Raw genomic sequence first — 57,671 nt, 5'->3', positions numbered from 1 at the left:
TATCGTAGGCAAATTCAACCTGCCGAGCTACCCTAAGACGACTTTTGACTACGAGTACTCATTGACCTCTGCCGGTTCCAACTTCTTTCCGGAACCAGACGGCAGCTATAAGGGTGTGGATGGCGTCCCTAAGCCAAAGGGCGGTTTTGAAATGATGCTGTGGGGGCCGGAGCGAGAAGGCGATGAGTATCTGACAGATCGCTGTGGGCGTCAGAGTGTAGAGTTTATTCAAGCGAATAAGGATCGGCCCTTCTTCTTGTATCTGCCTTTCAATGCGGTGCACAGTCCGTTTCATGCCAAGAAGTCGCATAAGAAGATGGTCAGCCATTTAGAATCGGAAGTGATGCAGCTATACGCTGCGATGGCCATTTCTATCGATGAGAATATCGGCAAAATTCTGGACGCTTTGGAGGAGGAAGGGCTGCGCGAAAACACGATTGTGGTGGTGGTTAGCGATAATGGCCCTGCGAATCCGACGCATCTCGGCATTCCGGATTGGTGGCCCGAAGATACGCCGTATCACTTGATCGGGCAATGTGCTCCACTCAATGGATACAAGGGCAGTCTTTGGGAAGGCGGTATACGAGTTCCTTACATCGTTTCGTGGCCAGGTAGTATCTTAGAAGGTGCAGTGATCGAGAATCCAGTGAGTACTATGGATTTGTATCCAACGCTCTGTGCGGCTGCAGGAGTTAAGATCCCTGAAAACACTAATCTTGATGGGGTAAATCTATTGCCTTGGATGAAGGGCTATTATTCGGAGCCACCGCATGAGACTCTGTTTTGGTACGCTAATCGCATGGGGGCGGCTCGCATGGGGAAGTGGAAGCTCTTGATCGAAGACAACGTGCACCACCTATTTGATTTGGAAAAGGACTTGGGGGAGACCCGAAACGTGATGCATGAGAATCCGGAAGTGATGGATGATATTTTCGCAAAATACATCGCGTTCCGGAACGAAATGCCTGCCGCTCGGAATCCGTTTAATCGTCCCATCGACATCAGACCCCCAGAGGTCTTGGACATCCACCCGAAGGATGGGAAATAAGCTCTAAACTCTAGCTGGTATGAAAATGAGAACATTATCGGTTTTCGTAGGCTTAGTTGTCTCAACTGCTTTGTCACACGGTGAAGAGAGGTATGAACCGGAGTGGGAAAGCTTGAAGAAGCACAACGCGGTTCCCGAATGGTTTGCCGACGCAAAACTTGGGGTCTACTTCCACTGGGGCGTTTACAACGTTCCCGGGAATGGGAACGAGTGGTACGGACGCTTCATGTACGAGTACGATCGGCGGAAGAAGTGGGGGCAAGACATCTACGAATACCACACCAAGACCTACGGTAGGGATGTTCACTATCACGATTTCGTGCCGCAGTGGAAGGCCGATGCCTTTTCGGCTAAGGATTGGGTCGACCAGTTTGAATACATGGGAGCGAAATTCATTGGAACGATTGCCGAGCATCACGATGGATTCTCGTTGTGGGAAAGTGAGGTTAATCCTTGGAATTCCAAGGACATGGGGCCGGGGATTGATGTTGTTGGAGAGATCGCTGACGAGGTGAAGAAGCGTGACATAAAGTTCATGGCCACGTTTCACCATGGATTCCACATGATGTTCTATCCAAAGCCAGAGACGAGTTGGTTGCGACCGGCAAGTGAGACTTTGGTTGCTTATGAGGATTGTGAAGTGCCGCAAGATCCTAAGTACAAAAAGCTGTATTGCAATTTGCCTTACGACGAGGCTCAGGATTTGTGGTTGGAAAAACTGAACGAGGTGATCGAGGAACATTGTCCTGACTATCTCTGGATGGATTTTGGTCCTCGTTTCTTATCCGAGGGGCATCGCAAGCAGTTTTTGACGAACTACTTTAACAAGGCCCAAGAGCTGAACAAAGATGTGGTTGTGAATACAAAAGGTACGTATTTCCCCACGGATGTTGCAGTCGTGAATCTCGAACGCGCAACGATTGAGGATATAGCTCCTGAGGTTTGGGTCACTGATTTTCAGATTGGTTCCGGCTGGGCCTACAACAAAGACAAGCGTGGTTCGATCGATCCTCGCAAAGCGATTCGGATTCTCGCGGAGGTCGTGAGCAAAAACGGAGTGATGATCCTGTCTGCTGCTCCTATGGCTGAAGGGATCATTCCAGAAGAGCAGGTGGCTTCGATGAAAGCGATCGGGGATTGGCTCCAGTTGTACGGTGAAGCCATTTACTCAACACGCCCCTTTGTGGCGTTTGGACAGGGACCGACAACGCTAAAACGCGATCCTGAGGACGAGTGGAATAACTACGGCAAAATAAAGGCCGGTCTCTATGATCTGAATTCAGCAGATATTCGCTATACTAGAAAGGCGGATACGGTTTATGCGATACAGCTCGGTTGGCCAGGACCAGCGGAGAACATCTTGTTGGAAGTGTTTGCCGATGAAGCAAAGGAACTCGAAGTAAAATCGGTCGAAGTCCTCGGTTCCGAAGAGACGATTAAATGGAAGAGAGTACGCGGCGGATTGAAGCTAACTTCGCCCAAGCTAGAGCCTGCTGAAGGAGATGCTGCGATCGTGTACAAAATTGAAGTCGAATCGTGAGTCCTTCGAGAGATAAGCTGATTTCCGTGTAATGAGAGTATTACTACAAAAAGGAGCCTTTCTTGTCGCCTCCATCGCTTTGTTCGCTGCTAGTGTCGAAGCGAAAAAGAACGTGCTTTTGATCCTGGTCGACGACTTGAAGCCTGAGTTTGGAACTTACGGAGCAGAACATGTAGTTTCACCGAATCTCGATAGATTGGCGGAGCGTGGTATCCGTTTCGATCGGGCTTATTGCAACCAAGCGGTTTGTGCCCCTTCGCGTAACAACCTGATGGTTGGGCTTCGCTCAACTTCAACGGGGCTCTACGGATTGCGTCACGGCTTCCGAATGGTTGTTCCGGAAGCAGTTACTTTGACCCAGTACTTCATGAAGCACGGTTACACTGCGGAAGGGATTGGCAAAGTGTTTCATATCGGGCACGGTAACTATGGTGATCCCGAGTCGTGGAGTGTGCCCTTTCACAAGGACAAGGTTATCGACTACGTCCTCGAGGAAAGTACGGGTGGGCAGCTGACGCGTGAAGAGGCCTTTTTCTCGAATCAACGACTGAACGAAGTTAGGAGTTTACCTCGAGGTGCAGCGTGGGAAAAGGCGGATGTAGATGACGATGCCTATGCCGATGGGCGAATCGCTTTAGAGGGAATTAAGCGTCTGCAAAAATTTAAGAAGAGCGGCGAACCCTTCTTTCTCGCTCTAGGCTTCACCAAGCCACACCTTCCTTGCAATGCGCCTACGAAGTATTGGGATTTTTATGACCCGAGCGGTTTTAAACTAACTGAACGGCATGCCTTGCCTGACGGTGCACCTGAATATGCTGGCAAAAACGCAGGTGGCGAAGTCGCCAACTATTTTCCGGTGCCATCCGAAGGTGTAGGCCAAGACGAGGAATTAGCCCGCACGCTGATGCATGCGTACTTCGCTTCGCTAAGTTATATGGATGCGCAGGTCGGACGGGTGATCGACGAACTCGATCGTCTGGGAATGGGCGATGATACAGTTATCGCGCTTTGGGGGGATCATGGTTGGCACTTTGGCGACCATGGTAGTTGGACGAAACATACAAACTACGAGCAGGATAACCGCATCCCGCTGATCTTCGTTGCTCCAGGAATCGCTAATCCGGGGACAAGCACGAAAGCCTTCGCCGAGACGGTCGATATCTACCCAACCTTGACAGAACTCGCCGGTTTGCCGGCTCCCGAGGTCCCGCAAGGACTTGATGGAGCTAGCCTCGTGCCAGTGCTGGAGAACCCTAGGAAATCGATCCGCAACCACGCTTACCATTCATTCAATCGCAAAGACATCGTCGGTCGAGCGATCCGGACTGAGCGTTACCGTATGGTACAGTGGAAAGAGGCCGGAGCACCGGAAAGCAAAGCCGAGTATGAACTCTATGATTACAAAGCGGATGCCTTTGAAACGAAGAACATCGCAATGACTCACCCAGAGGTGCTCGAGAAAATGAGAGCGATTTTGGCGAAGCATCCAGAAGCCAAGGCACCGTTGAAGGGAAAGAATGCAGCCCGCTGACAGAAGTAGAGGAGGGGAAGAGTCGCAACCTTAGAGTGTAGATATGAATAAGCTTAAGTGGATCTTGTTTGGTTTCCTGCTTCCGGGTGCACTGCTTGCACAGTATCAAATCAATCCTCCGCAGGAGAAGGGGATGTTTCAGAACCCGATTTTCACTGGCGATTATCCGGATCCGAGCATCTTGTTGGACGGCGATGAGTATTACATGGTATTCACCACATGCCACTACTATCCGTCATTACCTATTTGGCGCTCCAGCGATTTGGTCAATTGGACTCCAGTAACCTATGCGGTCACCGAGAACATAGGATCCATATGGGCGCCGGATTTGATCAAACACAACGGACGATATTACATCTATTTTCCTGCGAATAAGACCAATTGGGTGATTTGGGCGGACTCTATCGAAGGTCCATGGAGTGATCCGATTGACCTGAAAATCGGCCGAATCGATCCGGGGCATGTCGTGGGTGAGGACGGAACGCGGTGGCTACATATGAATCACGGTCACTATATCCAGCTTGCTGATGACGGATTGTCGGTGGCCGGTGAAATGAAACATGGATACGACGGTTGGGAGTTTCCTCGAGAATGGGTGGCGGAAGGAAAATGTTTGGAAGCGCCAAAGCTAATGAAACGAGGGGAGTATTACTACCTGACAACAGCTCAGGGTGGAACGGCTGGCCCAGCAACGGGGCATATGGTTGTTTCCGCACGCTCAAAATCACCAATCGGTCCTTGGGAGAATTCACCTTACAATCCAATCATCAGGACTCAGCATGAATCCGAACAATGGTGGTCTACTGGGCATGGCACGCCTTTCGAAGACAAGGACGGCCAATGGTGGGTTGTTTTTCATGGATACAAAAACGGGTTCTCCCAACGAGGTCGCCATGTCTTGATGCAACCGCTCGAATGGACAGATGATGGATGGTTTAAGGTGCCAGGAGAGACTACAGTCGACGGTCCGATGAAACGTCCGTTGCCAAATTCAAAGCGAATCGTGTTTCCGCTTTCCGACGATTTTGTGGGCGATGAATTGGGCTTCCAGTGGCAGTTTTTCAAGGATGCCGATCCGGAACGCTATCGCGTGGAGAACGGTAGTCTTGTTTTGAAGGCTAGAGGTAAGAACCCAGGGGAGTCCTATCCGGTGACCTGCCAGGCTAAGCATGAGTCCTATCGAGTGCAAGTGGATGTAACTCTGGAGAAGGGCGCTGTTGGTGGACTGACCTTATTCTATAATGAGCGAGCTTATACAGCATGCGGAGCGAGCCCTACGAAGCTGTATTTCTCCAACAAAGCCCACTTACGGAAGATCGAAGAATTCTCCGAGCAGCAGACGATATCTCTGCGAGTGGAGAATCGAGCTGGAACGGTGAACTTCTATAGAAGCTTAGACGGCAATACATGGGAGAAAACGGAACGCTCTGCTCGAGTGGCTTCTTTTGACCACAATGCTCTCGGCGACTATTTGAGTGTGCGTATTGGATTGTTCGCTACGGGCGAGGGAGAGATCGGATTCAGTAATTTTAGGTATGAGGCTCTATAGGAGAGGAAACATGACGAGTTTGAGAGCTTATCGATTAACGTTACGGACCGGCGGGAGCCGGTCCCTCCATTTGAACTATTGTTGGAGGGAGCGCATTTTAAGGGGAGTTCTGAAAATGGGTGCTCTAATATGGGTCACGTCCGCTATGGTGCTATCTTCAGCGAGTGAAGGTAAGCCGAAGGTTTGGATACTGAGCGATGGTGCTGACAAAAGGCTAGAGCGGGCACCCGGGAAATACATCACTGACCCGGACGATATGTCCGCGCTTGCTGGATACCTGTTGATGGCGAACATGTTTGATACTCTGGGAATTGTTGTCGGCGGGAATGCGAATGCCAATGCGGAACAGCAGAAGATTAGCATGAAGCAATGGGCGGAGGATCACTTCGGCGCTGCATACGAAAAAGACCTGCCTAAACTGAACGCGAATATCGGCGGTTATCCAGAGTCGATTCGCTTTGTTGAATCATTCTTGTGGTCCACCGGAGAGGAGTATGACAAGAGCAAGGCCTACCTATCGCTTGATCAATACGGTTCAGTACAAGCCTTGTTTGAGGAGGTGGAAAAGAGCGATGAGTTGATCAATGTCCTTTGTTGGGGGATGCTTACGGAGGCGGCGGTCTTTGTTAACCATTGCGTGTCCACTGATCGATATGACCTTCTCGAGAAGGTGCGGTTCATATCGCACTGGACCAGTTCGTATTTCCACGTCGGGACGATGGACAAGCCCGATCATGTGCACAACGCTTTCAACGATGCGGATGCTGCTGCCTACTTAAAACTACAAGCTCTAAACGGGCATGTAAGGTTTTATGAATGTGCCGCAATTGGACAGTCCGGTATTGTTGAAGGGAGCCCTCGAGGGAAGGAATACTATGACCAATTCAAAGGTAGCGCCTTAGGGACTGTGTATGTGACGGGCAAATACCTGAAGGGAAAGAAGACGGTCGACGATTCTGATTCCGCAACCTACTGGGTGCTGCTTGGCGATTGGGGAGTCGGGCTTGGTGACCTTAAGAGCAACGGCACGAATGACCCTGAAACTGAGAAACGAAACGAGGTAGCTTTTCATAAATGGTCACCGAAAATGCGTGACGAGTTGCTACGCCGTGCTTCGGCCGCTAGTAAGTGAACCAAACCGAGGCTCCAAAGGATGTGTATTCGAATCTTGAATGTCGTTTTGTGTGCTACTTCAGCGGTTTGTTGTGTTGCAAAAGAGCAGACTCTTCAGACGGGCTAGCCAAATTGTCCTCATGATCGTAATGGAGTCTCGCCATGCCGCAATCGGCATCCTTACAGGAGCTGTTTTCGGTGTTTATGAGAATATTCAAATTTTATCCATTTTCGCTGCCCCAGTTTTTAGCTAGCCGGCAAAGGGTTTGTTGATGTTTTACCCCCGAGCGACTTGTTCCATAAGAAAAGAGCGTGATGTGTTGTTTTTCGGCACCATGCTTTTGGCATTGGTAACCGTGCCTGTTGCTTTTGCAAAAAAGCCATGGATTGATCTTTTGGAAGGCGGAAACCTAGATCAGTGGACCCAAACCGCGAATACTCCAGGGGAGTGGGTTCTTGAAGATGGCGTGGTGAGTCGCCCAGCAGGTAAGAAATGTGGATCCCTAACGACTAAAGAGACCTTCATTGATTTCGAATTGGTATTTGAGTGGAAGATTTCTAAAGACGGGAATAGCGGAGTTTTCTATCGCTCGGCTGAGGGCTGGAGTCCCGAGTATCAGGTTCTAGACGACGCGAAGCAGGTGGGGAAACGCGATTGGAATCGTTCGCGAGCGGCGGGTATGTTCGATTTGTTCGGGCGTTCGACGGACGACTCGACCAAGCCGGTTGGCGAGTGGAATTCGGCCAAGATTGTGGCTAAGGGGAAACGCCTCCAGCACTGGTTGAATGGCGTGAAAGTGGTCGATGTCGAAGTCGGAAGTCCTGAGTGGATTAAAGAGTTCGAACGGAGCAAATTCGAGAATCTGGATACCTTCGGTAAAATTAAGGGAACCATCTGGCTTCAGGATCATGGAGCACCGGTTTGGTACCGGAACATCAAGATCCGGGAGTTATAGGCTGGATACGGAGCGAGTAGAATTAGCGTGAGAAGTAGACGCTCATTTATCAAGACAGTCGCGGCGACGACGATGTCGGTTCCGTTGTTTGGAATCGCAAAGCCAGGTGTATCCGCGAATGAGAAACTCAACTTCGCAGCGGTAGGAGTCGGTGGCAGAGGTGCGGCGGATCTCAATGGATTGATGCGAACTGGGCAGCTCAACCTGCTTGCTATTGCGGATGTCGATGATGTCCGTTCGCAGCAGTCTCGGGAGAAGTATCCCAACGCTCGAGTCTACAAGGACTGGCGTGAGCTTTTGGAAAAGGAAGGCGACGAGCTCGATCTTATTTGCGTGGCGACCCCAGACCATATGCATGGCCCTGTATCCATTGAAGCGATGCGAATGGGGATACCTGTTTATGGTGAAAAACCGCTCGCCCACACTCTGAAGGAGACACGTTACATGTCGGAGTTCGCCAAGTCCGAAGGTTTGGTGACCCAGATGGGCTCGCAATACGTATCTTCGATGTATGAGCGTTTGGCCGTCCAGATGCTTCAGGATGGAGTGATCGGTAAGGTAAAGGAAGTCCATGCATTTTGTCACAAGAAGTGGGGCGATCCAACTCCTTTGCCTCAACGAAAGGATCCCGTACCAAAGACCCTGGATTGGGATCTATGGCTAGGAACTGCAGAATCGCGATCCTTCATCGGTGACAAGTACTATGTTCCGGGACAGTGGCGCAAGCGTCTCGATTTTGGAACCGGGACGCTCGGTGATATGGGCTGCCATATACTTAGCCCGGTTTTCAGAGCTTTGGATGCACATTACCCGTTGACGGTAAAGTCGGTCGGAGCTCAGCCGAACGCGAGCAATTGGGCGCTGAATGAAAAGGTTGAATACGTTTTCCCGGGGAGTGACATGACCGAAGGCGAAACCTTGAAGGTGACTTGGTCGGATGGTGCAGCGCTGCCTCCAAAAAAGATCATCGATGTGTTTGGAGATCAGATGGAGGAGCAGGGAACGATATATGTGGGGACGGAAGGTCACTTGATGGTGCCCTTTAAGAAGCTTCCTGTTCCGTATCCTCAGAAGAAATACGAATCCTATCGTTACCCGAAATTTCCTCCACGCGACCACTTCCGTGACTTTGTATCGGCTGTTAAAGGCGAAAACGTGAAGCCGTTAGCGGATTTCTACGACTATGGAGGACCATTGACGGAGATCGTTTTGCTTGGGGCCCTCTCAACTCACTTTCCAAATAAGCTTCTGAAGTGGGACGTGAACAATTTGAGATTTAAGAATAACAGGGAAGCCAATCGACTCGTAACCAAGACCTACCGGGAAGGTTGGGAAATTGAAGGAATTGCGTAATATGAAAGTTAGTACAATTGTTTTATCGTTAGCTCTCGCTACAGGAGGCTTGTCAGCCTTTGGGAAGGGAACATTGATTTTCGACGGAAAATCTCTTGATGGATGGCATCACCAGGAGTCGTTCGAGAACGACAAGTATGCTGCTCAAAGTGGAAACTTCTTCGCCAAGGACGGTGCTCTTCACTGTTTCCAATTGCCGGACAAAAAAGGAGCCTTGCTACTCAGCGATGGTAAGTATGGCGACTTTGAGCTCACTATGGAGATCAAGGCAGATTGGGGCTGCGACTCTGGGATCTTCCTACGTTGCAATGAAAAAGGGCAAGGTATTCAGATTCTGAATGATTATCTCAAAAACGGATCGGTAGGATTCATTTTTGGACAAGGCACAGGTGGATATATCTCCCGACCGATCTTATTGAACGAAGTGGATGGAGTCGTTAAGGCGAAAGATGTCTACGACGCAGTGGAGAAAGAGGGGCTCATCTATGCGATCGATGCTAAAGGTTGGAACAAAACCTGGAAGGTCGACGACTGGAACAAGATCAAAATACGCTGTGTTGGTACTGCTCCTCACATCACTACCTGGATCAATGGTGTGAAGATTATGGAGCTGGATGGGAGCACCTACAGTGCTCCAAGCCTGAGGAGTAAGAATTCGGGCAATTGGGACGCGAAATCCGCCTGGGATAGCGAGAAGGTTCAGGCGATAACGGGCAATAAGGGTTCAATTGCTTTCCAAGTACATCCGGGAGGTCGCTGGAAGAAAGGCGGTTCTTCTATGTACCGAAACATCCGCATCAAGGATCTAACTACAGATTGAACAGATAGGGGAGCTATTGCCCGGATAGATTTAGAACATTAAATTACTTTGACTAGATATGACTAAAATCAACCGAAGAAACTTCGTCAAAATAACTGCCCTTGCTACTGCTGCATTTGCACCGGTTCGCTTTGCGATTGGTAAAGCGGGAGCCCCAGCCAACAGCCGCCTAAACGTTGCCATGATCGGAGCCGGCAATATCGCTGGGATGGCTTACGGGGGATGTCGGAACGAGAACATCGTAGCTTTGGCTGATGTTGACTCTAGCATGTTTCATCAGCACGCGGATAACCATCCGCATCTTCTAAAGTGTAAAACGTTCGCAGATTTCCGTGTGATGCTCGATAAGATGGAGAAGGAAATCGACGCCGTCTGCATCAACACCCCTGACCACACCCACTTCTCAGCGACTATGCATGCCATGGAGATGGGGAAGCATGTGTGTACCCAGAAACCGCTTACGCATAACATTTGGCAAGCTAGGACACTTCAGAAAGCGAAGAAGAAGTATAAGGTTGTCACCAATATGGCTGTGCAAGGGCACACCTTCAACGGTATCCGCCAAATGAAGGAATGGTACGAGGCTGACGTCTTTGGCCAAATCCGCGAGGTTCACTCTTGGATCGAGGGGCCGAAGTGGAGGGATTTCGCTGAAGGTCGTTCCTTCTTCCACAAGTCCGATGTGTACCCGCCGAAGAAGTCACCGATCCCAGGCTCTTTGAACTGGGACTTGTGGCTTGGTCCAAATGAAGCGGGAACGGTTTTCAACGAACTCTATCATCCTAAGAGCTGGCGTCCCTTTAACGCCTTTGGAAACGGACTATTCGGCGACTGGATGCCTCATATCGCTGATGCTCCCGTTTGGGTACTCGACTTGTTCGAGCCAGTTACTGTGGAGCTAATCAGAAAGGAAGGCGGTAACGATTGGATGGTCCCAGATGGAAACACAGTTCGTTGGGATTTCAAAAAGCGCGGTAGCAAAGCTCCGTGTACTTTCTATTGGCACAATGGTGATCGTAGCTTTATGCCGAAGGCCCCTGAATCATGGAGCTGGGGTAAGCTTCCAAACCGTGGAACGCTCTACTTTGGAGACAAGCAGGTGGGGTACACGGATAATCGCTCGAATAATCCTCGCCTTGCCGACAAGGAGACGATGAAAGCGTTCAAGGCTGAAGGGTATCCAGAAGAAACGTACGAGCGCGTTGCAGGTGGGCCGTTCAAGGAGTGGATTCGTGCAATTAAGGGTGAAGGTCCAGAACCAGGAGCAAACTTTGATTATGCAGCACCTTATACGGAGATGATGCTGATCGGTGTCCTGGCAGCTCGTTTCGGCGGCCGCATCGAATGGCATCCGAAGAAGGGGATCACCAATCGACCTGAACTCAATCGATACGTTCGCCCTGAAAAGGTCCGCGAAGGTTGGGATTACGGAAAGGGTCTTTGGGCAAAGAACTCTAAGTTTGCCCGCTACTAAAAAGCGAATCATCAGTTACTAGAGTGAGTGTGGTTTGCACTGATCTTCCGTTTGGGGCTATTGCAGTGATTAAGGCAATGTTGCTGCTGAGCAGAATAATGGAAACACCCCCGTGATCAGGGTTCCATCAATTGCAAGCGAAGGAATCTGGCGGGCTGTTCCTCCATACTGACTCGGCTGGTGACTGCATTGATTTCACCATTGATGACCTCGGTATCCTGATTAACAATCCCGATGTGTTTCCAGTCTGTTAGGGTAGCGGAACTCTCTATTGAGTATTCCAGTCCAAGTTGCGCGTTGCTGCGCTTGCGATAGACGAGTTCGATCCAGTCTTTCTCTTCATCCTGCACCATACGGAAGTGCGGTCGGATTTCTGACGCATCGGCGAGGGTCGGGTTGCCGCCGAAAAAGTACTCCGTTCGATTATCCATACCATCTCCATCGGAGTCCGACAATGGGTTAGCAACTTGATTGTTAGTCATCCACTGCTCGAGCATGCTGATCGAACCGCTGACGTCTAAGAAAACGTTATCAATAAAGTAGGTGTCGTTCGTTGTTGTAGTAGAACCATCATACAAGGGATCTCCATTGTTGCGATGAATGAAGATACCAATTCGATTGCCCGGGCCGACGCCTTTGGATGCTAGTTCTTCGGATGTTACGGTTACTTCAAAGAAACCACGTTCGCCTGGTGTTGGATCGCTGGTATTGCCGAAAGTGTTCGTGTCGTCTGCTATACGCTGAACTAACGAGCCGTCCGTCGATGAAAATTCTGCGAGCCCCACAATGAAGCCCTTGTGTGTATCGTGCACCTCATCGATCATCCACTTTCCTCGTACGGTATAGTCCTAGCCTGTTTGAATCGGTAAAGCAGTGGAAAAGAGGACTACCACTTCGTCGTCAGGGGAACCGATGCGTAGCTCATTGCCTACGAATGTATCCAAATCGCCCACTTCTACGGACGTTGTGGTGTTTTCAGTATTCCACGCAGCAGATCCTTGCTGGTGCCATGTATTCATTGGGTAAGGACCAGTGGACATATTATCAGCTGTGGTCGCGTCATCCATGTTTTCGCGTACGATTTCAAAGTTTGAGATATTGCTCGGCAGTCTGCAGCGTACATGAGCGAAACTGGTATCGAGAAGGGACAACTCTAGTTGAGAGCGATTTCCGGCATGCTGCTCTTGGGAAACATCAACGTCTTCTTCAGTCGCGCCTTGCTCGTATTTCATCACTGTCATTTCGACAACTGGGAAAGGCAACTCGATCGTCAGATTCATTGCTGAGGTGTCCTTGTTGAGGAAGTAGAGATCAACGAAGGCATTATCTACGGATCGTACAGCCAAGGTTCTAAGTCGGCTTGGAGTAGGGCTGTCTAGTTCCACAATCGTTCCACCTGCCGCGTTTGAAAATGACCTAAGTACGTGAGAGGCAGGGGAGATATAGTTGCCGGAGGGATCAAAGAGGTTTCGGAACTTAGCGGGATCTTCTGTCCTCCAGTAGGTTGGCCAAAGCGATCCCATATGGATATTGTTTTCCATGGCGAGTATCATCATATCTGCAGCGACCAATCCGTGCCAGTAGGGCGTTCCAGGAGATCCTCCCCATCGTTCCGCATCTATGCGACCCAGGTTCCATTCGTTAAAGCCGAGTGTAATATGGGGCTGATTGTATTGCTCCTTCCAGGATTTGAAATCTTCCAGCTTAGCCAATATGTCATTCCAACGATTTGTAGTGAAATCTTCATCACGCCACTGATCAGGCCTGAAAGACCCCCAACTGCCATTGTAGTAATACCAGTGCCAATCGATCATGTCTACATGTTGGCCCTGATCGCGGATAATTTCTCCCATCCTTTCCCACTGCATCATGTTTACGATCGTTTTCCCCAGTGGGTCTGCCTCTTTGATGGGAATCGCGTAGTCATCAATAAGAGTAGGGTAGACTTCCTCAGGAACGTGAGTCGCGTCCTCAGGCTTATTGCCGGCTTCGTTGCACAGAAAGTAATAGCGAGGGCCGTCGATTTTGTCTTTTACGTAGTTGCACCAAGCGGACTGCTTTGTCGACCGAGTCTTGAAGTCGGTCGTATTTCCAGCCTTGGGTCATATTGATTCCAATCAAAGGAACCGCACCTGTTTCCTCGCATATTTCAAGAAATCGGTCGAGCGACAGACGGTAACCGTTTTGCTCCTTCAGTTCAGCTTTTCGTTGCTCGGTGAGAGTTGCCTCGTAAGCCGGGTCCCAGAAGTTTCGGTAGGGGTGATCATGATACGGGAACTCCCAGTCCCAGAACCGCGTTTGACCGCCTTCGGGATAGCGCAGGTTGCTCATGCCCAGATGCTTCATCAGCTCGATCTTTGTGCCGTCCTCCCACGTTGATTCCGGTTCATGATCGTAGACTAAGTTTCCTCCCACTACGAGACGGCTAATGGGGTGTGGTGCTTTCGCGGTTTCCTTTTCGATCAACGACACATTGTCTATGTAGATCTTGTGCGAGGAGTTCTCGTTCACCTTTGAAAGTCGTAGCTGTAGGTACTCGCCGTCATGGGAATCGAGATCGGTGCCGCTGACCGTTGCTTCCATGCGCTCCCAACCCGCACCAGCAGGAACTGTCGCGTTCTCTAGTAAATCAACGCGGTGAATATATGGGCCACCCTTTTCCGGAGCGCTGTAGAGTGCTGCTTGTAGCGAAGATTCGCTGGTATGGGCGTCGTCTTCACTGGAGTCGTCCACACGTATCCAAAACGACAAATGGTAGTGCTTCGTTGGGTCGATCTGTAGATCGACATTTTGGGCTATCGATCCGTTATTCGTGTAATCACCAAAGACTACCGATTGCGAACCGCTAAGCGTGTGAGCTCCCGTAAACTGGATGCCGGCTTCGTTCGATTCTCCGGCTCTGAACCAGCGAGAGGTGGTGGCTGCCAAATCATTACTAAACTCCCCTTCGAAGCCTGAATCGTGGATGGAGTTCTCGTTAAACTGAAGCTCTATGGTGTGCTCAGCTGCGTAGGAAGTCGGCTCGCAGGCTGCTCCCCCGAACAGACAGAACCCAATTGTATAGACTATTCCGTTACTCCTAAGACCCATTGTGGACGCTGATTTGTTTTATTTATCGGCTATTGCGAGTTGTGGCCTCTAGTTGAATCCGTCGAACCTAATCTACCAGTTCAACTTGGATACGGTAGAAGCCATCTGTAATGGTTTTGGGTAAGGTGTAGGTTTGCGGGCCTGATGTGGAGCTGTCGGCGGTGAAGCTATCAATAAGAGCCCATTCCGAGTTTAGGTCATGGGAGTGCTGAAGGAGATAGCGCCGGCCTGCTTGCACGTCTTTTGCGGGGATTGTGACTTCGGAGTTCGTGCTCGTCACTGCTATGATCGGAGACATGAATTGGCTCGTTTCGGATAGATCCGTACCCAGGACAAACTCTACGAAATTCGATTTGTCGTCTTCGTCCAAGTCGCCGGAAGCGTCGCTGGGGTTGTTAGGATCCAAGCCGTGTGCGGTCTCGACTGAATCTGGGATACCATCTTTGTCGAGGTCCGGCGGGAGATACTGAGCTCCTCTAATTCGGTACAAGTTTTTACCGATCGATCTGGCAGCTGTCCTGATCTCTGGATACGGTGCATCACACAGATCAACGAGGCCGATTTGAAAGTTTTCTCCGTCTTTGCGTCCCGTGACCGCTTGGGAACGGTACTGAAACCAGTGTGCTCCGACAATTCTCTCATGCTCTAGAGCGTCGCGAAGGTAGTGATACAACGCATCAGCTCGATCGTCCTGATCACCAACAGCTCTTAGGCCAGTGTGAAAGTAACCACGTTCGACCGCTCCAAAGTGGAATTCGCCTATGATGATCGGTTTATCAGTTGATGTGATGTGGATGTCGTTCGGACTGAAGCGATACCAATTGATTCCGATTACATCGAGGTGCGGAGCCGCTGCGTTCATCATGTGGACGGGGGTAAAGGCGATGAAACGAGAGCCGAGAAAAAGCGCTGGAGAGACTTTGTCTCCTTCTTCATTGATGATCTTGTAGAGCTCATCAGCGTAGGCTTCCTCCCATGCTTGCGCGTCTGCGTCTCCACCTGACGGGATTTCGTCAAGAGCTCGTACTGCGGCCCAACCGGTGTATTGAGTGCCCCAAGCTGTATTTAAGGCACTGATACTGGAATGACGCTTTTGCAGAAAACCAATGATAGCTTCTTTGGCATCGGAATTGTCGCTTGCCTGCATGTAAGCGTAAGCGACTCGGTAGCGGGTGTCTCCGTTGTTCTTTCGGAAATGGTACTCGTTTTGAAAGAAGTATCCGAGACACCACTCGCTGTTAAGAAGATCTCTGGCGCCGTTTATTCGCTCGTAGACGGTGGTGCGAAACTCTGAATCGAAAGGGGCGGGAAATTCGATTGTGCTTCCGTCGGCATTGACACTCAGACTTGGCAGTCTCCAGCCGAGAAAAAGAGTGTAAGGGACTGGATTGTTCTGGTCGTTGAACAGTCTCGAGTCGGACCAGCAGCCCATCGTGTTCATTCCCCAACTCTTGATTCGACGTAGGGAGACCTTAGCTGATTGTTCAACCCAATTGTCTCCGTATTTGCGATACAAGTTCGATGGTCCGAACTCGTAGGTTCGCCCTCCGAAGGTAGAGCTGTTCGGATCAACAAATTGCCCGAATTTGGGATCGTCCTGTTGGGGGCAGGCCCTCGAAGAAGTTTTCTCGGCCTTCGGTTTTTGTTTCAGCGAAGTTGAAGTCGAAGCCCGTAGCTCCATATGACCAGAAGAGGCATCCGCTCGGGTCAATAAGCCACCACCTGCCGTCGATCTTTTCGACTCGGAAGTACCCGGTTGCCTCAAATTTAGGACCGGTCGCCCAGCCTCCGTATTGGTTTCTGTTAGGGGGAGTTGGGTGATTATTGAGGTCGAGATCCTCTTTCGAGATGGTTGCACGCAACTCCGCCTCGGAGTGTATTTTGCCAGGCCAATCATTGTGTTTGTATTGTCCGAATTGGTCGATGAAGGGAAAGAAGTCGTCTTGTGCAGCCATCTCCTGCGGCGATTTGTAAGTTCCATAGGAGCGAATGTTGCTAATCTCGAGATTGACTGGTGATTCCGCGAACACAGTGAAACTGATCGTTTTAGGATCGTTTTCTAGATCGATTCTCGCCCAGTGTACGATAGTTCCGCCTGGCATTGCCCGCATCTCAGGGAACAGTGTGGAAGCGTTGCCGAGGAAGTCGTTGTGACGTGTGAGGAATATAGTCAGGTCACTGGCTTGACCTGGGGGAAGGTGGACGGCGCTGTTCACATTCATCCATTTCTCCATGATCCAGCTCTCGACTCGACAGTATGTCTCAGAGTGGTTTTCGACCGTAACCTTGATCGCGAGCGCACCGGATAGGTCCCGAACGTCATCTGGAATCTGAACAGTATGCTCCTGTTCGTTGCCGAAGTCGTCTAATGTGATCGGGCCCTCAACGAGTACGGTATCTGCACTCGTTGATGCATGTAGAAGCAACGCTGCCAGGACGGAGAGGAATGGATTTCGAAGCCCGCGGTAAAGGAGTCTCATACGTTAATACCCTTAGTAAACTCATTACTCGGCCGTAGTCACGGTTTTGTGAATGTAAGAGTGAATCTTTCGGAGAAGGACGAGAGCAACATCTAGGATGTCATCGTAGGCTGCGGGGCGGTATTTTTGGTTCATCCGACATAGAGTGGAAACACGTCGGATTCCGGAGGCAAGATAGCTCTAAATGACAGCGATTGTGCGGTTTTCGCCTTTGTGCGACGATTTTAAAAGTTGCTACAACAATGTTGATAACAATTGGCGACTAAGGACTGTTACGATAGTCTTTAGTTTTACCGTATCGAACACTCCCCGTTTCCCAAACCTCATTCAAATGAAGCAAAGCCTTTCATCGATTCTCGCTTCCCATTAAGTGCCACTTTAAGAAAAAGCTTCTTTGTACCCTGTCTCTTGCCGTCTTGTTCCCGCTTCTTCAAGCAAGCGCTAAAAAGCCGAACGTACTTTTGATCGCTGTTGATGATTTGAACGACTGGATTGGCGCTCTCAACGGTCACCCTGACACGAAAACCCCAAACATCGACCGGCTTGCTAGAAGAGGTACCCTTTTTTCCAATGCTCATTGCCAAGCCCCGATCTGCAACCCCTCGCGGACGAGCTTGATGTTCGGTATGCGACCCTCCACTACAGGGTTTTACGACAACAAACCGAACTCAGCCCAGACACCGCGCTTCTATAATCGGCACGTGAGTATGCCAAGGCACTTCGGCGAGAACGGGTACCTGACAATGACCACCGGGAAGCTTTACCATGCTTCTAAGCTTCCAAAGGGCGATTTTGAAGTGGAGGGACCTCGTCCCGGGCAATGGATTGACTATGATGAGCCTGTACAAACTGATCGGCCTGATCACATGCACTGGTTGTGGGACTTTGGTCCACAGTCTTACGAAGAAGAGAAGTTTGCCGATTACACTGATGCATCGTGGGCGATAGACCAATTAGAGAAGAACTACGATCGACCTTTCTTTCTGTCGCTTGGTTTTTACCGACCCCACGTCCCATTCTTTTCTCCAGAGCGGGTCTACAATCATCCGGATTTGGCGGGTGAGCTGCAATTGCCGTTGGTTAAATCGGATGATCTCGATGATATTTCGGAGCATGCGAAGAAGATAATTTATAGTCCGTATCCAGCGTCTCAGGACTGGGTTGAGCAGAATGATAATGAGAAGTGGTACGAAGCGATGCGTGCGTATCTGGCTTGTATCCGCTGGACGGATGAGCAGGTGGGCAGAGTGCTCGACGCCCTGGATAAGAGTCCGCATGCGGACAATACGATCATTGTATTCTATGCCGACCACGGATTCCATCTCGGTGAAAAGCGTCATTGGGCGAAGTGGACACTCTGGGAACGCTCTACGCGTGTGCCGTATATCATCAGTCTTCCAGGAGGGGAGAAGGGACAGGTCGTCGATCAACCGGTTGAGTTGTTAAGCATCTATCCAACCTTGATCGATCTCTGCGGTTTGGAGGAAAACTCGGAACTAGAAGGGAACAGTGTGGCTCCTCTGTTGGAGGATAGCGAATCGGAGTGGCCGCATGCGGCGATCACAACTCTCTTTCAGAATAATCACTCGGTTCGTACGAAAGACTGGCGTTACATCAGTTACGCAGATGGAAGTGAGGAGTTGTACGACCACCGCGTCGATTCGAACGAGTGGACTAACTTGGCGGGGGATCCCGAAAAAAAAGCGAAAATAGAAGAGTTGAGAAAGCTATTGCCCCAGAAAAACGTGGAGCAATACACTCGCCCCAAGAATGGTGATTGGTAGTTCGTTTTTATTTTGGTCTAAGCATGCGCAGGCTTGTTGCCGAAGCCTTGCGAACCGTAGGAAGTCTCTGCATTTCGAGGAGCGGTCCAACTGCTAGCTTGCGAGGATATTCACGAGTCTCGCTGTTGTAACTCGCAAATACCAGTAGCCCATTCTTATGGTGTTGTGTCTACCCAGAGCGCAACGACGTTGCGGGCTATATTTAGTCGGCAACGGATATTGAGGAAGAAGTCGATTATGACGCTCTTCGATACCTAACCATTTAAGGCGATGCCTACCGGAACTCTGGACATTGCCCGAGTGGCTGTATCAGGTCCTATGGAGAGGCGGGTTGCAGAGTCAATCTATAGAAACGTTGCTTGCTTTCGGGGTCACTAACTCTGATCTCTTTGAGAGTGGTGTCGCCGTTCACTGTATCGTTCGATTCGGTAATTTGGGCAGGTTGCCAATCTTGAAGGTCGATCGAGGTTTCCAAAATCGCTTGGTAGTCGTTTACGGTATTGGATAGGCGAATACGGTAGTCGGACTGACTGGCTTCTAATCGGGAGAACGGTGGCGAAGAGGGGTGTTGCGGTAGGTTATTGGAAAGGTATTCGAGGAGATTGGAGGTCCCGTCGCCGTCGGGGTCTGCGGTCGGTCCGCTGATCAGATCATCGGCCGCGTCTGTTTCGTTGAAGAAGTGGGTTCGCCAATCCTGGTAGCTCTCGATGGAGATTTCTCGAGCGGTGGCGAGAAGCCCTTCGGCGTCGGTGGTGACGTCCATGCGACGCGAACGTCCCATCAGGCCTTGCTCGATGGTGGCGAAGGTACCGTCGACCTCACCGGCCTGAATGAAACGGAAGGTTTGGTCTGCTTCCGGCAGGTAGTCGTCGATCAATGACAGAGTGAGTTTTCCGTCTAAGTTGGCGGTGCCGCCGACTTCAAGAAAATCGAAACCGGTGCCTGCTTCGTCGCCTGCGAATTCAACGCGCATTTCGCTTTCGGGGAGGAGGTTCAGGTCGCCGGTGATGAGGCCGGATCCGGGGGAGGCTCCGAGCGCGATGATGCCGTCGGTCGTGAGGCTGCCTTCGATGTTTATGTTACCAGCTAGGGTGGGGATGCCTTGGACTTGATCTCGAAGACTTTCTACTTCGCCAATGATTTTTGAAGTTCCATTTTTTTTGATCGAGCCAGCGTTTCTAAGAAAGTGCGTGTTCAGGTTTACGGTGGAATTGTTGAGGATGAGCTTTCCGCCTTCTATGTTCAGGTCGCCGTGAATATCGAGATCTGCGGCAATCAAGGTCAATTTTCCTTTTAGGCTGAAGTCGCCGATGCGCGTCGGGAGATCTACAAAGGAAGGCAGTGACTCGTGAGGTAGTCCTAGGGTTAGGGAGGCCGCGCCATTGATCGTTTTTAAGCCTTCGCTGTATCGCTCGTCTCGGATTTCGCAGGCGGCGAAGTCGCTAATCACCCATTCTCCGCCCAGATGTTTGTGTTCCACGGAACCGATGTCGTCCAAGTGATCAAAACGGATTCTATTTATAATCACATGAGATAAACCAGCGACTGTGATTTTGCTCGAGAAGCCAACAGTGAGAAGGGTGTCGATTTGAGTGGATTCATCACCGCTGTACAAGGTCAGGTTCCCTGAGTTACTTATGAAAAAACCTTCAGAATTTCCCTTGAACACTAGGCTGAGACCGGTTGGTTTGAAGAGCTTATCTGGAGCGAGTAGGTTTCCGTGGACCTCGCATTCCCCTTCAATCCGTAGTTGACCGTAGAGTCTATTCTCGCCTCGGGTGGTGACGGTTGTTTGCTCGGATGCGTGTACGAGGTTGCCTCTGGCTATGGCCGTTTCGCGGAAAGTTGCTCGCTGTTGGATCTTATCAAATGGTTTGAGTAGGTAGGGAACATCTTCTTCTCCCCAAAAGGTCTCTTCATCTGGATCGGAGAAATCTTCGTCTTCCGGAACTACGAGTTCATCGAGATCGATACCGTAGAGAACTGCGCCGTCGGCGACAAAATCACCGGTTCCGATACGCATGCGTGCGTTGCTTGATTGAGGCGTAATTTCGCCGGTCAGTTGAACGGAACCATTGCCTTGAAGGGTGAGCTTTTCGAATCTAAGGTCTTCGAAGGTCAATTCTCCTTCATCGTATATCGTTATCGTTTCTTTGGGCCCTGTATTCGCTTTTTGGATCCTTATTTTACTGTTCTTGTTTACGTCTATTTCCGCTTGGAGGTTGGGCGCTTGGTTACCTTTGAATACGAGTTTGCTGCTACCGCTTTGAGCTTTTATCGAAGAACCTTTCTCGAAAACGAGGGTTGGGCTGTCCTCGTCGGCGACGAAGGTGAGCAGGGCTTCTTGCGGCGTGCTTGAACTGAAGAGATGTTCCGAGCCTGCTTTGGCGATGAAGTGTTTGGTGGAGATGCCGCCATCCTGTAATAGCGTTCCGTGATTTACGCACTCGAGGAGGATGGAAGGTTTATTATTGGTATGGTTGGTGATCGAAAGTTGGCTGAAATTATGGAATTCGCCGGCTACGCCGCCAGAGACGATTTTCATGCCGCCTCTGTTTTCGAAGCGTCCTTCGATATTGGATACGTATTCGGAGAGGACGTCGAGCCAGGTGTCGAAGATGAGCCCGGGCGAGGCGAGGGTGCCGATTTTGTTAATTAGCGTTAGTCCTGGCGCGAGTTGGAGGTCGTCGTAGACGAAGACTTTGCCTTGGCCTTGGAGCTGAAGCGTCCGCACTAAGGGGAGGTCAGGATCGAGTTTTCGGATGGCGATGTTTCCGAAGGAGTCAGCCTCCCCGATTTCGAGCTGCGTTTCGGGGTTCAATTGAAATGTAACGTCGGTGCCTAGCACGAGTTCGACGGTGTCGTAGAACTCGACCGCTTCGGGCGAGGCTATGAGATCGAGACCGGAATCGCCTTCGAATTGAAGCTTTCCTCCGGCTTCCAGTCCACCTCCGTCGACTACGATCGATGCGTCGATCAATACGAGATTGGTCCACCAATGAAGGTGGCCTTCTTCGATCATTAGATCGGCCTCCTCGATGGTCGCCTTATTCCAGACGAACCATGCGTTGTCGGGCCCTTCTTTGGCGATGATGCCTTTGGTATGTAGCGTGCCTCCCTTGATGTTTCCTTTTCTTAGGATGAGGCTGGATCCGTCCGATCCTTCGAAGGTGGTGGCGCAGTCGAATTCCGCTCCCAGTTCGAGGATCGAGTCACCGAGTTCGACTTGAGCAACGTGGGCGGCTTCGTCTTGGAGTTCGACGATGAATTCGTCCCCGATTTTGATGATCGAGGTTCCGTTAGCTGGAGGCGGTTCGTCCCAGGGAGTGCCGACGGAGTCGGTCCAGTTCGAACGGCCGTTGACGACGGTGTGCCAGTTGGTGTCGCCCGCTCCACCATCCCAGATATAGATGTTTCCGATGGGGTGAACGATTCCTTCGTAGCTTGCTTTGACCAAGGCAGTGCCGCCGTCGGCGAGATCGGCGAGAAAGGCCAATTCGCCGTTGGAGTTGAGTCCGGAAGTCCCTTTGTTGAGAATGATTTCTTCTCCGGCGAGGTCAGGTGTGAAGGTGATGTTCTGAATGGCGCTGCCTTCGAGTGGGTCGCCTTCGAGGGCGATCTTGATGAGACCGCCATTCAGATCGGTCGCAAATAGGCCTCCGGTACCGTCGCTTAATTCCGCCGTGAAGGCGACCTTGTCGTCGCCGGCGGCGGTGAGATTGTCGAAGGAGCGGAAGTCGGCGTCGCTGCTTGGGACATCCGTGGGGTCGATGGATGGTGCGTCAACGTCTCGGGTGAACGGAACGCGGGCAAGCGTTGTGATCGCTTTGGTTTCCGGATCGATTCTCCAAACACCTTCGGAGGTTGTATTGCTTGCTCCACTACGTAGATCTGAGGTGAAAAATAGGGTGCCGTTGTGGGTAACGGCCCAGTCGCCGAGAGGAACATTGCGGAAGTGAAGTTCGCCCTCGTCGGTTTGGTTTGGGAAGAAGCCGTTGTCGTTGAATTCGGCGATTTTCTCGATGGAATTATCTAGTCCGATCCTCCAGAATCCGCTCCGCGAGGAGGAGAGTTTGACACGGAGCACTACAGTGCCGTCGGGGAGTACCACGACGTCTTCTGGTTCCACTTCAGGGGAACCTCCATCCAAGTCGGGAAGGGTGGTTTCGGTGTCGACGAAAAGGGGGACGATGGATTCATTCGAGGCTTCGTATCGGAATACGGCGTGGCGGGCGCCCGAGTTTTTGGTTACACGCGTGTGGAAAACGACGTTGTCTAAATCGTCGACGCCTCTGAGGGCGATGGGGGTATCGAAGGTCGCGTTGTCGGAATCCTCGAATCCTGGTGCGGCGGTGCCGTCGAACATGACGGCTGAAAGGTCGTCGCTGGTGCTGGCTTTGAGGATGCCATCGAAGACCTTCCAGTAGAGCGTTCCGGATGGGGAGACCAGGATATCTTCCGAAATACCGGCAGAGCGCGTTTTTGTAGTGCCTCGCCCGTCGGAGATGTCGACGGCATCTTTGAAGTTTCGTGTTTGGGAGATGTCGACGGGCCACGTGATCGGTGTCTGACTGATCGTTCCGTCGGTTGTCTTGAAGAGAAATCCTCCTCCTAAAGGATCGACTACAGTAAGGGCGTGAAAGGTTCCGCTGAAGTCAGAGGAAAAGCCTCGGCGTGGCGAGGCTGAGGCTTCTAAGGCGTCGCCGTTTTGCGTGACGCCTGGGACGACCTGATCGCTTTGAAACAATGTGGAAACGGATCCGGGGAGTGCGGAACGATAGAAACCGAATTCCTCTGTTCCTCGCACATCGACGCGTGCAGCGAAACTGACGGTTCCAAATTCGTCGATGGCTATGGGAAAGGTGGGAGATTCGAAGCGCGTGATTTCTCGCGAACCAGGCCCAGAGGCTGCATCGTTCTTTTGGGTCAGCGTTTCGAGTTTGAGGTCGCCTGGGGCGGCCGTAAGGGCGGCTGCGGAGGCGAGGACCATCAAGGGGAGCCGACGCAGTTTCGCCCTGATGCAGGAAGCAAGGAGGATAGGCATTCCTGAAGTAAAACTTATATCGAGTTGCGATGGCAAGCGTGCAGGCTAGGCGTCGGCTCGCGCTCTAGAGCGTTCGCTCTTTAGAGTCTAAGACGGTAGGAATGAGAAAGAAGACCTTGAAGCGCTTTTGGCGGGTATCGCGTTAGAGCTTTCTGTAGTTTCTGATCAGTTGGCTAAGGTGTTGGGTTGTTTCTATAAAACCGGAATCACTTGCTAGATTTGTTTCAGAGTTTGGGTCCTCTTCTAGGTCATAGAGTTCGGTGGCGAGGATTTCTGGAGCTCTTTCGCTGGTCCACCATTCGTTGTACCGATATCGATCTGTTCGTACGCTATATGCTACGATGCTTCCGTGCTTTGTCGTGTTGCGACGGATTTGAGAGAATATGGGGCGAGCGGCGCCGAATTGATTAGGGTCGCGGATTTGAGGGAGAAGGGAGAATCCGTCTAGTTTATGTTTTGGATACGGCAGCTTAAGAAGCTCTTGTAAGGTTGGATACAAGTCGACTAAGGCTACTGGCGTTTCGCTTGAGGAACCTGGTGTCGTTATGGATGGAATGCGGATGATTAATGGAACTTGGAGGGATTCTTCAAAAAGGGTGTTCTTGTGCCAATCACCGTGTTCGCCGAGTTGGAAGCCATGGTCTGAAAATAGAATGATTGCCGTGTCTTCGTAGAGGTCATGTTCTTCGAGGAATTGGATCAAGCGTCCGATTTGGGCATCTAGAAAGGAGACTGACGCTAGGTAACACATCTTCATCCGTTTCATCGAATCTGGGTCTTCATAGTTGGCTTTTCGAGTGTTGAAAGCGAAACTGGGCGCGTCACTTCGATCACCTGGGGAGGGTAGCTCTATCGAGCTCTCAGGGTAGGGCCAAAAGTACTTCTCCGGGGCTACGAATGGGGCGTGGGGGCGTCGGTAGCCAACGCCTAGGAAAAAGGGTTTTTCTCGTGGGCGATCGAGCTGGCGTATCGCCTCTTGAGTCACTTGACCATCGTCCTGTGCGAGATCCGACTCGTAGGAGATCATTCCATAGTCGATCGGACCGCTTAATCCAGGAAAGGTGAATTTTTCCCCTTTTCGTGGAAACGGAGGTTTGCTTTGGCGGCCTTGGTTAGAAGGTGGGCAATTGATGCGAAAATCCCAACACTCGGGGTCGCCCATTTTCCAGTCGCTTTCTGGCCAACGCCGGTCCCAATTGCCTATGTGGAATATTTTTCCAATTGAGGCTGTGAAGTATCCGTTTTCTCGACACAACTGGGGGAGCGTCGTTACGTCGGGCATAAGGTCTCTCAGTCGTGACCATTGGGCTTGGGTTCTATCGGGCCGTGTTCCGCTGAGGAAAGAGTTGCGGGAGGGAGCGCAAGCTGGGTACTGGCAGTAGGCCTTTGTGAAGGTCATGCTCTCCTGGACAAGTCGATCTATATGTGGCGTAGCGGCCTCTGCCAGCGCATTTACGCTGAGGTCATCGGAAACGATGAAAAGCATGTTGAGCGGTTTCGCAGTTGCGAAGCTCAGAAGGTGAAGAATAAGGAAAGTCGTGGCGCAGGCTAAGCTTTTATTCATTTCGTTTTTCTGGCTTGGACCTCTTGGCGGACTTTATCCATTACGTCACGTGTAAGTGGATACTTGTAAAGTAGGGCTAGCCCGCACAAGAGCATTGCCGCCGGGATGATGCTGTTGAAGAGACGGAGCCAGATGAAGGTCGAGTCGCTTTGCTCGTGTCCTAGATCGGACTGGTACCCCGCCATCACGAGGAGAATCCCCGATAGCGCTCCAGCTCCAGCTCCCGCGTTTTTCATTATGAAACCACCGACTGCTCCGTAGATTCCTTCTCGCCGGAAACCAGTGAGATACTCGTCGTAATCGACTGCGTCAGCCATCATCGACTCAAGAATCACGAAAATACTGGAGATGCCGAGCGAGTAGCAAAACGGATAGACCCACTGGAGCATTTTATACTCGGGAGTGAACGCCCACCATTTGATGATATCGCCGATGATCATGAGGCAAAATGCGATTTTTAGAGCATTGTGCTTTCCAAGTCGTTTGCAGAGTTTTCCGACTACTGGAAGTGTGAGCAGCACGAGCACGCCAGCGAGCGTCTCGACTCCGGCGGTGTAGGAGGCTCCGGCCAACTTGTCTCCACCAAAGACATACTGGATGTTAATGATCGCTCCGACTTGGATGAAGAGTTGGATCGTGACCATCATGAGAACGTACAGACCGACGATTCTAAGGAAGTGAGGATTCTTGAACGTCTTCTTGATGGAGGAGATTATGGGCTCCTTTTTCGCGGCTTTGAAATGAGAGCGCTCTTGGCAGTTTTGGAATGCGGCAACGCATCCGAGAGCTACCAACACGGCGACTCCTGCTGCGACATACTTTGCCCCTTGATATTCAGATACAAAGAGACTGGATAAGCAGAGCGGATAGAGCCAGGGATTGATGAAAGTCGAAGTTCGCGAAAATAGAGTCTTCCAAAGATAGACCCTGGTTTTCCCATCGTAGGTGGGGGAGAGCTCGATTCCGAGGGCGGTGTACGGAACCATGAAGATGGTGTGGAAAATTGAATAGGCCACTACGCCTCCTGCGAAGTAGAGCGTCACGTGATCCTTGCTCCAGCCAACGGGAAGATTCCAAGTGAAGAAAAGGAAGATTCCGACAAGCAGGCCTCCTGCCAGGATGAAGGGGCGTCGCCTGCCAAGTCGACCTCTCCAGTTGTCGGATATATGGCCCATGAGAGGGTCTGTGACGGCGTCTATGGCCATTTTTGCCCCAATGATGAGGCTGATGTAGGCGGCGTTGAGTTCGAGGCTTACCACCAGCATGCTCGTCGCGAAGCCGCCAAGCATATGCGAAACGAGCGAATCGCCGAGTGCGGGAGATCCGTATGCGAGCACCTCTTTGATGGAGGGCTCCTCAGGACCGGAACTTTGGGTGTTGTTTTGCACGACGCTGTTGGAATCGTTGGGACGAGTGCTCATTCTGGGGTCGATAGGGGGATAGACCTAGAAAATGCGGGAGGTAGGGATCCGCAATTTAGTAGAGTCTGATGCCGTTCAACTCAAGCGGAAGAGGTTAATCTCGGTTGCCTAAGGCAACTTTGGCATAGAAGATTGATAGAGCAGCAAGCAGCTGCGGGAAGACCATAGGGCGAATCGTCACCGGGGCGCCGCCGCGTAGTTGAGATTTAGATACGTGGTCTAAGGTTTTTTTCTTGGCGTGGTCTCTCCGTCCACCCATTGGCCGCGAATTGATACGGACTTCGGGTGTTCCGGGATGCCGCCTTCGTTGCGGTACATCTGGCTTACGATCAGGTCGATCGCTGCGGATGCTATTAGTCGTCCGCATTGGTCTATCCCTCCCATGGCGCTGTTTCCTTGCATGGCGCAGAGACTAGCGAAGGCGATCCGATCGGGGACGGGAATTTGATGCTTCAGTAGAATTTTGTAATAGAATCTCGAGTTGGAAACGATAACGTCGGGCTTTTCGCGATTGATGTATTCAACAAATGGTTCCTCATCCCAATCGTCAGAGCTTATGTACGGCGGGAGGTGGATCTTATGTTTTTGCTGCCAGCGAAAATAGGATCCAAGCCAACGGGATCCTATACGTTCCTGCTCCTCATCCCAGCTGCAAAAGCTGATACGTTTGTAGCCCATTTCGGTGAGTGTGTTGAGGGCGAGTTCCATGCTATGGAAATAGTCTGGCGTTGCCCGATGAAGGTCGGGTTTTTGTAGGCTTGGGTCTACGGTGGCAGATGCCACTCTGCTCAAGTCTAACTCTTCGATACTGTATCCTTGGGGGACCGGGAGGACGAGAAGTCCTTGAATGGAGCGAGCTCGAATGATGCGGTTAACCGCGCTCCAGGAATGTTCAAGTTCGGGAAGGATAATCAAATCTGTCTCGAAACCCAATTCGCGGGCACGGTCTGCCGCTCCCTTGTAGTAGTCATCGATATGGTTCGCGCTCGGGTTGCCGAACGGAGAGAGAAAGCCAATCGTCGCGTGAGTAGGGGAGCGGCGATAACCGCGAACTTGAGAGGTGAATGCGGAGACAAGAGGGTTGGGGCGGTAATTCAGCTTTTTGGCGGCCGCTTGGACGCGCTCGCGAACCGGTTCCGTAATTCGAGAGTCGTTGCGCAAGGCTCTCGACACGGTCGACTGAGAGACGCCTGCTTCGATTCCAATCTCCTTCATGGTAACCGGTTGGAGTTTGGAGTTTTGGCTCTTTTGCATGTGGCTTGCAGGTTTGCTCCCCCTCTTTGTGCAACAATATGCAAAGACTTCAAGTTGTTTATCGGCAACGGATTCGTGATATTGTGAAGCGTACCCCGAAATCTTAACTTAGAACTGCTATCTTACTATGGTTACCCCCGTTCAATCCGCCGTAGGTTCAAGTGGTCAGAGAAAGCCCAGAACTACAATTTCAGATATTGCGAAGGAGGCAGGCGTCTCGAAAGCGACCGTGTCGATGGCGCTAAGAGGAATGCCGGAAATCAGCTCCAAGACCAGGGACCGTGTCAAATCAATCGCTGACGAACTTGGATATCGAGCAGACCCTTCGCTTTCGAAAATCGCTGCACTTCGATGGAAGAACCGTGTCGCTCAAGAGGGGGCTCGTATTGCGTTGATCGAGTACGCTAGGGAGGAGTCGTTGTCGCACGACAATGAGAGCTTGATCGAAGGGGCTAGGCAGAAGGCAAATGCGTTAGGCTATGAATTCGAAACCCACACGGTGCGGACACAGCGGGAATTATCTACGATTAGCCGTATCCTTTATCACAGAGGAGTAGATGGAGTAGCCTTGGTCGCGATGAATGACGAAAAGCTACGGGATGCTTTCAATTGGGATAGCTTCTCCTGTGTGTCTATCCGTGATTCCGAGACCGTTTGCTTGGTTGATAGTGTCGATACTGATGTTAAGACTGAGATGGTTCAGGTGGTTGAGGCGATCCGATCTACTTCACACCGTCGGGTTGGTTTGGTTCTTTCAGGAGACAAGAATAGCATCGCCAATGATTTTGCGCGCAAGGGGATCTTAGAGGGGTTGATGTATTCGAGTTTTGGAGCGAATTGCACCTATTGCGTGCTTTTCAGAGATGAGGCCAGTTCTGAAGAAGTACGGGCTTGGGTTGAGCAAAACGAATTGGAAGTCGTTGTTGGATATGACGATAGCGTATACGATGCTTTAGCTGGCGTTGATGTTGGTTTTTTGAGCCTGAAGACCGATGGTCGCGATGGCCAGATCGCAGGAGTGAGGGACGAAAGTGTCCGTGTTGGCGTTACCGGAATTGATCACTTAGATCGGCTTATTCGTTTCGGGACGAGGGGACGCCTTGCTGAAACGACTTGCTATCATGTCGCAGGTAATTGGATACCTGGACGTTCGTTTGCTCCCGGACTCGAGCAGCCCGCTTTGGAGAGCGCTTAGTAATCTTTTTTTTCTAGTATGGGTTATAGGTTGGCCAGCGGCTTGAACGAAACATCCGCAAATGGGGGCGGATAAAGCCGCTGGGCAGCTAATCCGTATCGGGCATAAGACTACGAATGAATTTTCTAGTTCTGTCTAATTGACTCCCAGACGGTGCGTAGCGATTCCTTTTCCGCCTGAGTTAGGTTTGGAGTTTCGGACTCGAATGCTTCTAGGACCGAAATCGCTTCTGAGTTGCGATGTTGAATCGACAAACTGCGAGCTAGGAGAATTGTTAGCTCAAGGTCTTTCGGAGTTGCTGCCAATAGCGTTCTAGCATGGGATTCTGCCTTTGGCGCTTGTCCAGTATTTAGGTAGAGCAGGGCCAGATTGAACCGTGCGTCCGTGAAGTCGTTGTCGGTCTCGACGCTTGATTCGAGGCGAGCGATGGCTCGTTCGATATTGCCCTTGTTTGCCAGATCAACAGCAAGCCTGAGGTAGGCGATTGCAAGGGCTCGTTGCAAATCCGTGTTTTGCGGTGCGAGTCGATAGGCTGGTTCTAGATAGTCGATTGCTTTCGAGAAGTTTCCAGCTTTTGCGTATAGGTTTCCGAGGGATATTCTGACCTCGGTATCATCGCCCTTGATACGGATATACTTATCAAGCCAATCGAGGCCCTCTGGTTGACGTTGCTCCACCAGTAGATTTCCCAGGTTTTTGATCGCTTTGCGATTCTGCGGATCGATGTCGATCGCTTTTCTATAAGCTGTAATTGCGGCTTCTTTGTTTCCACTCTCTTGCAGCAGGAATCCGAGTTGTAGTTGAAGCAGCTCGGAATTCGGAGTTTGGCTGATGGAACGCTTTACAGTCTCTAGCGCCTGTTCGGTTTTGCCTTGAAAGTGGAGCGTCTCCGCAAGCAACTGGCTCGCTTCAACATTGTGGGGATTTTTCTGTTGAGCGATTTGCAGATGGGCAATCGCTTTTGTGTTCGAGTTGTTTCGAGCATGCATCCTGCCCAATTGATAGTAGGCTTCGTCTGAATCTGGGGACAAAGCTACGGCTCGCCTCAGGGTTTTGATCGCGTTGTCGAAACTCCCTGACCGTTCCGCTTGATCGGCGATCACAGTTAGGCGGTAGATGTCGTAGCAGTATTCGTTCAGTTCTGCGAGCCAAGGATTGTTGTCGGTTAGAATGTTATCTAGTCCCTTCATCTTCTGCTTTACCGCGTTGCGTTTTTCAGTGTCACCACTTCTGGAATACAAGTGATAGAGAAGAGAGAAGGGCGTCGAAGCGCTCGGATGTTCTTGTGATAGTTCGATTAGTATATTCTCAGCTCTGGCGGTTTCGCCTAGATTTGTTAGGCAGCGAGCCATACCAATTATGGCGAGCGGATTTTCGGGCTGTTTTTGGCTGATTTCCTCGTAGAGAGTCAGCGCTTTACTTGAGTGTCCCAAGCTGTAGCGCGCGTCTGCGAGCTTAAGCGTGACGAATGTGTGGTTTGGGGCGAGTTGCGAAGCCTTTTGTAGTGAGGGCAATGCATTGGCGCTATCCCCGAGCAAAAGGAACACGCTTCCTTTGTAGTAGTGCCATTTCGCATGGTCCGATCTTAAAGCGATCGAACGTTCGTAAGCTATGATCGCGCTTTCGAGAAAACCGTTGGAGTGGTAGTGCATTCCCAGCTTTCCGTACAATTCGGGATCTGATGCGTCCTCCGCGAGGGAGTGATAGATTTCATCGAGTTTAAGAGAGAAGGCGTTTGGCAGATGGCTTACTGCTGGCCTTGGAATGTCCAAGGGATGTTCCTCTTTAGATTGGAGGGATGGTATCCAAGCGGCGGTTACGATGATTATCAAGTTGGTGACGTATCGGAAATTGCCCATTTGCGTAGCGATTAAGACTTGTAAACCATTGCAGGGTCAAGTTTTCGCACTTCGCTTGGTCTGGTTCTGGACAAAAGCTCGGAAATTCCTTTGTTTTTCCAAATATGGTTTCACTACGGAATCCCGTTGTTTTTTTGTGGTTGGCGTTAGGCGTTTGTGCCGAGTCTTTGTATTGTTCAGCTAGCTACGAATGGCATCGAGAGGACATGGGCTTCCCGTGGAGCGGTAGGCCTTGGTTAGTCGATGTCGCGGTTGCTGATTTAGACCAGGACGGGCTCTTGGACGTGATCTGTTGCGATGCCCAGGAGAACCGTATCACTTGGGCTCGGGGGGTGGAAGAAGGAGGCTTCGAGGAGCGTGTGTTGATGTCGGAGGTGCCGGGGCCAGCGCATGTCGAGATCGTAGATCTCGATGGAGATGCTGATTTGGATTTGCTGGTGGCCTCGATGGGAGTGATTTTCCCGAGCAACGCCCACGTGGGAAGTGTTCTGGTTTTGGAGAACCGGGGTGACGAGACTTTCGAACGTAGAGTGGTTCTAGAGCAGACCGAGCGAGTGACTGACGTGCAAGCGGCGGATTTCGATGGAGATGGAGACTTGGACTTAATTTCCGGCCAGTTTGGATACACCGATGGAGCGATTCGCTATTTGGAAAACGTGGGAGATTGGCAGTTTACTCCTTCTGTGTTGTCAGGGCTTTCCGGAACGATTCACACTCCTATCTTTGACTTCGACGGGGATGGCGACTTGGATTTCGCGGCGCTCGTTTCGCAGGAGTGGGAGGAGATCCATTTGTTTGAGAACGACGGATTGGGACGCTTTTCTGACCGGGTAATCTGGAGTTCGAGTAATCAGGATTTTGGTTGTAGTGGCATGCGAGCCTGCGATCTGGATCAGGATGGGGACGAGGATTTGCTGTTTTCGAATGGGGATGCGTTCGACTACGCTCGCCCAGGTTCACGCCCTTGGCATGGCTTGCAATGGCTGGAGAATCGAGGGAATGGAGGTTTTGTGTTTCATCGAATAGGGAAGTTGCACGGCGCTTATAACCCGATCGAAGTAGATGTGGACTCGGATGGCGATCTTGATGTCGTTGCAGTGAGTTCTTTCAACGATTGGGAGTTTCCAGACGCCGTCTCTATGGTTTGTTATGTTAACGATGGAGCGATGTCTTTTGATTTGCGGGTTTTAGCCTACGAGCCGACCCATCTTGTCGCCTTGGATTCTGGAGACTTTGATGGCGACGGTATTGATGAGCTGGTGACAGGAGGATTTCATGCCTATCCTCCTTTTGACCGTATGAGTCGCTTGAGTGTTTGGAAACGAGGGCAGAAGGACGATTGAACCTGTTCGGAATTTGGAAACTTGATTTTTGGTTTATGAGTCGGAGGCTAGGACGTTGATGATAAGAGTCAGTACCCTATGGCTTGTTTCGATAGCATGCTATTTGATGCAAGTGTTTACTACGCAAGCTCAAAACGGTCCCAGCTTGTGGGCAGGCGTTGACGCGATGAGATCTTTGGAGGCGAAGGGGCGCAGTGAGCAAGCCAAGCAATTGGCTGTGAAGGTTCAGGAGGTGGCGAATGCTCAGCTGGATGAGTCCGGGGATTCGGAAGAGGTGCATGTCGCTTTAGGAGTTGCCGCCCAGGTTCTTCATCGTGACTACCTTGCAATCCATCATTTGAAGAAGGCCTTGGAGTTTGGACCTGACAATCTGGATACTAGGATCAGTCTCGCTTCCGTTCTTTCGGGTAAAGGAAAGCATGGAGAGGCTTGCGATCTCTTGCTCGAGAAGAGGGAGATGTTCGAGGGAGATCCACGCTTTGACTATGCGCTGGCGCGATCATGGATAAACTCGGGTGAGAGTGAAAAGGGGGTGTCGTCCTTGGAGGCTCAACTGAAGCGAGACCCAAGCAATCGGCGTGTTTTTGATGATCTGCTTGATTTATACTTACGAGGAGGCGCTCTTGAACAGGCTTCAGTTCTTCTCGATCAACTCGTATTGTCTGGTGAAATTAGCGAAGCTGAAAAACTGATTCATCTCATTGATTCGAGCTTGGAGGCGGGCGAATTGCAGAAGGCCAGAGGGTATATCAGGAACGCGAGAAAGCAGAAATTTGAACAAGCGCCCATCGACCAAAGAGAGGTGAGGGTTTATGATGCGTTGGCGAAGGAGGCTTGGGCGCAGGAGCAGCAATCGAGAGCGTTGTTGTACTGGAAAAGAGCACTCGCCATTGATCCGAAAAGCCACTATCTGCAACGTCGTGTGGGCTCGGCGCATGTCGCTAAAGGCGAATACGAAGAAGGGTTGAAGCATTTGAAGGGACTGCTTGAGACGAAGCCTGCGGATCCGGAATATTACATCGACCTAGCTTATTCATTTCATGCCACAGGCGAGCGAGAGCTTGCGTACAAAATTTTACTCGAAACGCAGAATGTGACCGAAAAGTCTGGAAACATGGCTGCAAGCCAGCGAATCAGAGAGGTTTTGGCGAAGCTTTATGAGAAGGACAAAAGGGAAGAGGTCGCCTCTGAGTAGTCGGAACGTTTAAAGTAGTGACCAATCAAATACAGATGTAATGACATCCTTTGTCGGGCTCATCAGCGCGTCGTAAACGGCTTGTGCATCGTTTGGCGAGTGTGGTTTGCCGAGGATATCGCTAACGGATATTGAACCGTCTGCAAGGCAGGCAAGCGATTCGTGCAATTCGGAGATCGAGTGATCCCTAGGAATTGTGATCGATAAGTCCCGTTCGAACGCCAAATCATAGTTTATAGCAATTGAAGGAGGGGAACCTTGAACTATCAGATGTGAGCCTTGCTCTTGTCCTCCCCAAGCGGGGACTCTAGCGAGCTTTGCTGCCTGCTCTTGAACCGCGAGAGATCCGGTCGAGTCGATCACGCAGTCAACACCTTCAGGGAACACTTCTGCGAATACATCGCTTAAGGCTTTTCCTGCGGCACAGAGAGACGTCACGCCTGCTTCGGTTGAGAGTTTAACTCTATAATCCGATAGATCCGCAGCTACGACCGTTGCTTCGGATCGAGCATGTAAGCGTGCAGAGATTTGTCCGATCGGTCCCAATCCGATGACCGCTATGGTTTGCCCCGCTTTGGGTGTGTGCGAGTTGTATCCATGCATAGCGATCGCAATGAGTTTCGCAGTCGACGCCTGTTGAAGATCGACGTTTTCGGGTACGCGAAAGACGGCATCGTCGCTCAGGACGGCAAACTCTGAATGGCCTCCCCAAAGTCGGTGCACATTGCTCTTTTGCGTTCCGCTCAGATAGACTCTGTCACCTTGTTTCCAAATTGAGTTTGGGCCTGGGATTTCGATGATTCCGGACGCGGAGTATCCCATCAGTACCGGAAATCCCGGGTGACCGTTTTGGGAGCCGCTAAGCACGCGCATTTCGGTTCCAGGGCTAATGGTGCTAAAGCAAGTCCGTACCAAAACTTCCTTATCTTTCGGAGCCGGAATTTCAATTTCTCTTATTTCGACTTTGTTTGGTCCGACAGCAAGTATAGCTCGTGATTTCATCGCTTTTGAAACTTTGTTTCAATGAATGTTTCAGGATTCAGAAACAGGTTTTATGACAGATTGCAGCAGGTATTTAGTTCACCCTGTTGAACTGCTGTCGTCCGTATCGAATTTGCTAGGACAGTCTTAAATTGGTAGGGAGGATACGAGGCTCTCGAGGTAGCTCGTTTGTTAAAATGGAGGGCTTTTTCGCTTATTGCTGCTAATGCAAGTGTCTCCGCTGTACTTTGCGCAACAGGTTGAACGTGTTCAGTTGTTCAGCAAGGGCTGCGCAACAGGTTTCATTTTTGGTGGAGTTGTTGTTCACGCGTGGTTTTCAGATCTTTTTGATGACCCCGCGATGCTCCTTTGAGTTCGGAAACTGCCTATTCCGATCGAAGGTGCGCTCCTTTTGAAACTACATGTGCCCATTTCCAACTGATGTGTACGGCTGCCTAGCCAAAAGCCGTGAACACAAAAACAAATAGAACGACTCGTTGAAGAAGCTAGATCGATTTCGCCGCTTTAAGTGGTGGGACGGCAGATAGATTTTTTCTACTACCGACGCGCATCTGCGAGGATGACGCGTAATCGTACAAACAAACAGAACACAAATGAATAAGCCCCTGAAAAACACCGGCGGACGCAATGGTCTGCCGCTGAGCCTTGCGTGTACAGTTTCGCTGGCTCTGCCTTTTGCGTTGTATGCGCAGGAGGACGACGGAGAGGATGATCAGATCTTCGAACTTTCTCCGTTCGAAGTGACAGCCGACCAGGACGAAGGTTACCGTGCCACTTCATCCCTAGCTGGTACTCGCCTCCGTACGAACCTATCCGATATCGGATCCTCGGTTTCGGTATTCACCGAAGCCCTGATGGAGGATATCGATGCGGTGGACAACGAAACGCTCCTCGCGTTTGGCGTTAACACCGAAGTCGGCGGCGCTCGCGGTAATTTTATCAATCCAGATAGCCAAGGTCTTGAGACCTCAGCTATCTCGGAGCCGAACAATAATACGCGTATCCGCGGACTCACTGCGGCCGACAATACCCGCAACTATTTCCGTTCGGATATACCATGGGATGGGTATACGATTAATCGTGTGGATATCCAGCGTGGGGCAAATTCGATCCTGTTCGGATTGGGAAGTCCTGCTGGTATCATCAACGCGACTACAGTTGAAGCCGCATTTGACGATTCCGGGTCTGTAAAAGCCCGTGTTGACGGGTACGGTGGTATTCGTGGCGAATTCTCGATTAACAAGGTGCTAATCGAGGAGCAGCTTTCTTTTCGCGCGTCCGTTTTGGCTGACAGGCAAAAGTTTCAGCAAGAGGAAGCTTACGAAGACGATAATCGAATCTATGCGACTTTCACTTACCGCCCTGAGCGATTCAACAACGATGGGACTACGGCGAAGCTGAAGTTCAACATTGAAGATGGTAAGGTGACCAGTAGCCGTCCTCGTTCTGTCGTGCCGATTGATGGGGTGTCTCCTTACTACCTAGGGCCAAACGAAACCGGTTTTCTTGGAGAGTGGTCGACCTTTGAAGGGATTGCGAAATCGTATACTGCGGGGCCTCTCGCGGGTGGTATCAACGGTCAGCCAATCGACCAGATTACCTACAATGAAGCTCGCACTCTATTGAATAGCTCCGGCACGCCATTGAGCATTTGGCTCTCTGGTAGCTCTGGAAATAACCCATCCTTCTATTATGATGCTGCTTCGCCAACGTATCCAAATCCGCTCTTTATAGCGGAAGGCGGGGCGAAGGCTCGTGGTTCGTGGACTGTGAATGAAGGGGTCGCTTCTATCGACAACACCGATCAAGGTGAGGTCCGAGCGGTGGCCAACTTCTATACGAAGGAAAAGGCCCGTGTGGCGTCCGACCTTGGCCTTCCTTTCCCAGGTTTCTGGAAGGAAGAGTCTTTTTCGGATACGACTTACTTCGATTTCTACAATCACTTGATTGATGGCGATCTGAAGCGCGAGCAGAAGGACTTCACCGTATTTGAGGTGGATTTCTCAAATACCTTCATGGATAACATGTTTGGTTATAATCTGACGTACTTTAAGCAGGACTACACAAACCATATTGATGCGGCCCTCGGAACTGTATTTGCTCCAGTAGTACGTGTTGACGTAGGAGCTCTCGATCTGACGTCCACTCAGAACAACCGAATGGCTAACCCGCTTGCCGGACGCGCGTTCGTAGAACTGAACACTAGCCACGGCGGTTCTCTCATCAACACCCGTGACCGTGAGTCTGCTCGTGCTCAAGCGTTCATGTCTTACGATTTTGGTGACAGAGGAGATGGTAACTTCCTGTCTCGCCTGCTTGGTAAGCACGATGTCGTTGGGGTCGTTCAGAACTACACACTGGAGGAGAACACGCAAAACTATCGTCCCGTTGGTTGGGGCTACGATTACTTGATCGAGCGTGGCGATTCAGTTCCTGGAGTCATTCCGCCTGCTGGTTCGCGTATGGCAGAGATCGATGCTTACGATGGTCTTGGCATTGAAAACGGTGATGTACGCCTCTATTTCGATGCGGCCGGCAACAACAACCGTGGACTAATGCCTCTGGGGAATCCGACGCTTCCTTCTGGGCAGGTAATGCTCCGAGGTTTCAATGGAACTCCACTCCCAGGATTCGATGCTGATGCCGCTATCGGCGCTTGGCCAGATCCATGGGAAGGACTACCGGGTGAACCGAATGAAGGTGGTTCGCAGAACCGGAATCCAGAAAACTATGTTGGCTGGCAAAACATCGGTCCGTACGAGTTCGTACGTGCGACCGACAGCGTTGACGCTCGTGAGTACCTCACCACTAGCCGCAAGTTCGGCAACGAGGATGTGGACTCCAAGGCCATTGTGTGGACCGGTAAGTTCTGGGATGGAGCGGTCGTAGGTATGTACGGTTGGCGTGAAGATGACGCGTTCGAAGCGTGGCCTGACCATGACTACAAGGATGACGGCCCGGACACTGACCTTTCTGTCAACGAAACGAATAGCCGTTCCGAAAAGGTGCAAAGCCGCAATTGGTCAGCCAAGGCTAATCTGAGCTTCTTGACTGGCACGCGTGACATGCTCCCGTTTGAAGTGCATGTTTTGTACTCAGAGGGTGAGGTTCAGACTCCAGATCCATCTCGCGTGGATGTGTTTGACCGTATCCTCGCGAATGCGACAGGTACCACAGAGGACGCATCAATCATGCTTGTTGACAAGGAGAACAGGTGGTCGTTGCGTGTGACGGACTACAAGACCGTTGTCGAAAACTCCAAGTCGACCTCTAGTCTGCAAAATATCAATTGGCGTCTAGAGCAGGTGCTTTCTCAAGGTGTTCGCGGAGCGACTTACATCGAGAATGACCAGAACAACTACACGGCGGATTGGTTGCCGCTCAGCCAAGCTGCGGAAGCCGCTGGATACGAAACTGAAGGTGCCTACCGTAAGGAAGTCATGGCGCCAGCTTGGCGTAACTTCGAAGAAGCCCTTTGGAACGAATATCCGCTCGCTCGCAACTGGTTCAAATCGAGCTTCGCCCCTGGTGGCACTGCAACTCCATCCGTCCAGTTTCCTGACAACGGAACATTGGTTGAGACACAGATATCTGAGGGTATCGAAATCGAGTTTGCAGCGAACTTGAACAAGAGTTGGAACATTGCGATCAATGGTTCGCAAACCGACGCTATCCGTGATGGCCTACCAGGCGAGGACTTCCAAGGTGTGATCGACTTGGTGACACATGCCCTCAAGGACACTCCTGCGGGTGAAATCCCAATTTGGTGGTTCGGTGGACCTGGTATGGGTCCATGGATTGATCCGTTCTTGGGCGAAGTTGTGAAAGCCCAGGCTCTGAATGGAAAGTCGCAGCCAGAGATTCGTGAATGGCGAGTGAATGCCATGACCAACTACACATTCCGCGAAGGCAAGTTCAAGGGATGGGGCGTTGGTGGCGCATTCCGTTACGAAAGTGGTCAGATCTACGGTTATCGCCCGTACAACGACGAGGAAGGAAACGTTCGTCTGGATATCGACACCTACTGGCGTGATGAAGGGCGCGAGACCTTCGACCTGTGGGCGAGCTACCGCCGAAAGATTTTCAATGATAGCATGGATTGGAAAATCCAGCTGAACGTTCGGAACGCGTTTGGGGACAACGAGCTTGTTCCATTGCATCGCAACCCGGACGGATCGATCGGATTGCGAGGCATCCGAGAGGGTGCGAGTTGGTCGCTTACAAACTCGCTCAGCTTCTAATTCGAATTGGTTTTACGGTTAAGCTTACGATCCCCTGCAGTGATGCGGGGGATTTTTTTCGTATCCAAACCATTGATTCAGCGAGAAATAGGGTAGAGGGCATCCTCAATGCAAATGGCCGTTGGGACAACGGCCGCTACCTTCTCGAAAGTAAAAACATTAAGCCGTTTTTCGGATGGTATTAGAGACAAAAAACGGCCCGAGTGTGTACTCGAGCCTAGGCCTGGTCAGCGAAGAAATGATCGGGTCAATATCTCGCGAATTTGGAACTCTTAGACCACAGGTCCTTTCCGTAGTCCCAACCTGAACGAACGGAATCAGGGCGGATGTATCGGTTTAGTTCTGGACGATTGGTGATACCCTTCTTGGGATCCCACTCGATTCTTCCTCCGAAGCGAGCTGCGAGGACGCCGATCAACATCATTTCAGTGTAAGGAGCGGCGTAGTCGAAATTTGCGCCTGGCTCTGGTCCATCTCCTTTGATTGCTCGGATCCATTCCTCGAAGGGACCTCCTTCCACACGTGCGTATTTTTCAGATGGATACCCTGCTTTTTTGAAGGCAATCATTTCCTCCTTGTTGGATAGGCGTGGATTGTTTGAGCGTTGATCTGTGAAGCCTGTCGCTTTGTCTCCGTAGAAGAAGGTTCCAGCCCATGGCAGGTTGTCGCCCCAAGTCCAATCGCTTGGTAGATCCGGGGCGAATTTATCGTAACCGTTGTGCCAGTAGAATTTGCAAGGAGCCTTGCTGCCACGTTGTTTGAACTCCCAACGGACCCGGTTTCCGTCAGGAACCATCCAATGATTTCCTCCCGCCTTATCTTCGAGTTCAACGACGACCGGTTCGTAGAGGTCGAGCACCCATACGGGTGCATCTGAAATGTGGGGCATCCAGTCGCCAAAGAGTCCGTTTCCGAATGCGTTAAAGCCCCGCCAGCTTATTGGGTGGTAGAGCTCGCTGAAATGTGTATCGGCATCATTGGGACCGAGCCAAAGGTCCCAATTGAGAGAGCTGGGAATGGTGCTTTTCTTCGGAGGGTAGGTGTCAGGCTTGTGCCAGTACCAACGCTCTTCTGACAAGGGTTTCCATTCGGGGCCCTGTATGTAGGAGTGGGCTTCTCGGATTTGACCAAAGACGTCTGCCTCGTACCACTCTCTCATTTGGCGGATGCCGTTATAGGTATGGCCTTGTACCGCCATATTGGTGACAACCTTGTACTTCTTCTTTGCTTTTTGGAGAGTCCGGGCCTGCCAAATATTGTGAGTGAGAGGCTTTTGAGTACAGACATGCTTGCCCATTTCCATGGCATGCATGGTTGCTGCGAAATGCGTATGATCAGGAGTATTGATGCAGACTGCGTCTATTTCCTTACCCATTTTGTCTAGCATCAATCGGAAATCGGCGAAGGTCTTTGCGTTGAGCACTTCGGGATGCTCTTCGCGCTTCTGGTGAAACATGTTCGAGTCAACGTCTGCCAACGCTACGATATTCTCGCCTTTGCATCCATTGTAGGCCATCCCGGCGATGTTCCCGGCACCGATCATCGCGATGTTTAGCTTGCTATTGGCAGATGGACCGGCTTTGCCTATCGCAAATCGTGCCGGAGTAAAGGCTGCGGCCGATAACGCTGCGGTTTTAACGAAGTTTCTTCGATTCAATTTTCGTGTATTCAAAATAGGGGGAGGCTAAATTAGTTTGCTCTAGTGGCTTGAAGCCTAAGAAAGGCTTCAAGCTGTTTCCTCATTGGTAATGATTAGAAGTGGGTAACTTCTCCCAAGCACTCTGAACTCGACGTTGAGAGCGTATGTTTTGGGCTTTGGGAAGCTTCCCGGACATGGCTCAGGACTAGTCTCCTTCTTTCTCGATTCGAAGGAAACGAGATTGGTTTGCTTCAGTTGCTAAGGTGGTCGAGTGAGTCAATCCCACCTGATCGAAGCTGGAGCCTTGTTGGTTCCAGGTCTTCAGGTCGGTACTCGCGATGAATCGATGCTTTCCGCTTTCACCTTGTGCGAAGCGTACGGCAAGGGCATGTGCGTTTAGGGATTCGATGCTTAAAGTGCCCGAGCCAGGAATAGCGGGCGAGCTGCTGCTTAAGGCTTCTTCGGCGTTTGAAAGCCCGTCGTTGTCAAAATCGTGCTCAGGAAGTACATCATCGATTGTGCGGAGATTTCCTGATGTATCCGAACGAATGATACTGTTTTCATGGAAGTCCTCAAGTCCGTCGTTATCATCGTCTCTCCCCAGTCCGGACAATTCGACTTGGCCATCACCGGCACTCGCTGCTAGATAGCCCCAGAAGTAGGAGGTTGGGCCCATCGTCTGGTGGATTGTGTATTCGCTCATGGCAGCCATGTCGAATAGGTCGATGTACCACTCGGCCGCAGGCCAGGTTCTTGAGCTTGGTACCATTGAGTCAGCCAGTCTCCATGTGTGAACCCAATCCGTGAAACTATAGTCTCCGGCCGGATCGGAGGGACCGTAAACAGTGATACCGGATGGTACGTCCTTGCCAGTTGCCCGAAAGTCGATGTGGAGCGGAGCGTTGGGGCTTTCTTCACCTATGCCCGTCGTGAAAACTGTGTTATCGGGGTTCGCTCCGTTGGCGAAGTTGCACGCGGCGATTGTTGCTATGTGGTATTTTGCGTCTCCAGTGAGATAATGGGCGCGAGGGAGACTTTTTGAAATCATTTGAGGGACTGAATAGTAACCGACGTAGCCCATGAGGGGAAGGCCGTCTACGTCACTGGCAATGTCGAAGGCATTTCCGTTTATGAAATCGATGGCCTTTTGTCCGCGTTGGGCGAATACGCTCATGGCTGAACTCTTGAGTTCACTGTCAGCTGAGGAGTCGTTTATGAAAGTGTAAGCGAAGACTGCGTCGCGAAAATCGTCTGCTGCGTTGTTGTTCTGTTTAATAGGAGAGAGAGTTTGCACCGCTACCGTGTGATAGTCTTGGTTGCCAGTCGCTCTGAAGAGCTCGACGGCGGCGAGTGGGCGTTGTTCTTGCAGGCTCGTTTCCGCTTTAGATGAGCGGTCGTCAGGAAGAGTGTTGAGAACTGAGCCGCCATGTTCTTCGGCCCAAGCCCACGCTCTCTCTGCGGAGAAGATAAGTGTGTTTCCTTTGTCAGAATCGAATGGTTGCAATAGTCGTCCGGCTTTAGCAGCAGTTGCCGCAAAGCGGTAGCTGGATACAGGGTCAGCTTCGAAGGCTCCTATGAGGAGTGTCTCTTGCCAGCTCGCTTCGCCACTTCTTGGGTGTTCGGTGGACTCGACGCCGCCGCGAACCCCGCCATCTTCCTTTTGAATCCGTTGGTAGAACTCGATATTCCAAAGCGTTTCATCGAGAAGATCGGGAATCTTGTTGTTTGCTTCCGTTTGAGGAAGAGAGAGGGTGAATTCTTGGAAGTACTCCGGGTACATCTCAAAGAGTTCGAGCTGCAAGTAAGTCGCTTCGAGATGTTGGGATCTTCTATCCCAATCGCCCGCATCCATGTATCCGCCCCAGGCTTCCGGTAACTCTTCGGCGGTATCAGCTAGTCGGGATAGGGAATCCTTGATTGCCGATGACTCTCCGTGGAGGATCGTCGTATCTGTTTGAAGAATACGAGAACCCATATCGGGATGGAAGGTTAGTGGGCGCTCGTATGTTGTAAAGGGAGCTCCAAGGGCGATGCCGCTGCGGTGGTGAAGCATTCCGAGCATGGAAATTTCAAACGCGTCCGCCCATGACACTCGTGTCACTGGAAAGGGATAGCTAATTCCCAGTCCTTCGATTTTGATAACGAAACGGCCGGTACCTTTGAATTCCGAGAAATCGAGAGCGTAGACGGAGGTCTGCGTGTGATTGTCGCCGCTATGGAGGGAGGTTTCTCCTTCGGAAGCGTCTAGCACCTTTTCAATCAATCCAGTGTGAACGATCTGCTGAGTGAAGAGGTTGTAGAGATAGAAGTGGGTGCCTTCCCAGACGTCGTAATCGTGTGCTCCACCAGTGCCTTTCCAAAGCGATAAAAAGGCACGTTTGTACGGATCTCCTGGATGGTATCCAACCTGGCTTGTATGGATTGACTCTATCCAGGAGGAAGAGTCGTGCGTGTATTCGACGGTTGTCCGCTGAGTATTGAGGAGAGGGAACTCGACCGTATACGTTTGCCCCGTCTCTAAAGAGTGTGGTAGCTCGAGGTAGATGCGGTGTCGTACTGATTGTCCCGCTCCATTGCGACCTTCTTCGATTGGTTTGCTTTTACGCGCCACCGAGCTTGGGTTTAGAGGTGATGCAAAGTTTGGATCCGATTCGGAGCTGATGGAGTAGGTCGTTGTTGTTTCGATGTCTCCCTTTTCTAGTTCGCCTCCGAGTCGTTCATCGAGCAGAGCAATCAAGTTGTAGTGCTCCAAGTAGTACCCTATTTTCTTTGACTGTCCATTGATCGTCCGACTCAACTCTTGCCCCTTGGCGAAGTTGCCGATGTTGCCGTCTTTGTCATAGGCGAGGACGGTTCTGCTATCTGGTCTTAGCTCATCGCCATCTTGTGGAACGTATTCGATTTGTCCGTTGTTTACGATACGGCCTTCAATGATTTCGATCGTTAGTACATTATGGTCCGCTGGATAAACGCGATTTACAATCGGACCGTCTGCGGGGTCATTCGTAGCCGCCAAAATGGCTATGGGAAGAAAAGGGAAAAAGAGCAGCTTGGGGGGAAACATCGCTATTTATTTGTTTAGAAAATGGATACAGTGGTTGGAAAAAGGCAGGTCTTTGGTTCGTGGGGTTCCAAGTGAGGCCCTCACTTCTTAGTTCTGCAAGACCTAGAATGTAGACCTAGCAGCCGCTGTTGAATCCGTTTGATTACTGAACACGTTCGACGAATTCGTAATTCCTCTTTTTCAACTGAGTTTTATAAGGCTACAGTTGTTTCGGCGGGAGGGTGGAGCCTTCTTGCCAGGTACAAGGGAGGGTCAAACGAGGTGGGATGTCCGTTTGCCCTTTGACGCTGTTTTGGATCATAGTCGACAAGAACTCCATCGCCCATTCCCCTTGGGCCGCGTAGTTATGGTCTACGTACGATATGTGTTTGTGGTCTTCGTGGTTTGTACGGTCGATTGCTACAATCGCGCATTCTTCGGGGACTTTAACTCCTATCGTCTTGAACCAGTGGGAGGCGCAGTGGGTTCCATCAACAACCACATCAGGCTTCCATCGATCGTACCATTCTTTGAATACCGGAATCCAATCTTGCCACGGATTGAAATCCTCTCGCTGTCCGCTTAAGGTTGGAATGCGATTGGCGAACTGGCTTTCTAGGCCATGCCGTTGGAATTCGATAGCTGAACTGATTCTGAAGTCGATCGAGGGGTTTTCGTGTACGAGTTTGATGAAACCGATGCGTCGGTAACCGCGCTCTTTCGCTTTCTGAACAGCAAGCGATACGGCAGACATCCAGTCGCTCGAAACATGAGGTAGATTGTATTCGTCTAGGCCTAGACCGATGGCTATGGCACTAAATCGCTCCCATGGCAGTTCAATTTTAGATATCGGGCCCTCGATACTGAGTAAAAGACCGTCGATTCCGCGATTGTAGAGGATTCGGGACAACTGCTCTGAATTTTTGTAATCCGATGTTGAATACTCGCTTATTTGGTAGCCTAGCAATTTCGCTTTCTCTTTAGCAGCTGGGAAAAGTAGAGCTCGGGGTGATAACCTATAGCGTTCCTCGTTTGGCGTTTCTGCATATTTATCGAGGTACTTTTTACTCTCATAGTGTACGAGAGCGACCTGGCGATAGGTACGTTTTCCTCCGTCGGACCATCGTCTTTGTGATAAGGCGCTAAGTGATGGGTCAGCTTGATAGCCTAACTCTCGAGCCGCTTTTAGAATTCGTTCGCGGGTTGCTTTGGCGACAACGGGGCGGTTTTGCAGAGCTCTGCATACGGTGGCTTTTGCTACGCCGGCGGCACGTGCAACGTCATCCATTGTAGGAAGGGGGGTATTAGGTTGCATGATGATAGACTTGAGGAAATCTACGCCTTAGTCAATTGCTATGAAACAGGTTTCATGGGGAGGTGATTCCAGAGTTGTCGCGCCTTAGAGAAGGTACGCCTGAAACAGGTTTCGGGGCACTAACTAGCTAGAGTCTGAGACCGCGCGCTGGATGAGCTTCAGGGTGTTTTGCACAGCTTCGATTTCTTCCTCTTCATTTTGAGGAAACGATTCGATGCCCCAGATCCCATCGTAGTTGTTGCTGCAGAGTTGTTTGATGCCATCGTCGATTGGATACATGTGTTCGATACCGTTCGAATCGACTTGCCTCGTCTTTATGTGAACAGCTTCGGCTCGATGAGAAAGGCTCGCCCAGCCGTAGGATCGTTCTTCCGCGGAGCCAAAGTTCCAACTGTCTAGTAGGAGGCCTAGTCCCTCTACCTTATCCAAGAGGTGGTTTAGGAAGTCAGGCTGCTGGCTGGCTCCCCAATGGTTTTCAACGAAAATGCGTACACCATGGTCTTTTGCCATGGATACGACTTCGCGATAGCTGGTAACGATATTTTGGACCTCTAGAGGAGAGAGGTCCCTCTGGCCTCCCGGATCCACTCGTATCGCTGGAATACCTACTTTGCCCGCGAACTCGATCCATTCGCGGAGGAAGTTTCGGTGCTTCTGACGTTCCGCTGGGCTTTGGAGGTGGGCGTAGCCTTTTTCCATGGCGAGCATTTCATGCTCGAGTCCAAGACCCTCTGTTGTCTGCCTTATCTCGCGAGCCCAGCCGTCGTCTTGGGGTGCGTTCATCCAAGACGGGATTTCGGGTGAACCCGGGGTCCAGTCCCATCTTCGGACCTCGGCCATATCGAGGTCCTTGAGGAGATGGACTATCCAGAAGTGGAGATGGGTGACGCCGAGCTCTCTACTGAGTTCGATGTATTTGAGAGCGTCTACTATTCCTGAGAAAAAGTGACGGTGAAATGCGAACGAACAGATTGAACTCTTCATGCCGACGGAGTTTTGGCCGCGAGCTGAATTTCTGTTTTTTCTTCGGCAGATCGGTATGCAATCTGGCAAAGGGTTGTAAGTCGTAGGGCTTGCTCTGGTGTCGTTCCTGGCGTTTCTTGGTCGTTGACGATCGCCGAATGGAATCGCTGATAGATCTCTTTGCTTGCCCAACCGTCGTGACCTTCGTCGATGACAACCTCTTCCAGAGCTCCTCGTTTGCCGCTGGGTTCATGTAGGTAGACGATTTTTGAAGATGTATCCGAATATTGGATGTCTATTCCCGCTTTCGTTCCCAAGATTGCGATAGAGTGGATTGGGTCGTCGACGATAGTGGCTGAGAGGTCGATCGTGATGAGGGGACCACTCGTAGTTCTAATGAATATGGAGGATATTTCCTCAACGTCATTGACGCGGTCTTCTGGTAGATCGTGCGGAAAGCCTTTGAATGTAGTGGCGTTTAGCGACTCGACCTCAGGCCAGTTCAGAAGGTCCAAAATCATGTCCAAGAGGTATTGTCCCATGTCGAGAACAACGCCACCTCCGGCCTTGTCCTTATCGGTGAACCATGAGGCGTGCGTCAACCAGTCGACACCTGGGCGAGCCTTACGTCGCGCGAAACGTGCCTGGATGCGGTAGACTTCGCCGAGCTTCCCGTCCTCTATGTACTCCTTGGCTTTTAGGGCAATGGGTGCGTAGCGTTGGCGAGAACTGAAGAAGCAGACTTTTTTCCCTGATATGCGTTGAGCCTCCATAATGCGGAGATTCTCTTCGGGAATGAGAGCGCTTGGTTTTTCGCAGAGGACGTGCTTACCCGCGGAAAGCGCTTGGCAGACTTGTTCGCAATGATGGGCGGGCGGAGACGTGATCGAAACGACATCGATATGCGAAATGGCGAGGAGCTCATCGAGTGAGTTGCAGGCAAGGGCGTTTGCTCCCCCGAACTTTTCAACGACTTTTTCCGCTTTGCTGCGAGTTGGATTGTAGGCTGCGCATAGAGTATACCCTGCTTCCGCCAGATGATTGACGTGAGCTTTTGTGGCGATGTCGCCGCAACCAATGAGGCCGATTCTGAGCGAGTCTGTCATGTTTATGTTCGTTACGCTGAAACTTGCGCCCGCTGCTTTGAGGATTGGTAAGCTTTCATGCAGAAGTCGGTGAGCATAAGTGCCTGCTCGGGGGTGGTGCCGATCTCACGTGATTCGCCGTTCAAGATTGCTTCTAGATCAAAGAGTCGAGCAGGAAGGTCATCTACGGATTGGGGAGCTTCTTTCGTTTCGCGTCGAAGCTCTTTGGATACGGGATCTTCGTAAGTGTAGACGAATTTGTCCTGACGCGTGTTGTCGAGCGATAGCGAGCCACTTGTTCCGTTTATGTTTATGCTCCAACGCCAGTGCTGGAGGGCTCTGGCGGTCGTGTCCATCGTCAGGGTAAGGTTGCCCTCCATTCGGGCCAGAACAGTCATGTGATCTTCGACGTCCCAATCCGCTTCGTTGGGGAGACCTGTCTCCATTCCTCGAAACTCTTGGGCTGAGAGACTTTCCAGTTCCGGCCAATCAAGGATGTGGAACAAGCGATCGAGGAAATATTGGCCCATATCCATGAAGGGGCCGCCACCGGCCTTTTCTTTTTTGCCAAACCATAGGCGGTGGGGTTTGCCTTTTACCTTTTCGAGGTCACAGGCCCGTGCAGCAGGGAGGGAGAACTGGATGTCCGTTCGGTAGATTTTTCCGAGTTTGCCTGAACGAACGATCTCTCGTGCGTAGTTGGAAAACTCGTCTCTGAAGCGTGAACTGAAAAATTGAACCGTTATCTCAGGATACTTTTTCGCCTCTGCTAGTATGGCTTCATTTTCGGCTACGGAGAGGGTTGAAGGTTTTTCGCAGAGAACGTGCTTACCAGCTCTGAGCGCGTCGATCGTGATCGGCATATGGCTCACCGGTGGGGTGGCGATGATAACGGCATTCAGGTCCTTGAGCGCGAGAAGGTCCTTATAGTCCTCGAAAATCGGTGTATCCGGAATACCTGACGCTTCTCTCGCATCCTCTGCAGCGTCAAGGTTCCCGTCGCAAAGGGCTGCGATTTGCCAGTTTGTTTTTAGAGCATTAGGGAGGTGGTTTCCTGTCGTGATATCACCACAGCCAATGATGCCTAGTTTGGGAGCTGAGACAGACATTTTTTTAAGCGAGCGCGCTGAGGCGTTGAATACTCCTGTCCACTATCGATTTCGCTTCTGCGATTATTTCGCTTTCGAAATCCTCGTCAGTTGTTTCGAACATGATCGGACCGTTGTAGCCCGAGTCTAAGAAAATCGAAATAACGCGATCCAGATCGTAACCGATGAGTTTTCCGTGCTCGATTCCAAAGATCTTGAGATGGGCGCAAGTCGCTTTGGGAGCGAGTCGCCGTAAATTCTCATACATGCGTTCCAGTTCTTGCGGATCTGATTCCTGAGAGATATTGAAACCATTCGTTGGATCAGGACAGGTTGTTAAGCGCGAGGAACCTGTTTCTTCGATCAAGCTAAGAATCTCGTCAGCATAGAGAAAAACGGAGCTATGATTCTCCAATGCTAGGTTGATGCCGAACTCCTCTGCCTTTGCTGCGCAACGTTTGGTAGCCTCTATTACCAGCTGTTCGAGTTTTTCCAATGGATCCTTGTCGTAGATGTATCCAGTAAGGAAGCGCAGATTAGGGACTTTAAGGGCGGCGGCTTTTGAGATCCATTCGAGAATATAGCGGATGTTGGCCTGTCGCCAATCTTCCGCAATGGTAATGGAGAAATCGTTGTATGTGGAAAGCGTGTGGATTCTGAGGTCCTTGGAGTGAGCGTATTCAACAATCTTCTTCAGGTTGGGCAGATCTTCCGAGCCTATGTGCGGAGATACCGTTCCGGCTTGGCCAGTCATTAGTTCGATGTCTTTGAAGCCGATACGGGCTGCATCGTCTAAGAAACCGTACACATCAAGTTCTCCTGAATCGAGGAGCTTTCGATAGCTCCAGCTGTGAAGTCCTGTTCTGAGCGAGGGGAGGTTCATTGGGAGTTGTTTTTATTGACCTTGTTGTCAGTTGATGGAGCAGGCGATTTTGCTCGTTTTGTAACCTGTTTCATCGGCAGGCGTTTTCGTGAGTGCGGGATGAACCTGTAAAAGCTAGAGAAAGGTGATGGGATTACTCTTCTGATTTGAGAGGGAATTGGGCCGAATGTGAGCGAGTTTTGTCGAGGAGCGCTTTCATTTGATCCAGAATTTCTGGATACTGGCTTGAGAGGTCGTTGATCTCAGACATGTCTTTTTCTAAGTTGTAGAGTTCTATGGGGCCTGTGGGATTGTAGCGGAGCGCTTTCCATTTACCTTGCCGGACCGCTTGCATTGAGGGCTTCCACCAGTGGAATTCCCAGTACAGGAATTCGTGTTCCATCTGGTCTTGATCGAGCAACTCAGGAAGAAAGGAGATTCCGTCGGTTTCTGGTATTTGAGTGATACCGGTTGCTTCGCAGAGTGTGGGAAAGACGTCCCAGAATGCTGAGATGTGGTTGGATTGGCTACCAGGTCGGACCTTGCCAGGCCATTTGACAATGAGAGGGACGCGTATCCCTCCTTCGTATACGTCGCGTTTGTGCCCTCTGTAGTTGCCGTTGCTGTTGAGGTTCGGGGCAGGTAAGGGACCGTTATCGCTGCTAAACAGGATGATGGTGTTTCCGGAGAGACCTAGGGACGCGAGCTTGGCTTCTATTTTTCCTACATGGGAATCGAGGTGTTCAACCAATGCGGCGTACGATTTCTCATCCGCAGTCCAGGTCCTGTCTTGGTACTTTGAGTTGTCGGGGACTTCAAAGCGTTCGCCAACTTCAGCTTCGCCATTGTCATGTGGAGCTGTGGTTGGGAAGTATAGAAAAAAAGGAACATCCTGATTGCGATCGATGAAGGCGAGAGCTTCATCGAGGATGATGTCGTTGGAGTACTCTGTCTTTTGAGTGGATACGCTTCCTAGTCCGCGGTGCCAAAGCTCTTCTGATTGGTAGGCAACTTCGTTTGAGAGAGGGACCTTCTCGCCGTTTCGCATGAGAAACTCCGGATAGGAATTATGGGCAAGTATCTGATCGTAGTAGCCAAAGAACTCGTCGAAACCATGTTTGAGTGGTGAGCCTTCCGTATCGAAATTTCCGAGACCCCATTTCCCGAAAGCTCCAGTCTTGTACCCAGCGTTTTGCAGGTATTTCACGAAGGTTTCCTCTCCTTCCAGAAGGGGGAGTTGTCCATCTCGAGGCCCGGCAGGGTTGGAAGCGTTTCCTCGAACGTAGGCATTACCCGTGTGTTTGCCGGTCATCAGAGAACACCGTGAAGGAGCACACACTGGGGAACCGGCGTAGTGCTGTGTGAACCGCATACCATCGGCGGCGAGTCGATCGATATTGGGAGTCTGGAACCGAGTTTGTCCATAGCAACCTAGGTCACCATAGCCAAGGTCGTCGGCAAGTATCAGCACGATGTTCGGGGGGGAGGCGTTCGCAGGCTGTGTGAACGACAACAATGGACAGAGACCGAGGGAAAGTAGGAGGGCTAGTTGGAACTTCATCAGAGAGTACTGTTGGGTGCTGGAAATGTGGTAGACTTAGTCCTGGAGACCAATGAAAGTGGTCACTGATTTGCCTGGCGCCTCGTAGAGAAGAATACCGTCGCTAGATGTTTCGAACTTTCCGATCGGAGAGTAACGCTCGACCGCAAGGTTTAGCCTTCTATTTGGGGCGTCAAGAGATCGCGTTGCCTTGAAGTCCTTCGATCTTGTGCCTGAAAGGTGGATATTTATGTGGCGAGTATCAGGACCGGTGTTGATCAGGACGAACGCATCTGGGTGCTCTGTGCCGTTGTTTCCGAAACCGATCAAAGCGATCTCTGAGTCTAGGGCTGAGGTTCTCACGATAGACATGCCTGCTTGGCCGGGGACTGTGACCTGCTTATAAAAGTAGTAGCCCTGTTGGACTTCGTAGCTCCCGTCTTCGCGTACGATGAAACTACAGCCAGGGTTTGGGTCGCCGCTCCCTTTCCAGAGCGGTGGGCGTTGGATAAGGGCCCATGGTATGATTGCGTTTACTTTTGTGCCGTAGATGTTGCCGTAGATTTGACGGACGAAATCGGTATCCATTTTTCCCCAACTTGTGGAAGTAACCCACGCGTGAAGCTCAGGTCGTTTCTCTCGGAGAAGGTCGATACCGTTGCTCATGTGTTCGCTGTTCCAACGTCTAAAGCCCCAATTTAGGAAGCCGTGAGAGGTTATCAGCCCGAGATTGCGTGTCGCTTTTTCATCGTCTGCAATCGCGTCTGCGTAGCCCCAGCGGTAAAAGCGATCCCAGCTGTAAGTTTCGCCAGGGGTCACTCCAATATGTCCGAGCCCCCGCCTTTCTAGCTCCCGCGGGAGGATATCGAGAAACTGGACTACCTGTTCGGGGGGCCAAAACAGATTATAGTCGTGGCCAAAGTTGTTGCTCTCGTGAGTGATCCCGTCTGTTTCCCAACGCATCCAGCCCTCTCCCTCGTTGTGCAGAGATAGGTAGCGGAGGTTCAGTGCTTCATCGTTCGTCAGGAAGTCTGCCCAATCGACCATGTAGTTTGCCAGTTCCTGAGCTTTCATCGGATCTAGGTCCCGACCACGTGTTTCCTTTTGAAGAGTTGCCCATGCCGGAGGGCCGTACATCGTTGTGATTACGTTGAGTTCCCTTCCGAAACTTCTGGAGGTCTCGTTCCCGCGGCGGGCGAAGTCCCGCATGTGCTTTGTGGTGGATTTGTGATCGAAGGCTCCATCGACTGTGGCCTGATGGAAAGGGTCGAGAAACATTTTCAGCAAGTTCACCTTCAATCCGTCGTCGCTGAAGATCATCTCGATGATTTCCTGTTTTTCTTGTTCGTCGAGAAGACTAAATCCCCCGTAGTCCTGAGGATCTTTTTCGAGATCAAGCGATTGACAGGATTCGACGTAATTAACGCCAAAGCCATCCCAGTCGCGTAGCTTTTGTCCGAAGTCGACCTTTGCTCGGACTGAGGAGAACCCTTGGTCTTGGGCTGAAAGGGGAATGTAGAAAGCAACACAGACAAAGACGACCAGCAAGGGGCTGGGGAGGTTGAAATGGGAGAAAAGCATAGAGGTACTTTTGAACTGATTTTATTTCTAGGTGAGTTTACGCGAGTTCGAGGCCACGCATCGTTCCGGTTGAAGATGCGAACTTGTCCGATTCAATTCCTAGTCGTTGCAGCATGGATACGAATAGGTTCGGGAGCGGGGAGTTACGCTCTGTGTCGAACGCGAGGTGATGCCCGTGTTTGAATCCACCTCCTGCGAAGAGGATAGGCAGGTTTGTGGTCGTGTGAGCGTGAGCGTTTCCGAGGTTAGAGCCGTATAGGATCATGGTTCGGTCGAGTAGTGTGTCACCATCCTCTTGCGTCTCTTGAAGTCCATCGAATAACTCGCTGAGCAGGTTCATGTGCCAACTGTCGATCTTTCGAAGCTGCTCCAGTTTGTCCTCAGATTTCCCGTGATGGGAGAGATTGTGATAGCCGTCGCTTACTGGTTCGCCCTCGATGTTGATGGCGGGCGAACTCACGCTGTCTAGCATGAGGCTGATAACTCTTGTCGAATCGGTCTGGAACGCCAGGCGGGAGATTTCGTACATGAGCTGCGTTTTGTCCATGTATTCCTTGGGATCCTCGGGATCCAAAGGAACTGAAGCGGATACGGAAGGTTTAGGTTTCCGCTCCCACTCTTTGGATGCGGCCATTCTTTTCTCTAGGTCGCGTACGCTTGTGAAGTATTGATCTAATCGGGCTCGGTCGTTCGTTCCCAGTTCCTTCTTAAGGGAGTTAGCTTGATCAGATACGGTATCCAAAATGCTTTGACCAAGTTCTAGTTTCTTAATCTGGACTTCCGCTTCCTCGGCTGTTCCTTGAATAAACATGCTCCTGAAAACATCCGATGCTTTCTCCTCGCACGGAATCATCACGCCGGAGGCTGTCCAGGAAAGTGATCGCACACCTTGAGCTACGTTTACGCCAAGAGTTAGTGAGGGGAAACGAGTGTGGTGGCCAATTTGCTCAGCAATGTGCTGGTCGAGAGATATCGTGTTTTTGAATCCGCCACTGCCTGGGTGTGGCGCTGCGGTGAGGAAGCAATTGTCGGCGGGGTGACCACCGTCGACATCGGGATGCGATACACCGCTAAATACAGTGAAGTTGTTGCGATGGTTTTGTATCAGTTCCAAGTACGGTGAGAGTGTGAAGCCTGATCCTGTATCCTTTGGAAAGAACTCGTCAGGGAGGAGTCCGAGGTTGTTGCAGATCGCCAGAACGCGTCGGGGTTTGCCATCGAATGTGGCCTTCGCGTTGCCTATGGAGCTAGCGAAGGCGGGGCTCATGGCATCCAAAAGGGGGAGTGAGAGAGCGACGCTGGCGCCTTTAAGGAACTTTCTTCGAGAGAGAGAGCGGCGGTGGGCGATGTATGGAGTGTTCATGGCTTGGTGGGTAAAGAGCGTTGGGCTCTATTTGCTTAAAAATAGGTCCGACTTGATGAGATTGCGTATCAGGGATCGCACTCCGTATTCGGAGTCGCGGCTAGCTTCTATAATTTTCTGGATACTTGGACGGTCGGAGAAGCGGACCGGAGCACCCGTTGCGTAGATAGAGAGTTGTTCGACTAAGTTTCGCGCGAGTTGTTCTTCCTCGTGTCGAAGGAGACGTTTGAGCCCTTTGATGTCCTGGAACTTGCTACCGTCAGGAAGCTCTCCGGTCGCATCGACCGGTTGACCAAGTAGGTATTTGAATACGAGACCATCGTGTCCGAACCCATCGACTGAGAGCCCTTCGCCTTTTGCGGATGCTCGATAGCGATCTCGCCATCCACCCATCACGTCGAAGTTTTCTAGGGCGAAGCCAGCGGGGTCGATCTTCTGGTGGCATGCGTTGCAAGACTCTTGAGATCTGTGGAGCGCTAGTTGTTCGCGAACTGTAGTGGCTCCGCGGATATCAGACTCGATCGCTTCCACCGAAGGAGGGGGAGGAGGTGGGGCCTCTCCGAGAATACGCTCCATGATCCACACGCCTCTGGTCACCGGTGAGGTTGTGGTGCCGTTCGCTGTGACTTTGAGCACGCTTGCTTGGGTCATGAGACCGCCACGTTCGTGCCCGGGTGGAAGGGGGATTCTTCTAAACGCGCTTCCCCGGATTTCCTCGAATCCGTAGAGCGAAGCGAGTCGTTCGTTGGCAATTATGAAATCTGCATCGATGAGATGCGTGACGCCAAGATCCTTTGCTATCAAGTGGGAGAAATAGAGTTGGGTTTCTAGTGGCATTGACTCCACGAGGAGATCGTCGAGCTGGTATTCCGGATACAGTTCAGCATCCGGACCGCTGGCATGCATGTGCCGTAGATCGAGCCAATAGTCTAGGAAGGCGTCTACGAAACGCCGGGAACGAGGATCTTCGAGCAGGCGGGTGATCTGGGAATCGAGTATATCTTTCTGAAAGAGCTTATCTTGGCTCGCAAGTGAGCGTAGCTCGGGATCGGGAGGAGAGTTCCAGAGGAAATAGGAAAGACGTTCCGCGAGAGCGTAGCTATCTAGCTTACCCTCTGCCGGCTGCATGTAGATGAATTTTGGAGACGAGAGGATCGCCGTGTATCCTGCGATCATAGACTCTGTGAACGAATGCCCTTCTTCCAGTGCATCACGGATCAGATTTGTAAATCTTTGCACTTCGCTTTCTTGAACGGGTGCTCGATAGGCTTTGTCTAGGAAGACCCGCAACAAGGTTTCTGCGTCATTCTGAATGTCTTGTGACTCGATAGATACGTGGCTCTTGCCCTGCTGTGAAAACGGAAGATCTCCAAAGAGTAAAGTGTGGCCCTTAGGTGGCCATTCATCGATGATTGGGCCTTCGACCTCCATCCACTGGAAAGCGACACCCGGCATGCCATCGTGCTCTTGTAGTGGATTTTTGAAGTCAGGGGGGCGGGAGCGAACGAGTCGAGCGGCGTCGGGACGGATCGTTTCACCTTTTTTCAAATAGACTTCGATGGTTTGTTCCGTGGGTTCCGTTCCGAAATCTATATTTCCGACGTGTCTTAGGAGGCGGGGCGGAGAGTCCGCGTAGATGGTGACGGGTTCCGGTCTGCGGCCTTTTGATACTGCGTTGTACTGGTTGTTCATCCAGATCGAATAGCCTGAGAAAGTAAGACGATAGATGCCGTTGTGCGGGGCTCTGAACTTGCTAAACTGGATTTCCGCCGGTTCGTAGGTGCTCATGAGCATCACGATGGCTTCTTCGTTGATGCGGCTATCTTCAGAAGCGGCTCCCCAGTCCGGACGGGTGCGTCGGTAGGAGCCCGGCACAATGTCCGGCATGATATGGGTTTGAAGCTCGAGTCCGACGATGGGGAAGGTTTGTCGAAGGACAGGACCAGCGGTTTTGAGAAAACCGTAGCCTTGGCGCCAAGTGTGGTAGCGTCGCTTGGTGATCTCTGGTTTTGATTCCTGTGACGCGATCGCCTGGCGAATCGAATACTCGGCGGTCTGAAGATAGCGCGCGATTTGCACGTGTGATACATCCAGAGCTTCGCCTACTTTATTGAAATGGAAGGCGGTAGGGTCTTCTGGAAGGGAATCACGAATGGAAAGGTGGGGGAGTTGTAGGAGCTCGCGTAATGTGTTTTCGTACTCGTAGCGGTTTAGGCGTCGCTTTTGGGAACGACCTTCAGTCGCGAGATAGGTTTGTTCAGTCGATGTGATCTGTTCCGAAAGCGACTTGAGGAAAGCGTCCAATTCTTCAGAGGGAGGGCGCCGCTTTTTCTTTGGAGGCATTTCGCCGCTGGAAGCTCGATCATACGCGTGAACCCAATCGTCGAGGCGACTCATCTCAAAGGGCTTCTCGGAGAGACTCCACAGATCAAGGCCTCCCTTTAATTCGATGTCGTCGTGGCAATTGGCGCAGTGATTGTCGATGAATTCGACAACGGTGGTCGGGGCTGCCGCGTGAGACTGCGGGGGCAAGCTGAGCCAAAAAAGCAAAATGGCGAGCAAGGGTGACGATGAGGGGCGATAAGGCACTCTAAAACAAGTAGAGCGACTGTAGCCTTTGGTCAGTTAATGCTCGACCTGAAACCGTTTAAATTTTACTGGAACCAGTTTCTTTTTTGTAGGAAGCGGGCGAGCTGGGATCAATCAGGAGTCGGAGAAAATATGTCTGAGTCTTGTTTCGTCTCGTTGGCCTCCTTTGGCATCGGAACGAATGAACCGTACGGGACGGGCGGGCGGTGGATTGTGAGGCTCTCGATTTTTGGGGGATTTGCAGGATCAGAAGCTCTGACGGTGAGGACATGGGGTCCATTTGGTAGTCCAGAAAATAAGGTTTGGTGGGAATTGCTCGGAGTTAGCTCCGGCTTGAATCTCCCGTAGGATCGAAACGTGAAGTGCATACCGGGAGTAGCGGGAAGATGGCTATGTTCGAATGATCTTTTGAGGGTCCAATCCGCAGCGGCTATGCAGACTTTTCCCGACTGGGAAACAAAGTCTTCCGTCGAAATACTTTCGCCATCGAAACCTGTTTGAGAGCCAAAGACCTTGAAACGGATTCGTCCCATATCTTCGCTCACTTCCACGAGCTCGACCTGCCATTCTTCTTCGGACAACTGCGCTTGCGCGCTAACTCGCATGACACTTGGCCAGTGCGGAGGAATAACGGAACCTGGTCGAGAGAAGCTGAAGAGTTCAGGTATCTGCGCGGGAGGCAGACCGTTGATTTGGTAGTCTTCGGAGCTCAAATGCCCATTGGTCAGGAGGAGGTCGATCCTGTTGCCCGTAAACTCAAGGGTGAGTTGGCCGTCTTTCCAGTGAAGGTCGCGTCCGATGACTAGTTCTCGGCTAAGGACCGCCGAAGATTTGCTGATCGTATGGGGATGGTAGATGAGCTGACGCTTCACCAGCTCTCTCATCAACCACTTGCCGTGATCATTGAGGTGGATATTGTCGCTGAGGAGGTCAGCCGGTTTTAGCTGGTTCGATTCGAGGTAGTGTTTCCACGGTCGGCGTATCTCGACGAGTTCGCAGTCGTATTTTTTGGCGACCCGCTCGATCCATTCGGCCATAAAGAGAGTCCACTCGCTAGAGTTGTATTCCCCGTCCTGATACGAGTCGCCACGCCAATGGTCCGTGATGAGCATGATCTCAGCGGTGGTGCGTTGGCGGGCGTTGTGAATGATCTCCTCGTAGCGTTCGTGGTGACCGTAGACGTGAAATATGAGTAGATCAGGCTGAAAGGGGTAAAGGTCGTGCTCGGCTACCCTGATCAGATTTTGCGAGGCAAAACCGCCGATCGCTCGATTCTCCCATTCGATGTCGGCGTGGGGATAGCTCTCCTCGACCCAAGGCATCAAGAGGTCGCTCCATTTTCCGCCCATGATGGATTGGCCGTAGAAGAGTATGCGGATCTGGTTTGGGGATTGCTCGGCGCTTTCTGCTAGCAATCCCATCGAACGTTGAATGTGTCGCCCCCAATCTTGCGTATTGGAGGCTTCGGCGAGCTTCGGGTAAGGGGATGCGAGAAGTAGGTGGCCGAGGAAGGGAGCTAGCCAAAGAAAGCTGCGTATACTGAGCATGCTGATGACCTACTGGAGTGTTTTGTCAGGTCAAACAGGGTGCTTTCTGATATCGTTCATTCTCGTGCTTTTGCATACCGTTTGGGTTTAGGTTCGGGACAGCGACCGGACCCCACCTGCACAACGATGGGCGCATGTCGTAGCGCGGTGCTTCAAGCCCGCGACCACGGGGAGAGTGTTCCTGCAGTGGTGACGCGGGC

Annotated in this window: 37 protein-coding genes (1 of these 37 running past the window's edge); 14 read left to right on the top strand and 23 right to left on the bottom strand. The window is 51.2% G+C overall.

Features of this window, described 5'->3' with window-relative positions:
• From JIN87_RS12550 to JIN87_RS12510, 9 genes are all read left to right on the top strand, one after another.
• Positions 1 to 1,048, top strand: partial view of a sulfatase-like hydrolase/transferase gene (locus tag JIN87_RS12550; protein ID WP_200355914.1) — the 3' portion only. 422 nt of this gene lie to the left of the window's left edge; the window shows 1,048 of its 1,470 coding nt (coding positions 423-1,470); its start codon lies off the left edge, out of view; the stop codon is at positions 1,046 to 1,048.
• A gap of 19 nt (positions 1,049 to 1,067) precedes the next feature.
• On the top strand, positions 1,068 to 2,588 hold the full coding sequence (locus JIN87_RS12545; protein WP_234033385.1) for an alpha-L-fucosidase: 1,521 nt from the start codon (positions 1,068 to 1,070) through the stop codon (positions 2,586 to 2,588).
• Between the two features lie 31 nt (positions 2,589 to 2,619).
• Positions 2,620 to 4,119, top strand: a complete 1,500-nt coding sequence (locus JIN87_RS12540) for a sulfatase (protein WP_200355912.1) — start codon at positions 2,620 to 2,622, stop codon at positions 4,117 to 4,119.
• A gap of 43 nt (positions 4,120 to 4,162) precedes the next feature.
• The gene (locus tag JIN87_RS12535; protein ID WP_200355911.1) at positions 4,163 to 5,668 is read left to right on the top strand and encodes a family 43 glycosylhydrolase; all 1,506 of its coding nucleotides are present in this window, start codon (positions 4,163 to 4,165) and stop codon (positions 5,666 to 5,668) included.
• 145 nt (positions 5,669 to 5,813) lie between these two features.
• On the top strand, positions 5,814 to 6,800 hold the full coding sequence (locus tag JIN87_RS12530) for a nucleoside hydrolase-like domain-containing protein (RefSeq protein ID WP_200355910.1): 987 nt from the start codon (positions 5,814 to 5,816) through the stop codon (positions 6,798 to 6,800).
• A 253-nt stretch (positions 6,801 to 7,053) separates the two neighbouring features.
• Positions 7,054 to 7,737 (top strand): 3-keto-disaccharide hydrolase, encoded by a 684-nt coding sequence (locus tag JIN87_RS12525; RefSeq protein ID WP_200355909.1) that lies wholly within the window; start codon positions 7,054 to 7,056, stop codon positions 7,735 to 7,737.
• A gap of 27 nt (positions 7,738 to 7,764) precedes the next feature.
• The gene (locus tag JIN87_RS12520) at positions 7,765 to 9,090 is read left to right on the top strand and encodes a Gfo/Idh/MocA family oxidoreductase (RefSeq protein WP_200355908.1); all 1,326 of its coding nucleotides are present in this window, start codon (positions 7,765 to 7,767) and stop codon (positions 9,088 to 9,090) included.
• A gap of 1 nt (position 9,091) precedes the next feature.
• Positions 9,092 to 9,910: a 3-keto-disaccharide hydrolase gene (locus tag JIN87_RS12515; RefSeq protein ID WP_200355907.1), complete on the top strand. Its 819-nt coding sequence runs from the start codon at positions 9,092 to 9,094 to the stop codon at positions 9,908 to 9,910.
• 58 nt (positions 9,911 to 9,968) lie between these two features.
• On the top strand, positions 9,969 to 11,384 hold the full coding sequence (locus JIN87_RS12510; protein ID WP_200355906.1) for a Gfo/Idh/MocA family protein: 1,416 nt from the start codon (positions 9,969 to 9,971) through the stop codon (positions 11,382 to 11,384).
• Between the two features lie 116 nt (positions 11,385 to 11,500).
• On the opposite strand, the gene JIN87_RS12505 is transcribed toward JIN87_RS12510, so the two are convergent.
• From JIN87_RS12505 to JIN87_RS12485, 5 genes are all read right to left on the bottom strand, one after another.
• Positions 11,501 to 12,208, bottom strand: coding sequence for a hypothetical protein (locus tag JIN87_RS12505; RefSeq protein ID WP_200355905.1), 708 nt, complete (start codon positions 12,206 to 12,208; stop codon positions 11,501 to 11,503).
• A 24-nt stretch (positions 12,209 to 12,232) separates the two neighbouring features.
• The gene (locus JIN87_RS12500) at positions 12,233 to 13,255 is read right to left on the bottom strand and encodes a hypothetical protein (protein ID WP_200355904.1); all 1,023 of its coding nucleotides are present in this window, start codon (positions 13,253 to 13,255) and stop codon (positions 12,233 to 12,235) included.
• A 106-nt stretch (positions 13,256 to 13,361) separates the two neighbouring features.
• Positions 13,362 to 14,474: a hypothetical protein gene (locus tag JIN87_RS12495; protein WP_200355903.1), complete on the bottom strand. Its 1,113-nt coding sequence runs from the start codon at positions 14,472 to 14,474 to the stop codon at positions 13,362 to 13,364.
• A 67-nt stretch (positions 14,475 to 14,541) separates the two neighbouring features.
• Positions 14,542 to 15,915: a hypothetical protein gene (locus JIN87_RS12490; protein ID WP_200355902.1), complete on the bottom strand. Its 1,374-nt coding sequence runs from the start codon at positions 15,913 to 15,915 to the stop codon at positions 14,542 to 14,544.
• Positions 15,916 to 16,042: 127 nt separating this feature from the next.
• Positions 16,043 to 16,954: a hypothetical protein gene (locus tag JIN87_RS12485; RefSeq protein WP_200355901.1), complete on the bottom strand. Its 912-nt coding sequence runs from the start codon at positions 16,952 to 16,954 to the stop codon at positions 16,043 to 16,045.
• 416 nt (positions 16,955 to 17,370) lie between these two features.
• Here JIN87_RS12485 and JIN87_RS12480 point away from each other — a divergent pair, with 416 nt between their 5' ends.
• The gene (locus JIN87_RS12480) at positions 17,371 to 18,738 is read left to right on the top strand and encodes a sulfatase (RefSeq protein WP_325176383.1); all 1,368 of its coding nucleotides are present in this window, start codon (positions 17,371 to 17,373) and stop codon (positions 18,736 to 18,738) included.
• Positions 18,739 to 19,054: 316 nt separating this feature from the next.
• Here the strand turns inward: JIN87_RS12480 and JIN87_RS12475 are convergent, their stop codons facing one another.
• The 4 genes from JIN87_RS12475 to JIN87_RS12460 all read right to left on the bottom strand — a co-directional run bounded on the left by JIN87_RS12475 (position 19,055) and on the right by JIN87_RS12460 (position 28,021).
• The gene (locus JIN87_RS12475; protein WP_200355899.1) at positions 19,055 to 23,782 is read right to left on the bottom strand and encodes a DUF7453 family protein; all 4,728 of its coding nucleotides are present in this window, start codon (positions 23,780 to 23,782) and stop codon (positions 19,055 to 19,057) included.
• 142 nt (positions 23,783 to 23,924) lie between these two features.
• Positions 23,925 to 25,346, bottom strand: coding sequence for a sulfatase (locus tag JIN87_RS12470; RefSeq protein ID WP_200355898.1), 1,422 nt, complete (start codon positions 25,344 to 25,346; stop codon positions 23,925 to 23,927).
• Entirely contained in the window at positions 25,343 to 26,767 is a 1,425-nt protein-coding gene (locus JIN87_RS12465) for an MFS transporter (RefSeq protein ID WP_200355897.1), read from the bottom strand. The genes JIN87_RS12470 and JIN87_RS12465 overlap by 4 nt, the downstream gene beginning before the upstream one ends.
• 219 nt (positions 26,768 to 26,986) lie before the next feature.
• Positions 26,987 to 28,021: a LacI family DNA-binding transcriptional regulator gene (locus JIN87_RS12460; RefSeq protein ID WP_200355896.1), complete on the bottom strand. Its 1,035-nt coding sequence runs from the start codon at positions 28,019 to 28,021 to the stop codon at positions 26,987 to 26,989.
• Positions 28,022 to 28,148: 127 nt separating this feature from the next.
• Here JIN87_RS12460 and JIN87_RS12455 point away from each other — a divergent pair, with 127 nt between their 5' ends.
• Positions 28,149 to 29,216, top strand: a complete 1,068-nt coding sequence (locus tag JIN87_RS12455; RefSeq protein WP_200355895.1) for a LacI family DNA-binding transcriptional regulator — start codon at positions 28,149 to 28,151, stop codon at positions 29,214 to 29,216.
• Positions 29,217 to 29,341: 125 nt separating this feature from the next.
• On the opposite strand, the gene JIN87_RS12450 is transcribed toward JIN87_RS12455, so the two are convergent.
• Complete coding sequence (locus JIN87_RS12450) at positions 29,342 to 31,075, bottom strand: tetratricopeptide repeat protein (RefSeq protein WP_200355894.1); 1,734 nt, start codon at positions 31,073 to 31,075, stop codon at positions 29,342 to 29,344.
• A gap of 104 nt (positions 31,076 to 31,179) precedes the next feature.
• On the opposite strand from JIN87_RS12450, the gene JIN87_RS12445 reads away from it, so the two are divergent.
• Together JIN87_RS12445 and JIN87_RS12440 are read left to right on the top strand one after the other, a co-directional pair.
• Entirely contained in the window at positions 31,180 to 32,418 is a 1,239-nt protein-coding gene (locus JIN87_RS12445; protein WP_200355893.1) for an FG-GAP repeat domain-containing protein, read from the top strand.
• 106 nt (positions 32,419 to 32,524) lie between these two features.
• Positions 32,525 to 33,613 carry a tetratricopeptide repeat protein gene (locus JIN87_RS12440; RefSeq protein WP_200355892.1) on the top strand — a complete coding sequence of 363 codons (1,089 nt, stop codon included), beginning with the start codon at positions 32,525 to 32,527 and terminating at the stop codon, positions 33,611 to 33,613.
• Positions 33,614 to 33,622: 9 nt separating this feature from the next.
• Here JIN87_RS12440 and JIN87_RS12435 read toward each other — a convergent pair whose 3' ends face one another.
• Entirely contained in the window at positions 33,623 to 34,615 is a 993-nt protein-coding gene (locus tag JIN87_RS12435) for an alcohol dehydrogenase catalytic domain-containing protein (protein WP_378924109.1), read from the bottom strand.
• 593 nt (positions 34,616 to 35,208) lie between these two features.
• On the opposite strand from JIN87_RS12435, the gene JIN87_RS12430 reads away from it, so the two are divergent.
• Positions 35,209 to 38,856: a TonB-dependent receptor plug domain-containing protein gene (locus JIN87_RS12430; RefSeq protein WP_200355890.1), complete on the top strand. Its 3,648-nt coding sequence runs from the start codon at positions 35,209 to 35,211 to the stop codon at positions 38,854 to 38,856.
• 247 nt (positions 38,857 to 39,103) lie between these two features.
• Here JIN87_RS12430 and JIN87_RS12425 read toward each other — a convergent pair whose 3' ends face one another.
• The 12 genes from JIN87_RS12425 to JIN87_RS12370 all read right to left on the bottom strand — a co-directional run bounded on the left by JIN87_RS12425 (position 39,104) and on the right by JIN87_RS12370 (position 57,471).
• Positions 39,104 to 40,528 carry a Gfo/Idh/MocA family protein gene (locus JIN87_RS12425; protein WP_234033383.1) on the bottom strand — a complete coding sequence of 475 codons (1,425 nt, stop codon included), beginning with the start codon at positions 40,526 to 40,528 and terminating at the stop codon, positions 39,104 to 39,106.
• Between the two features lie 172 nt (positions 40,529 to 40,700).
• On the bottom strand, positions 40,701 to 43,559 hold the full coding sequence (locus JIN87_RS12420) for a glycoside hydrolase family 9 protein (RefSeq protein WP_200355889.1): 2,859 nt from the start codon (positions 43,557 to 43,559) through the stop codon (positions 40,701 to 40,703).
• A 199-nt stretch (positions 43,560 to 43,758) separates the two neighbouring features.
• A complete protein-coding gene (locus tag JIN87_RS28785) occupies positions 43,759 to 44,826 on the bottom strand; it encodes a LacI family DNA-binding transcriptional regulator (protein WP_200355888.1) in 1,068 nt (355 codons plus the stop codon).
• A gap of 150 nt (positions 44,827 to 44,976) precedes the next feature.
• On the bottom strand, positions 44,977 to 45,837 hold the full coding sequence (locus tag JIN87_RS12410; protein WP_200355887.1) for a sugar phosphate isomerase/epimerase family protein: 861 nt from the start codon (positions 45,835 to 45,837) through the stop codon (positions 44,977 to 44,979).
• Positions 45,834 to 46,922 carry a Gfo/Idh/MocA family protein gene (locus tag JIN87_RS12405; RefSeq protein ID WP_200355886.1) on the bottom strand — a complete coding sequence of 363 codons (1,089 nt, stop codon included), beginning with the start codon at positions 46,920 to 46,922 and terminating at the stop codon, positions 45,834 to 45,836. Before JIN87_RS12405 ends, JIN87_RS12410 begins: the two co-directional genes overlap by 4 nt.
• An 11-nt stretch (positions 46,923 to 46,933) precedes the next feature.
• Positions 46,934 to 48,010: a Gfo/Idh/MocA family protein gene (locus JIN87_RS12400; protein ID WP_200355885.1), complete on the bottom strand. Its 1,077-nt coding sequence runs from the start codon at positions 48,008 to 48,010 to the stop codon at positions 46,934 to 46,936.
• A 4-nt stretch (positions 48,011 to 48,014) separates the two neighbouring features.
• Entirely contained in the window at positions 48,015 to 48,872 is an 858-nt protein-coding gene (locus JIN87_RS12395) for a sugar phosphate isomerase/epimerase family protein (RefSeq protein ID WP_200355884.1), read from the bottom strand.
• 133 nt (positions 48,873 to 49,005) lie between these two features.
• Entirely contained in the window at positions 49,006 to 50,412 is a 1,407-nt protein-coding gene (locus tag JIN87_RS12390; protein WP_200355883.1) for an arylsulfatase, read from the bottom strand.
• Between the two features lie 36 nt (positions 50,413 to 50,448).
• Positions 50,449 to 51,972: a glycoside hydrolase gene (locus JIN87_RS12385; protein ID WP_200355882.1), complete on the bottom strand. Its 1,524-nt coding sequence runs from the start codon at positions 51,970 to 51,972 to the stop codon at positions 50,449 to 50,451.
• A 37-nt stretch (positions 51,973 to 52,009) separates the two neighbouring features.
• Positions 52,010 to 53,335, bottom strand: coding sequence for a DUF1552 domain-containing protein (locus JIN87_RS12380; protein WP_200355881.1), 1,326 nt, complete (start codon positions 53,333 to 53,335; stop codon positions 52,010 to 52,012).
• A gap of 27 nt (positions 53,336 to 53,362) precedes the next feature.
• A complete protein-coding gene (locus JIN87_RS12375) occupies positions 53,363 to 55,924 on the bottom strand; it encodes a DUF1592 domain-containing protein (RefSeq protein WP_200355880.1) in 2,562 nt (853 codons plus the stop codon).
• Positions 55,925 to 56,034: 110 nt separating this feature from the next.
• The gene (locus JIN87_RS12370) at positions 56,035 to 57,471 is read right to left on the bottom strand and encodes an SGNH/GDSL hydrolase family protein (protein WP_200355879.1); all 1,437 of its coding nucleotides are present in this window, start codon (positions 57,469 to 57,471) and stop codon (positions 56,035 to 56,037) included.
• Between the last annotated feature and the right edge of the window lie 200 nt (positions 57,472 to 57,671).

Source organism: Pelagicoccus mobilis (assembly GCF_016595505.1).
GTDB classification, from domain to species: Bacteria; Verrucomicrobiota; Verrucomicrobiia; order Opitutales; family Opitutaceae; genus Pelagicoccus; species Pelagicoccus mobilis.
This window is presented reverse-complemented; position numbering and strand designations above follow the sequence as displayed.

Excerpts from the sequence above, each read along its gene's own strand:
- JIN87_RS12545 (WP_234033385.1), top strand. The coding sequence starts at position 1,068 with ATGAAAATGAGAACATTATCGGTTTTCGTAGGCTTAGTTGTCTCAACT.
- JIN87_RS12540 (WP_200355912.1), top strand. The coding sequence starts at position 2,620 with ATGAGAGTATTACTACAAAAAGGAGCCTTTCTTGTCGCCTCCATCGCT.
- JIN87_RS12535 (WP_200355911.1), top strand. The coding sequence starts at position 4,163 with ATGAATAAGCTTAAGTGGATCTTGTTTGGTTTCCTGCTTCCGGGTGCA.
- JIN87_RS12530 (WP_200355910.1), top strand. The coding sequence starts at position 5,814 with ATGGTGCTATCTTCAGCGAGTGAAGGTAAGCCGAAGGTTTGGATACTG.
- JIN87_RS12525 (WP_200355909.1), top strand. The coding sequence starts at position 7,054 with ATGTTTTACCCCCGAGCGACTTGTTCCATAAGAAAAGAGCGTGATGTG.
- JIN87_RS12515 (WP_200355907.1), top strand. The coding sequence starts at position 9,092 with ATGAAAGTTAGTACAATTGTTTTATCGTTAGCTCTCGCTACAGGAGGC.
- JIN87_RS12510 (WP_200355906.1), top strand. The coding sequence starts at position 9,969 with ATGACTAAAATCAACCGAAGAAACTTCGTCAAAATAACTGCCCTTGCT.
- JIN87_RS12505 (WP_200355905.1), bottom strand. The coding sequence starts at position 12,208 with ATGATCGATGAGGTGCACGATACACACAAGGGCTTCATTGTGGGGCTC.
- JIN87_RS12500 (WP_200355904.1), bottom strand. The coding sequence starts at position 13,255 with ATGATGCAGTGGGAAAGGATGGGAGAAATTATCCGCGATCAGGGCCAA.
- JIN87_RS12495 (WP_200355903.1), bottom strand. The coding sequence starts at position 14,474 with ATGGGTCTTAGGAGTAACGGAATAGTCTATACAATTGGGTTCTGTCTG.
- JIN87_RS12490 (WP_200355902.1), bottom strand. The coding sequence starts at position 15,915 with ATGAACACGATGGGCTGCTGGTCCGACTCGAGACTGTTCAACGACCAG.
- JIN87_RS12485 (WP_200355901.1), bottom strand. The coding sequence starts at position 16,954 with ATGAGACTCCTTTACCGCGGGCTTCGAAATCCATTCCTCTCCGTCCTG.
- JIN87_RS12475 (WP_200355899.1), bottom strand. The coding sequence starts at position 23,782 with ATGCCTATCCTCCTTGCTTCCTGCATCAGGGCGAAACTGCGTCGGCTC.
- JIN87_RS12470 (WP_200355898.1), bottom strand. The coding sequence starts at position 25,346 with ATGAATAAAAGCTTAGCCTGCGCCACGACTTTCCTTATTCTTCACCTT.
- JIN87_RS12465 (WP_200355897.1), bottom strand. The coding sequence starts at position 26,767 with ATGAGCACTCGTCCCAACGATTCCAACAGCGTCGTGCAAAACAACACC.
- JIN87_RS12460 (WP_200355896.1), bottom strand. The coding sequence starts at position 28,021 with ATGCAAAAGAGCCAAAACTCCAAACTCCAACCGGTTACCATGAAGGAG.
- JIN87_RS12455 (WP_200355895.1), top strand. The coding sequence starts at position 28,149 with ATGGTTACCCCCGTTCAATCCGCCGTAGGTTCAAGTGGTCAGAGAAAG.
- JIN87_RS12450 (WP_200355894.1), bottom strand. The coding sequence starts at position 31,075 with ATGGGCAATTTCCGATACGTCACCAACTTGATAATCATCGTAACCGCC.
- JIN87_RS12445 (WP_200355893.1), top strand. The coding sequence starts at position 31,180 with ATGGTTTCACTACGGAATCCCGTTGTTTTTTTGTGGTTGGCGTTAGGC.
- JIN87_RS12440 (WP_200355892.1), top strand. The coding sequence starts at position 32,525 with ATGCAAGTGTTTACTACGCAAGCTCAAAACGGTCCCAGCTTGTGGGCA.
- JIN87_RS12435 (WP_378924109.1), bottom strand. The coding sequence starts at position 34,615 with ATGAAATCACGAGCTATACTTGCTGTCGGACCAAACAAAGTCGAAATA.
- JIN87_RS12430 (WP_200355890.1), top strand. The coding sequence starts at position 35,209 with ATGAATAAGCCCCTGAAAAACACCGGCGGACGCAATGGTCTGCCGCTG.
- JIN87_RS12420 (WP_200355889.1), bottom strand. The coding sequence starts at position 43,559 with ATGTTTCCCCCCAAGCTGCTCTTTTTCCCTTTTCTTCCCATAGCCATT.
- JIN87_RS28785 (WP_200355888.1), bottom strand. The coding sequence starts at position 44,826 with ATGGATGACGTTGCACGTGCCGCCGGCGTAGCAAAAGCCACCGTATGC.
- JIN87_RS12410 (WP_200355887.1), bottom strand. The coding sequence starts at position 45,837 with ATGAAGAGTTCAATCTGTTCGTTCGCATTTCACCGTCACTTTTTCTCA.
- JIN87_RS12405 (WP_200355886.1), bottom strand. The coding sequence starts at position 46,922 with ATGACAGACTCGCTCAGAATCGGCCTCATTGGTTGCGGCGACATCGCC.
- JIN87_RS12400 (WP_200355885.1), bottom strand. The coding sequence starts at position 48,010 with ATGTCTGTCTCAGCTCCCAAACTAGGCATCATTGGCTGTGGTGATATC.
- JIN87_RS12395 (WP_200355884.1), bottom strand. The coding sequence starts at position 48,872 with ATGAACCTCCCCTCGCTCAGAACAGGACTTCACAGCTGGAGCTATCGA.
- JIN87_RS12390 (WP_200355883.1), bottom strand. The coding sequence starts at position 50,412 with ATGAAGTTCCAACTAGCCCTCCTACTTTCCCTCGGTCTCTGTCCATTG.
- JIN87_RS12385 (WP_200355882.1), bottom strand. The coding sequence starts at position 51,972 with ATGCTTTTCTCCCATTTCAACCTCCCCAGCCCCTTGCTGGTCGTCTTT.
- JIN87_RS12380 (WP_200355881.1), bottom strand. The coding sequence starts at position 53,335 with ATGAACACTCCATACATCGCCCACCGCCGCTCTCTCTCTCGAAGAAAG.
- JIN87_RS12370 (WP_200355879.1), bottom strand. The coding sequence starts at position 57,471 with ATGCTCAGTATACGCAGCTTTCTTTGGCTAGCTCCCTTCCTCGGCCAC.